Consider the following 57,671-nt stretch of genomic DNA (forward strand, 5'->3'; position numbering starts at 1 on the left):
TCTGATGCTGGAACCCCCTTGATCAGTGACCCAGGTTATGCGGTTGTAAACTTATGCCGCGAGCAAGGCGCACATGTAACACCTATACCTGGTGCGTGTGCTGCAATTACAGCCGTGTGTTGCTCTGGGCTACCCACCGACCGCTTTCAGTTTTTAGGCTTTACGCCGGCTAAAAGTAAAGCCCGCCAAGACTTTTTTACCGAAGCCGTTAATTCAAGCATGACCAGCATAATGTACGAAAGCACGCACCGTATAATGGCAAGCCTTGATGATTTAGCCCAAGCACTTGGCGACGATCAACAAGTCGTGTTTGCTAAAGAACTGACCAAAACGTTTGAAACATTTTTTAACGGCAGCGTAAGTGAGCTAAAACAGTTTTTAACAAACGATCCAACCAAGCAACGCGGCGAAATAGTACTTATGCTGCCAGGTAAACCCAAGCAAGTAGACGACGTTCCACCAGAAGCACGCAAAATGTTGGCACTACTTGAAAATGAAATGCCAATGAAAAAAGCCTGTGGTGTTGTTGCCGAATACTTTGGAATGAAAAAAAACGCCTTATATAAAACAATTATTGAAGAAAAAGAGTAAATCTTACTGCGCTTGGCATTTGCCTCATGTATACTGCGCGCCGAGTCAGCCAAGATGATCGCTGCCTGTGACGAAAATGATCAGGGGGAGGAAAGTCCGGGCTCCACAGGGCAGAGTGCCAGTTAACGGCTGGGGGGCGCGAGCCCACGACAAGTGCAGCAGAGAGGAGACCGCCAACTTCGGTTGGTAAGGGTGAAAGGGTGCGGTAAGAGCGCACCGGGCCGCTAGTAATAGTCGGTTGCAAGGTAAACTCCACTCGGAGCAAGACCAAATAGGGTTCTATCATTTTAAATAATGAACGCGTGGCCCACGTGAGAACCGGGTAGGTTGCTTGAGCCATAGAGCGATTTATGGCCTAGACGAATGATTATCACTTTCTTCGGAAAGGACAAAACCCGGCTTACCGGCTGACTCACTCATTCAACAAAAAAGCCCGCAGTTAACGCTGCGGGTTTTTTTGTGCTTAAAAATTAAGATAAGTCATCTTTTAGCCGTCAGCTTGTGGCACTCAGTAGAATTTCAATAAAAAGTAATAACTTGGCTGTGAGAAATTATGATGTATGAAGTCAAGATTTGACCCTGGCGATTTGACCCTGGCGATTTTAACCTTAGTGAAATCGCAAGCAAAGAGGTTTTAGAGCTTAAAGAACAGAAAGACCTTTTACTTAATGGGAAGACATCGATTACTAGTAGATTGTCGAGAGTTAGAAATAACTTAAGCCAAAGTAACGGAGTTTTTCAAGTTAGTTGTCGCATCAAGTTAAATTTTATGCCGCCCGCACTTCTTCTTTTTTCTCTGGATTCAAATTTACTTCATTGATCATTGTCCAATCTCTAGACTTTCCTGACCAACGACGTCGTTGGTCAGGAAAGTCTAGAGATTGGACAATGATCAATGAAGTAAATTTGAATCCAGAGAAAAAAGAAGAAGTGCGGGCGGCATAAAATTTAACTTGATGCGACAACTAACTTGAAAAACTCCGGTTTTAGAGCTGAAGATCCATATAAAGAAGAAAAAGAAGCAGATATGATAGGTTGCCACTTAGCAATGCATATTGGTCACAATTCAGATGAGCCAAACTGGTTTTCTGCAATAAACTTGGGTGCCACATGTATACTAAAAGCGACGCAGTTAATCGAAAAAAGCCACCAAATCTTCAGAGATGGTCATGAGAAAGTTGACCTGCAAGTAAATGCTTCTCACCCCCCTTTTGAAACTAGAATAGAAATTATTAAGTGGTTTATAAGTTACTACTATGATAAATCTCCAGCATCAGAAGTTGCACTTGAAATGCATGATTTGATATTAGATTTATTTGATTTCATTTGGTCACATGTTTCTGTTTATATTAAAGAGTTACATGACAAAGGGCATCGCCCAAAACAAGTTAATTCTGAATGGTTACCAGAATGAATTCAAAACAATATGTTAAGCGCTGGTCATTTTTTCAGTTAGATCACACTCCTTGAATGAATGTAATATTGATTAATTCACAATTAGCTATATTCATATACCTACTTGTGAGCTTTTACCAACTAACGTTAATACATATTAACGTTAGTTGGTAAATGCTTAATATTTCAAGGATACTTTTTATAGTCGTGAGTGAGGGCATTCCGAATTATAAAGCTGCGTTTAGAGGTTTCTATGCAAAAATGCTAAGTAAGTCACTATTAAAAGTAATCCCAGTTAAATTATTTTCTTTCACAAGAGTTTTAAATGCGGCATTACAGTAAATTGATTTACCACCTTGCATGCTCGACTTAAATATTAGATTTAGATCGGACTTAAAGGCCAGAGATTTTAGACCATCTTCAAATCCATCTAGATAAGCTTTTTCCGTCAAATCTTTATCTTCTTCTTCAAAAATTAGTGGATTGAATAAAAATAATTCTTTCTCACAATTCAATGGAACAAATTCCCCGCAGCCTTGTAAATGATTACCTATGGCCGTGTAAGCTTTTTTATTTAACACCAAGTAACTCGAAAATAAGTTTATATCATAGTCTTGTTGCTCAGCTTCTTTCTCAACTTTACAGTTAAACCCATTTTCTACAACGTCTAATATTTTAGCTTTCCCTCTTGGGAAATCATCCATAGCTATTTTCACTGCCTCGTTAAAACTGCTCTCTTTTTCTTTAGCAATTTGCTTTGCCATAGAAATAGTCGTGAGGTCGATTATGTCGTATGTTTTTGATGGCTTATGTATTTTGAAAATTACTAGATCCCTTTCCATAACTCATCCTTTTTTTCAAATATTCTAGCAGGTAACATGCCTGTTCTAATAAGCATCTTTGTATTTCTAAGCTTATTTAAGAACGCTGTCTTATCTGTAGCCATACTCTCACCTAACATTGCGCCAATCCATGTTTCATAGTTATATCTATGGATTTTACGATGCGGCGGTGCGTTCGTAGTTGACCAATCAATTGCTTTATTTTTTACAAAATTGATCAACCAAATACCATTATGTGGATCATTTATTCCTATATTCATTAAATGCAAATTTAATCTGGCATCCATCATGGCAGATTTATTGTATCTTCCTTTACCAGAAATTATATGGTGAGCTTCATGTAGATTAGTTGGCTTGGGTTCACCTACTGCAGATAAGTATTTTGCAAGATCATTAGTCGGATGGTGCTTTTCCTCTAAAAGTTCATCAGCAGATGAGAGACCACATTCTTTCCTATACTCTGCTAGCGCTGTTTGAGCTATAACCACAGATTTAATTCGCTTTTTTTCATTTTTAAGATGTGAATAGTCAGCTTCTAAACGGGTTAATTCTTCTTTAGTAGGATTTTTGCACTTCGCATTGTGATAGGATTGCGCTTTAAGCTCATAGTTGTAGATAGCCATTTCAAGAGCTGTTGCACCGCTCGGCCTTTCAGGTTTAGGATATTTAGTCATTGCTTGCATGGAAAGTCCTTTTTTAAGTTTTTCATCACGTCAAAATAAACGACATCGTAACTTAACACAAGTGTTATTGATTGTTTTATAAGCACTTATTGCTATTATGATCCCTCAGGGTCAAATCTTGACTTCACATATCAAAGGTCAAGATTTATAGTTTATTGCTGTGTGGTCAATACAATTTACACTTTCTTAAATAATATTTTTCCCTTGCTCAGGATCGCGTGATTGATCGGCTTGCTCTCTAATTTCGTTGGTATGATCCCTCAGTGTCAAATCTTGACTTCATATATCAAAGGTATAGATTTGTAGTTTATTGCTGTGTGGTCAATACAATTTGCCTTTCTTAAATAATATTTTTCCCTTGCTCAGGATCGCGTGATTGATCGGCTTGCTCTCTAATTTCGTCGGTATCACTGCTTACATCATTAAGTGTTTGGGTTTGCTCATGTGTTTCGGTGTTTTTGGTTTCACTATGCGATTGTGGCTGATCTGAATTACCAAGTTCTGTACTAGGCGAATTAAGTAAAATTCGTTCGCGGGCATCATCAGGCATACTAATATTTTGTTTTGTAAACTCATTAACTAATTCGCGCATTAGTTGGGAGCTGACTTTTAGTGGGCTGTGCTGTTCTCCATTAACCCAAAAGTATAAAATAAAGTTAATGGTTGATGAGCCTAAGTTTTTTATTAGTACTTGCGCAGGTGGATCGCTCAGTACTGCAACTTGTTGATTGGCAATATCTAGGGCGAGAGTTTGTGTACTGCGTATATCGTTATCGTAACCAATACCTATTTCTACTTTTCCGCGCATTTTTGGATTAGCGGTCAGGTTTTTAATGGTATTTTTGTACACTGTCGCATTGGGTATTTGAATATGGTTACCATCGTAATCAACGAGTGTTGTTGCACGCGCTGTTACTTTTTTAACAACACCCAATCTGCCGTCTACTTCTATTACATCATCAATTTTAAAAGGGCGTTGCACGCTTAAAAGTAAACTGGCGATAAAGTTTTCAGCTATGTCTCTAAAGGCAAAGCCTAAAATCAGGCCGATTAATCCAGTGCCACTCATTATCGCCACCGCAAATTCGGTAAGCCCTGCTAAGCGTAAAAATAAGTACAGGCCTAATAAAATAATCAGGGTGCTAATACCACGCCTAGCCACTAGCACAACCAGTTTACTGTCGGTTATAAAATTAATGGGTTTTATAAGTAATCGCGACAGTGGCCCCGCAATTAAATAGCTTATAACGAGTAAAATAACACCTAATAGCAAAGTGGGTAATAATTGCGCTGCGGTGTGAAGTAATTGCATACCTTGGTCATAAAAAAACTGCCACGATAGTGTGCTTACTTTAATTGCTTCTGCCGCAGGTAGCGTATTAGTGAGTGTTATGTTGCTTAGTAAAATGCTGTGCATGGCTGCCTGTCTATGTTTGAGTCCTTTATAAACTACATAGTAGCAAGTTTAATACCAATCACTATTTTGTTTTGGCAAGTATTTTGCTGTATCAATGTATTACAAATACAGGAGCTTAGGATGAGTGAGGCTAAACGGGGTCAACAAGCAAAGCAACCAGTGCACATTCCTATTTTGGGATGGTGGGATATTGCAAAGCGTATCTTTAAAAAAACAAGCCAAGATAATTTATCGTTGGTAGCTGCTGGTGTGGCTTTTTATGCCTTGCTGGCAATTTTTCCTGCTATTGCGGCTATAGTGTCGGTTTATGCTTATTTTGCATCACCCACTGATATTAGCGAGCATTTAAGCCAATTTGTTACTTTGCTACCCCAAAGCACACGGGAGCTTATTTTATCGCAGGTATCTAATCTTGCAAAAAGCTCTCACACAAGCTTGAGCTTAAGTGCTTTTGGGACATTAGTATTAACGATTTGGAGTAGTTCAAAGGGGAGCCAAGCATTAATTACTGCGTGTAATATTAGTTATCACGAATATGAAAAGCGATCTTTTTTTAAAGCATTGTTAATGCGATTTATTTTTTCGGTTGGGGCGATTGTTGTCGCCATTTTTGCACTTGTGATCATAGGTATTTTACCTATTGTCCTTAATTTGGTGGGCTTAAAAGAGAGTATTGATTTATTAATTAAGTTTATTTCTTGGCCATTACTTGCATTTACATTTAACTTTGCATTGGTGTTGTTATACCGCTATGCACCGCATCGTAAGGCGGCTAAGTGGCGTTGGATCACGATGGGGTCGTCTATTGCAACTGTGCTTTGGATTGCAGCCTCCATTGGCTTTTCATTTTATGTGTCGCGCTTTGCGAGTTATAACGAGACCTATGGCTCTTTAGGTGGTGTAGTGATTATGCTTATGTGGCTGTATATCAGTGCATACATCGTCACGTTAGGCGCGGTTATAAATGCGGCAACAGAGCAGCAAACGGCGAAGGATAGCACCGTGGGACCAGCTAAAAAGCGAGGCGAGAGAGGCGCATATGTTGCCGATAATTTAGATGTTTAGAGGGCGTAATTTTAACTTCAAGCTGGTTACTTAGGTTTTGTTAATAATTAGTTTTAGCTGTTCTTTAAATTCTTGTGCTGCGGGCCCAAGTCTATCGGTGTCGTCACACGTTAAATATAAGCGCAAAGCCCGGCTTGTGCCTTGTGCCAAATTAAGCGTTTTTAATGTTCTATTATCAATAAGGTAAGCTATATGCGTTATTGGTAGCCACGCAAAACCTAAGTTTTGACTCACCATATCAATAGCGTCACGTAAATGGCCCACAGTCCAGTACATATCTAAATCTAAGCGTTCTGTACTACTACAATCTTCGTTGTAGCGTGTGTGAGTTATTAAATCGCGCACTATGATTTGTCGATGTGATTTTAAATCGCGAAAGCTTAATTGTTCAGAATGCTGATGCAAAACATGTTCTTTATGAGCTACGGCAATAAATTCTATATCACACAGCTTATCGCAGATAATACCAAATGTAGGAATAGATGAAATAGCTAAATCAACAACGGCATTGTTCAAAGGCTCATTCGTATTAGTAGGTACGTTTTCGATTAAATCGATTTTTAGTAATGGGTAGAGTTCACTCGTTTTAACAAGAGCTTGATATAAAACAGCTTGGGGGAGTGCTTCATCAACGGCTATTTTTAAGGTGTTTTCTATACCTTTGCTGAGCGAAGTGGCAACTGACTCTATGTTACTTGCTTCTTGTATTAAAAATTCAGCCCTGCGTAAAATAAGCTTACCGCTGTCGGTTAAAAATGCTTTTCGACCTTTCACCTCAAGTAACTTTATTTGCAGAGCCGCTTCTAACTTTTGCACAGCATGATGTACTGTTGATTGACTCTTATGCACTGCGGCACTTGCACCTGCAAATCCGCCACACTCAACAACGGCTTTAAACATTCTCCATTGCTCTAACGTTGCCTTTGCCATGTTTCAATCCTATTACTGCTTTTATCGATTGAGTAACTTGACCGTGAAGAACTTGCTTTTATTGCACTTGTGGCGTTATTTAATCTTAGATAGAAATGATCATCTTTTTATCTGCTAAAAGTGCCATAAAGCGACTTTTATTTAGTGGCTTGGAGAATAAGTACCCTTGTCCGTAATCACATCCTGCAGCGAGCAGTAATTGCATTTGTAATTCTGTTTCAATACCTTCAGCAATAACCTTTAATCCCAATTGGTGCGCCATTACGATAATAGCTTCACAAAGGGCAAGCTCTTGGCTTCCTTGCGTAATATTATCAACAAAACGCTTATCTATTTTAAGGTAGTCGGTGTCCATTTCTTGTAAATAAGCAAGTGAAGAATAACCAGTGCCAAAATCATCCAGTGCTAATTGCATACCCGACTGAACCAAGGTTTTAAGACGTGTTTGTGTTAACGCTTCGGGGTTAACCATCAAACCTTCTGTGATTTCGGCCACAATAGAAGAAGCAGGAAGTTTTGCTGCTTTTAACATGTTAGGCCAATCATCTATGCCGCTATCGAGTGTCGAAAGCTGCACCGGCGACACGTTAACGCTTATTTGAAATTCACTACTGGTTAATTTTTTAATGTCATTGAGCGTTTCTAAGGCTTGGCCAAACACAAACTGACCAAGTGCGTTTATTTGCCTGGTTTCTTCAGCTAGCGGAATGAATGCAATAGGGCTTATTAAGCCTTTTTCTGGATGTTGCCAACGAATTAATCCTTCGGCTTTGTGGATGTGCAAGTCACTTAAATTAACAATAGGTTGGTAAAATAGCTCGAATTGTTTGAGTTCTATTGCGCTTCGTAAATCTTTTAATAATTGCATACGTGCTTGAGCTTGTTCGCGCATATCCGCAGAGAAAAATTCAAAGCCATTTCGGCCATTACTTTTTGCTTTATACATCGCCTGATCGGCGGCTTTTAATAATTGCTCAGTATTTTCACCATCCGAAGGTGCGCAAGCAATACCTATACTTGCACTGATAAATAACTCTTCTTTTTCGACATTTAATACTGTTGATAGGCTAAGTAAAATATTACTCGCAATTTGGTTTATATGGCGATTACTTTTAATTTTATTAAATACAATAACAAACTCATCGCCACCAATTCTTGCTACAAACTCTGCATTTTTTGCAGATTGCACTATGCGTTTCGACACTTGCTTAAGTAAGTGATCGCCGTAATGATGGCCCAATGTGTCGTTAATGTCTTTAAAGTGATCGATATCTAACAACATAACAACAAGTTGATTATCTTCGCTGGTTAAATCTGAAAAACGCTGGTTTAAGCGTTCTTTTAGCTCTAAACGATTGGGTAAGTCGGTAAGGTGATCAAAATGTGCTTGTCGCCAAATTGTGTTATTTGCTTTAATTTTTTCTGTTAAGTCAGTAAAAATAGCGACACGACGAATCGGCGTGTGGTTATCATCGTATACGGTATCGATTAATAACCATTCAGTATAAAGTTCGCCATTTTTTCTACGGTTTATAAGTTCGCCTTGCCAACGGCCTGTGACTTGAAGTTCTGACCACATTTTTTGATAAAATTCTTTAGGGTGCTTACCGGATGATAAAATATGCGTAGCTTTACCAACAACTTCTTCTTTGTTGTATAGCGTGGTTTTACAAAATGCAGGATTAACATCATAAATAATACCATCGGCATCAGTTATTGCCATGCTTTCACTGCTATTACTGTAAACCAGTGACGCTAAATGCAGTGCTTTTTCATCTTGTTTTTTCTGACTAATATCTCGCAGCACGAGTATGTATTCGTTTTCTTTGTTAAGAGCATTAATACGCGCTTCGAAAAAATAATCATCATTACTTTCATCGAGTTTAAATTCAAGAGTCACTTGTTTTTTTGATTTGGATAAATAAGATAAAAGTAACTGTGCATTCGCTTTTGGTAATAAGCACGATAAACTCATTGGTGCGGTTGATTTCTTTAGTAATAGTGGGCTTATATGGCCACCAACATTGAGCAGCTCTCCATCACTATTCAATTTCAGGTAACCGTCAGGCAAGGCATCTAGTAAGCTGGTGAGTTCATCGTGTTTGTTTTTCAAGCTTGCTTCTGCTGTTAATCGAGTTGCTGCCATAACTTCAAAGCGTTTATACAAAGCATATAACTCAGGGCTGTTAGGCTTTGCTTTATTGTTGGGCATGCTGCCCTTCGCTAGCTGATCAGTGGCTTTTGACAAATCTTTAAGAGGGTTGAATATACTTGATTGAATCACTCTTCGCGCTAAAAAAGTTATCAGGGTGATGGCAGCTAGAAAAGCCAAAATGGTTTTTATAAAGTTAAGATTAACCTGATCTATAAAGTCATCAATAGGGAGCGTTATATAAATATCTAAATTATTGTTATTAATGTCTTTATATAAAATAGAACGATGAAATATTTGGTTAACCCCGTTTTTATCTTTAAATACGGCATTTAATTTATCATCGTGGAGTAAGTTTTTGTTAGTAATCTTTTTGCCTAGCTGATTTAGTGAATTAGGGTAATTAGCAAGAATTAACCCATTTGAATCAGCAATAACCGCATTTGCTCCATCTGGAAAGCTGGCTTGATTTAATTCAAGACTCCACCAATTTAGCGCAATAACGGTAACAAGTGCACCGATAAGCTGACCATTCTTATCGACAATAGGGTAAGCGAAATTAACGCTTTGTGCTTGAATGCTTCTATCGTATTGAAAATATCCGATTGAAAAACTTTTCTTTGAAATAGCATTTTCAAAGTATGGGCGGTCGCTTATATTAATATTTTTACTATATCCGTTGGTAACGCACATTACGTCACCGTTTATGTCGACAATGCCTATATTTGCTACGTTGGTATGAAGCGCTTTAATATCAGTGAAATAAGAAGGACAAGAGGTTGGGAGAGCTTGATGATTTGAAACTTTTTTAGCTAAAAACAAAGTTAGTTTTTTAACATCACTGACCATCTGTTTTTGATGGTGGGTTAAATGCTTGGCTATGTTAATTACTTTTTCTTCACTTTTTTCTATTGCTGTACCACGCTCGAGATATAGCGTAAATAGCGTTACAGCAGCGCCTGGTATGCTTAGCAAAATTAATAATCGATAGAGCTGGCTTTTAAGTGATGAAGTAAAAATAATCTGTTCCCTGTAATTTATTTCCCTGAGAGATTATTGTAGTCAAATAAAGAAAAAATAACCATGTTAGATATAGGGTTTTGCAGAAAAATTGTTTATTTTTAAATGCTTACTGTGCTTTTTGAGGGGTTTATAAGCATAATGTATTATCCTTAATATATAAATAGCAGCTATGTTGTATTTTAATTCTAAAAAGTTGAATTATTAGCTAAGCTAACTGTTAATCTCTTTTTTACAAATGTTGGTCATGCCAGCGCTGTTTATTATAGCGCTGCAAAGATCACTTCTTGCAAATGTGGTGATCAATGTTTTTAGTGTTGCTGAATTTGCGAAGTATGTGAAAATTTGCGTAATGGGCTTTTCGAGTATTTATACGAGAGCTTGAAAAGCTCACTTAATTAAGCGAATTGAATTAAAAAGTGGTTTTATTATAGTGATAAATTCAGTATTTTCTGAGCATGTTAGGGATTTATATTAAAAGGTGATAGACGCAGTCATTGGTTTTGTCATGTCGAGTGACATTGTAGTTTTAAATGTACAATCTTGTTTAGCAAAAAGAACTTAACTACCTTTGATCAGATCGCGGCAGAGTTAATTGGCTTTAAGCTAATAACCTTACGAGCCAACCGTATTTTCTTACTAAGCTTGTTTCGCTTTTGCCTGCTTGTACGGCGGCACCAGCTAAAAATGCACTGGTTATACCTACCTTAGTTGCAGCTAGGCGCTTTAACCTGTATTGAAATGCCGCATGGTGCTGGCGCTTTAATTCATTTTGCATATCCATCTTTTCACTTAAAGCTTGAACGTTCTTGTTCGGTTCTTTAATTAAATAATTAACTAACATATTAATTTCCTTACAAACTAAATAGCTGCTTTAGGCTTTTAAATGTTTTACTAAAGCCAATTTTATTGCTCAGATAAACGGTGTTTTTCCAAAGCCATGCTAAACATGCTATTTGTAGTAAAGTTGCTGTTGCAATACCAAGCCATACCGATCCAAATAGATCGAACATAGCAAACCCAACAGCACCTAAAATCCCCGCCCACAACAAAACCAAACCACTGGCAAAGCATCCTAAAAATATCGTGATCAGTGCAAGCGATCTAAGCGATAACCGCCATTCAGCTTTGGCAAGCTGATGGGTGATCTCTCCTTGAGTCTGATAATCATCCTTGAGCTGCTTTGAATATGTTAAAAGCTTTGCAATATGATCTTGCCAATCGTCCTTTTGGCACGGTTGCTCAGTAGTTTGGTTTCGTTCATTACCATCCTTGGCTGCGATTGTTTGTGGGTTATTCATAACAAGTTACTTACGACGGAATAATGATGTAATTAACATGCCCGCAGCAAAAGCAATACCTGCTGTTGCTAATGGATTTTCAGCTGCAAAAGCACGTGTTTTAGCTGTGCACTCGCTTAGTTTTTCACGTGCTAAAAGTTGCTTTTCACTGAGTGCTTCAGCTGAACTAGAAGCGCCTTTGCGAACATTGCTTTCAGCTGTTGCCGCTTTGCTAGAAAGGGCATCTACCGCATCATGTGCAGCAGATGCCGCTTTTTCTGTAAGAGGCGCTTCTGTATTTGATGATTTAACGTCGGGCTTAATATCTGAAGTTGTGTTTGCTTTCGTACTTGTTGCAGTAGCCATAATCAATCCTTAATAAGTTAAAGTATTTAAATAGTGATTTAGATGATGCAATGATTAAACCAAACTTTATTTATTAAAAATCATTGAATTTTAAGGTTTTTTAATGTTTATGAGTGTTTTTCGATATTTTTTATTAAAAATAAACAGTAACTCTTACTCCCCATTTGAGTAAATTTTACAAAGCCATACAAAAGGATTAAATAAACAGTGAATATTCACTGTTTATTCAGTAAGTGTAGTTTGTCAAAAGTAGGTTACTTAAAGCCAATAAAGTTTTTTTTATACGATGACTCCACTTTTTTCCACACAATTCAATCGCTTTGCTTGAACCCTTATTTTTTCTAGCTTTGAGACTTGTTAAAGCGAGCCTGCTTACTTGACAAAAAGCCTTGTCAAGCCCTAAACTGGAGCACTGTGGAGAAAAGTGGTTTTTAGTGGATCAAATTGGATCAAAGTGATTTATAGTTGCTTTAAATAACTCAAAGTAGGCTTTTTATGTTTCGTGGCGCAAGTTCACTGAGTTTGGATGAGAAGGGGCGTTTTGCGGTACCAACTAAGTACCGAGAACCTTTATTGTCTGAAGATCAGGGAACGGTTATTTGTACCGTCGCATTAAATGAGCCGTGTTTATGGTTATATCCACTGGCTGAGTGGCTCGAAATAGAGTGTCGCTTAGCAAAAGTTTCGAATATGAACCCACGAGCCCGTCGCATGCAGCGTATGTTGCTCGGGAACGCCACTGAATATCAACTCGATAAAAATGGTCGAATTTTGTTAGCGCCTTCATTGCGTGCACATGCAGAGCTTGGCAAAAAAATCATGCTAGTTGGTTTGATGAATAAATTTGAAATTTGGGATGAAGCGCGTTGGCATGAACAGATGCGCCAAGATACTGAGCTTGAAAGGCTTGGTGATTTTGAGCCCAACTTAGATTTAGATAATTTCACACTCTGATAGCACAAAAAAAGGCAAACAATAGCTAATGACAGCGCAATTTGAACATGTATCCGTTTTGATGGATGAGACTATCGATGCCCTTGCAATTAAGCCAGACGGTATATACATGGATGGCACATTTGGACGTGGCGGTCATTCAGGGCAAATATTAGCTCGCCTTGGTGATGAAGGTCGTTTGCAAGCAATCGATCAAGATCCACAAGCAATACAGTCTGCTGAAAAGTTTGCAGATGACTCTCGTTTTGCAATTGCTCATAGTCGCTTCTCTAAACTTTACGAAGTAGCAGAGCAAAACGATCTCATTGGTAAAGTCGATGGCATTTTATTGGATATAGGTGTGTCGTCACCACAACTTGATGACGCTGAGCGTGGTTTTAGTTTTATGAAAGACGGCCCGCTTGATATGCGAATGGACCCAACAACTGGGCGAAGTGCAGCACAGTGGTTAGCTGAGGCTGAATTAGATGATATTACCCATGTAATTAAAAAACTGGGTGAGGAAAAGTTTGGTAAACGTATTGCTCATAAAATTCTTGAGATCAGAGAGCACACGCCAATTACTACAACTAAGCAGCTTGCTGATTTAGTTGATGAAGCAGTGCCGGTAAAAGATAAGTTTAAGCACCCCGCGACCCGTACTTTTCAAGCAATTCGTATTTACATAAATAGCGAACTAGAAGAAATTCAAACTGCGCTGCAGTCTGCTGTTAACGTGCTTAAGCCTGGTGGGCGTTTAGTGGTTATTTCGTTTCATTCATTAGAAGACCGTATTGTTAAACAGTTTATTAGAAAACAGAGTAGGGGAGAAGCATTACCCAGAGGTCTGCCTTTAACTGACGCTCAAATAAATAAAAATCTGACGTTAAAAGCAGTGGGTAAAGCTATTAAACCAAGTGCTGCAGAAGTTCAGCGAAATCCACGCTCTCGTAGTTCAGTACTTAGGATTGCACAGAGATTGGGATGAGTAAAAAAGCGAATCATCGTCAACCACCCAACTTATTTTTTGAAATAGTTAAAGGTCTAGGAGCGAATGCGCTTACCTCGGCTTTGTTGGTTGTGATATTCGCTTCTTGTTTTACTGTTGTACAAATAACCCACCTTTCACGTGGTGAGCTAATTAAACAAGATATGCTATTGCAAGAGCGTGATGAGCTTGACTTGGAGTGGCGTTACTTACTGGTTGAAGAAGAGTTTTATTCGCAGCATGCGCGTATTGAAGAAGTTGCTATATCGCAGTTAAAAATGAAACGGCCGACAAGCCAAGACGAACAGGTAATAATATTACAATGAGAACGCGAGGGAAAAAACCAGCAAATAACTTAATTACATGGCGTTTCATGCTAGTGTGCGCTGTTGTGTTTATGGTGTTTGTAACCTTGGTATCTCGCGCTGCTTATTTACAAGTCATTGAACCTGATAAAGCGCGTTCTGAAAGTGACAAACGCACCGTACGTGTTGAAAAACTACATGTGCAGCGCGGAATGATTTTTGACCGCAATGGCAAAGAACTCGCTGTAAGCGTACCGGTAGTTAGTGTTTATGCTGATCCTAAGGCACTTCATAAATCACTCGTCGCTAAAGTTGTTAAACAAGCGCGTAAAAGTGGTGAAGATCAACAATCACTAATAGATAATACCGCAGAGCTTAATAAGCGCACCGCACTATATTACAAAAACGATATGCGTTGGCGTGAACTCGCTGATGTTTTACGTATTGACCCAAAAAAAATAAACACACGACTTTTAGATGATCCGACTCGTCGATTTGTTTACCTCAAGCGCCAAGTTACTCCTGCCGTCGCTAATTACATTGGCGATTTACGCCTTGCTGGCATTCATTTATTAGATGAATCTAAACGTTATTATCCTGCGGGAGAGGTTAGCGCGCATGTTATTGGTTTTACCAATATTGACGGGAAAGGGATTGAAGGCATTGAAAAACTTTACGAAAACGCATTAACAGGTGAAGAAGGCCGCCGTACTATTCGTAAAGATGCACAGGGGCGCGAAGTTGAAGTATTGGATGAACGCGAACGCGTAGAGCCAGATAGCATTGCGCTTAGTATTGATCAACGTATTCAAGGTATTGCTTATAAAGCAGTAAAATCAGCGGTATTAACTTATAAAGCAACGTCGGGCTCAGCGATGGTAGTTGATGTCAAAACCGGTGAAGTACTGGCAATGGTAAATAGTCCCTCATTTAACCCAAATAATTTAACTGACGCTGCTCCACATAAACGCCGCAACCGCGCAATTACCGATTTGTTTGAACCAGGCTCAACCGTTAAGCCTCTAGCCATTTTGGCTGGGCTAGACTACGGCGCAATTCAGGCTGATGATAAAGTTAATACGTATCCGGGTTGGATGCGTTTGGGAGGGAGTTTAGTTAAAGATACTCGCAACCATGGCGAAATGACATTACGTGAGATTTTAAAATACTCTTCAAATATGGGAGTGGCTAAAATCACGCAATTAGTGCCTAAAGATTACCTCGTGGGTTTATATGAAAAAGTAGGATTTGGTAGTGATACTGGTACTGGCATGGTAGGTGAAAGCAGTGGTTTATTTTATCCAAATCGTCGTTGGTCAGATTTCGAGATTGCCACTTTATCGTTTGGCTATGCCATTTCAGTAAGTACTGCTCAAATGGCGCGTTTTTATACCATGTTGGGTGCTGGTGGCGTTAATCGGCCATTGACGATTTTAAAGCAAGATAATATTCCAGAAGGTGATCGTGTTTTTAAGCAAAAAGACGTAGAAGCCGTCGTTAGCATGATGGAAAGTGTGTTTGAAGAAGGTGGTACTGCGCACAAAATTAAGGTTGATGGTTACCGTGCCGCTGGCAAAACGGGGACTTCTAAAAAAGCCGTTGCAGGTGGGTATGGTGATGAATATGTAGGTTATTTTGCTGGTATTGCACCTGCAAGTGATCCGCGTTTGGCTGTGGTAGTTATGATTAATGAACCAGGTGGTGATGTGTACTATGGAGGTGCTATTGCTGGCCCTGCATTTGCAGAAATCATCTCTAACGCATTAAGAATATTGAACGTTGCACCAGACAAGGACGAGGTTGCGTACGTAAAAGGTAAAGATAACGATGCGTGATTTAAAGGAAATTTTAAAATACATAGATATTGATGCGCCTTCGCAGTTGGTAAAACACTTACGCATTGATAGTCGTGAGGTAACGGCAGGTGATGTATTTGTTGCTATTAAAGGCCATTCACTTGATGGCGGACAATTTATTGCTAAAGCAATTGAAAATGGCGCAACAGCTATTATTGCTGACAGATTATGTGAATTTGAAATAGGCTTTGAACCACTGTATTTGGTGTCGGAGCTTGATAAAAAACTTCCAGAACTAGCAAGCCGTTTTTATGAACAACCTAGTCAATCACTTGATTTGATAGGTGTAACAGGTACAAATGGTAAATCGACCACCACAGCAATGATTGCCCACTTAGCGCAATTTTGTAGTACTGAGTCCGCTATTATAGGCACTTTAGGTTATGGTCATCCTGATAACTTAATTCCACTGATAAATACCACGCCATCTTCCGTAGATTTACAACATATTTTGAGCGACTTAACGTTGCAGCATAAAAAGCTGGTGGCAATGGAAGTATCGTCTCATGGGCTTGTACAGCAGCGGGTTGCACAGTGTTATTTTAAAGCGGCTGTGTTTACGAACCTCTCGCGGGATCACTTAGATTACCATGGTGATATGGCAAGTTATGGTGATGCGAAATTAATGCTATTTCGTGATTTTGAACCTCAGGTTGTAGTGCTTAATCAAGATGATTCTCAAGCTGAGCAATGGCTTGAAAAATACGATTTTAATAATCTTATTTGTTATGGCCGTAAAAACTTAATCCCAAAAAATGCTCAGTACGTTTATTTTTCTGATGTTGAATATTCAAGTGACGGTATTTCGGCGCAGTTATCGACTAGCTGGGGTGATATATCAATTAAATCACCGCTGTTTGGCGAATTCAACTTATATAACTTAACGGCAGCGCTTGCGACCCTATTAGGGTTAGGCTATCCGCTTGAACAGTTAATTGTAGGTTGTGCGCAATTACAACCAGTGGCGGGTCGAATGCAAGCATTTAGTCAAGCTGGTATGCCAACGTGTGTGGTTGATTACGCACACACACCGGATGCGCTTGCGCTTGCTTTACAAGCATTACAGCAGCATGTCCCAGGTGGTGTGAGTTGTGTATTTGGCTGTGGTGGTGATAGAGATAAAGGTAAACGAGCACTCATGGCGCAAGCCGCAGAGCAAAACGCGGATAAAGTTATTATTACCAGTGATAACCCTCGCTCAGAAGATCCCAATGCAATTATTGCCGATGTGGCAGCAGGCTTAACGGACCCAAGAAAGGCGCATTTAGAGGCCGATAGAGCAACAGCCATCAGCTATGCAATAAATAATGCTAAAGCGGATGAGGTAATATTGGTTGCAGGTAAGGGCCACGAAGACTATCAAATTATAGGCGATGAGCGCATCGATTTTTGCGATCGCCGCTATGTACAAGAACAACTAAAAAAAGCAGTAAGAGGGATAAAACAATGATCCCAATGGATTTTAATTGGTTAGCTAATGTGCTAACAACCGATTATCAAGGTGATAATCTAAATGTGTTAAACATAAACACCGATACTCGCACAGTGTGCGAAGGGGAAGTGTTTCTAGCACTCAAGGGGCCAAATTTTGATGGTCATAAATTTATAGCCGAGGCTAAACAAAAGGGCGCTATTGGCGTTATTGTTCAGCACAAAGTTGATGTAGATATTGCGCAATTTATAGTGAGTGATACACGTATTGCACTGGGCGTCATTGGCACTGCTGTTATGGCGCAAGTTGCACCTAAAACAATTGCGATTACAGGCAGTGTGGGTAAAACCACGGTAAAAGAAATGTGCGCCGCTATTTTGTCGGTTCACGGTGATGTATTAGCCACTAAAGGTAATTTTAACAACGATATTGGTGTGCCACTGACGCTATTGCGTTTAGAACCACAGCATCGCTTTGCAGTTATTGAATTGGGCGCAAATCACTTAGGCGAAATAGCCTATACCACGGCAATGACAAAACCTGATGTGGCTGTTGTGTGTAATGTTGCCGCAGCACATTTAGAAGGCTTTGGTAGCTTAATGGGCGTTGCAAAAGCTAAAGGTGAGATTTTTGATGGCCTCAAAGATAATGGGGTTGCCATTGTTAATTGCGATAGTGAATTTAGTCAGTACTGGTTAGACAAGCTCAAAAATAAAAATGTTAAGTGCTTATCAACGATCAAAAAACTCGATATTTGGGCAGAAGACATTTCACTTGATAAAAATGCGCGTGCAAGCTTTACGCTTTGTACTAAAAGTAAAAAGCTACCCGTTACTTTAGCACTGCCAGGTAAGCACAATGTGGGTAATGCGCTTATTGCAGCAGCACTTACCAGCGAGTTTAATGTAAGCCTTGAAGAAATAGCCAATGCACTTGCCACAATGAATGATGTAAAAGGGCGCGTTAATTTAATTGAAGTATCTGATTTACTCACTGTAGTGGATGACACTTACAATGCTAACGTTAAGTCGGTAAAAGCAGCCATTGATTTATTAAGCGACATGCAAGGTCACCGAATTTTAGCGTTAGGGGATATGGGGGAACTTGGCGAAGATGCACGAAAGTATCACCAAGAAGTCGGTGAATACGCTCAACAACAAGGCATCGACGAGTTATTTACGTTAGGGGTATTGAGTAAATGCGCGAGCGATGTGTTTGAGCTACCTAACCGTCATTTTTCGAATCGTGAGCAAATGCTTCAACACATTCAAACAAGTATTAATAAAGTGAATGAAAAAACAACAATAGTCGTGAAAGGATCGCGCAGTTCTCGCATGGAATTATTAGTAACCGATTTAGTTAATGGCCAGCAACAAGCCATCAATGGAGTATCATAATGTTAGTTTGGCTGGCTGAGTATTTAACACAGTATTTTAGTGGTTTTCATGTTTTTTCGTATTTAACGCTACGCGCCATTTTAGGTATTTTAACGGCACTAACTATGTCTCTTTATTTAGGGCCTAAGTTAATTCGTGGTTTGCAACGCATGCAAATAGGTCAAACAGTTCGAGACGATGGTCCGCAATCGCATTTATCTAAGTCGGGTACGCCGACTATGGGTGGCCTGCTTATTTTAGCGGCTATTTTTACCAGTACACTCCTTTGGGCTGATTTATCAAATAAATATGTGTGGGCCACACTGTTTGTAATTGGCTCGTTAGGTATTGTTGGCTTTGTTGATGATTACCGTAAAGTTATTCGTAAAGATCCAAAAGGTCTAATTGCTAAGTGGAAGTACTTTTGGCAATCGGTCATTGCATTAGTTGTGGCGACTGCCTTGTACTTTACAAGTACACAGGCATCAGAAACTTCACTTGTTGTGCCATTTTTTAAAGATGTGCTGCCACAACTTGGTTTATTTTATATTGTGATTACTTATTTTGCTTTGGTAGGCACCTCAAATGCGGTAAACCTTACCGATGGACTTGATGGCTTAGCCATTGTGCCCACTATTTTAGTGGCTTCAGCGTTGGCTATTATTGCTTATTTAACGGGTAATATTAACTTTTCGGCTTACTTACATATCCCGCATTTGCCGTTGGCGAGTGAACTTGTTGTTGTATGTACCGCCATAGTAGGGGCTGGGCTTGGCTTTTTGTGGTTTAACACTTACCCAGCGCAAGTGTTTATGGGGGATGTAGGTTCATTAGCTCTAGGTGGTGCCTTGGGCATTATTGCAGTGTTAGTTCGTCAAGAGTTACTACTTATTATTATGGGTGGTGTGTTTGTTATGGAGGCGTTGTCGGTAATATTACAAGTTGGCTCGTATAAATTACGTGGGCAACGGATCTTTAGAATGGCGCCAATTCATCATCATTATGAATTAAAAGGCTGGCCAGAGCCGCGTGTTATTGTGCGCTTTTGGATTATTTCTATTGTGCTAGTACTCGCTGGCCTTGCGACATTAAAGATTCGATAAATGCAGTATTTAAACGAGATAAAAAACAAAAAAATAACAGTGCTCGGACTCGGTATAACCGGTCTGGGCATTGTGCGTTTTTTATTATCTCACGGTATTACACCTAAAGTAGTTGATAGCAGAGTAAACCCACCGGGAATTGATTGGCTTAAAGAGTATGCACCAGCACTGACTACCCACTTTGGTGATTTAGATAACGCAGCACTTTGCTCAAGCAATATGATTATTGTAAGCCCCGGCCTTAGTTTGAAAATACCGGCAATTGCTCTGGCAATTAGCAATGACGTTGAAGTTATTGGTGATGTAGAGTTATTTGCGCGTATTAACACAAAACCGGTTGTTGCAGTAACGGGCTCTAATGGTAAATCAACCGTGGTGACACTTGCCTATGAAGTACTAAAAGAAGCCGGCTATAAAGTTGCATTAGGTGGAAATATTGGCACGGCGGTGCTTGATTTACTTGATGATAAGTTTGATGTGTATGTATTGGAGCTATCTAGTTTTCAACTAGATACTACCAAAAGTTTAAAGCCTATAAGCGCAACTGTATTAAATGTATCTGAGGATCACCTAGATCGTTACGATAGCTATCAAGCTTATATAGATTCAAAACGCAGTATTTATAATTGTGCAGAGCTTATTGTAGTCAATGCCGACGATAGTCAAACACATCCTGTTGAGCCTAGTACAACCCCCCAAATTAGCTTTGGTGCTCAACAAGGTGATTTTTATTTAGCGCAGTACAATAACGAAACTCATTTTATGCTTAAAGGCGATGCCTTTTTACCTGTGAGTACGCTAGCTGTGGTAGGTAAGCATAATTATTTAAATGCACTAGCAGTTATGGCGCTTTTAAGTCCTTTTGAAGTAAGCAAAAAGCAATATAAAAACGCGTTAGGTCAATTCAATGGGTTGGCTCATCGCTGCCAATTTGTAGCTGAGCTTAACGGTGTAAAGTATTTTAACGATTCAAAGGCGACCAATGTTGGAGCCACTATAGCTGCAATAGACAGTTTAGCTAGTGACGGTGAGAATCTTATTGTTATTGCTGGTGGCGATGCCAAAGGCGCTGATTTAAATGCGCTTAAACCTTACATAGAACAGCATGTAAAAGCATTAATTTGTTTTGGTAAAGATGCAAGTGACTTAGCTGTGATTACCAATAAGAGCTATTTAACAAACAATATGGAAGAAGCCGTTGCTTTGGCCAAAGTACTTAGTAGCGCAGGCAATATTGTTTTATTAGCACCTGCGTGCGCCAGTATAGATATGTATAACAATTATATGCAGCGTGGTGATGACTTTGTTCAGTGCGTTCTAGCAGATCAAATATGATTGCTTTTGCTGATATAAAAGACGCATTAACGCCCAAGCCTTCAGGGCAGTTATACGACGTGCCGCTATTATACTGTGTAATAATGCTTATTGGTGTTGGTTTTATAATGGTTACTAGTGCGTCAATGCCTACCGCAGAGCGATTATTTAACGACCCCTACCATATAACTATTCGCCACAGCATGTTTTTAGCGATGGCCCTTGTACTTTTTTGGATAACTGTTTGCGTACCAATGGATTGGTGGAAACGTTCAAATCCTTATCTGTTGATACTGGGCATGGTGTTATTAATTGCTGTATTGATAATTGGACGTGAAGTAAACGGTGCAAAAAGATGGATACCCATTGGTCCCGTAGGCTTTCAGGTCGCAGAGGCTGCTAAATTATATTTCTTTAGTTATATAGCAGGCTATTTAGTAAGAAAGCGCGAAGAAGTACAAGAAAATATAAAAGGCTTTGCAAAGCCCATTGCTGTATTTGCTGTATATGCGCTGCTTATTTTACTGCAACCAGATTTGGGCACCGTAGTGGTAATGTTTGTAACAACCGTTGGTTTGTTGTTTTTAGCCGGTGCGAAGTTATGGCAATTTTTTGTATTGATTTTAACTGGGATTGGTCTCGTAGTTTTACTGATTATTGTTGAACCATATCGTATGGCTCGAGTTGTTGGTTTTTTAGATCCTTGGGATGATCCGTTTGGCAAAGGTTATCAATTAGTGCAGTCACTAATGGCTTATAGCCAAGGCGGTTGGTTTGGTCAAGGGCTAGGTAATAGCGTACAAAAACTGCAATATTTACCAGAAGCACACAATGACTTTATTTTTGCTGTAATAGGCGAAGAACTTGGTTTATTAGGCGTTGTAAGTATTTTAATGGTACTCGGTACCTTAGTATTTAGAGCCTTATTAATTGGCCAGCAAGCACTAAGATGCGGTAAAGAATATGAAGGTTACTTTTCGTTTGCTATTGGTATTTGGTTTGCATTTCAAACCATGGTTAATGTAGGCGCGAGTGCTGGTATTTTACCAACAAAAGGCTTAACACTGCCGTTTATTTCTTATGGTGGTTCAAGTTTATTAATAATGACGATAGCCACGGGTATTTTATTACGCGTAGATTTTGAAACTAAGATGGCAACCAAGCAAGCCACCTCACGCGGAGGTAAGCGATGAGCAAACGATTAGTAGTAGTGGCTGGTGGAACGGGCGGTCATATTTTTCCTGGCATTGCGGTAGCTGACTATTTAAAGCAGCAAGGTTGGCAAGTTAGCTGGATAGGCACACCAGATAGAATGGAAGCGCATGTTGTACCAAAGCATAATATAGACATTGACTTTATTAATGTAAAAGGCGTGCGTGGTAATGGGTTAAAACGCCTTATAAAAGCCCCATTTATGGTGCTTAACGCAATACTGCAAGCGCGTAACGTTTTAAAAAAGCAGCGTCCTGATGTCGTACTCGCTATGGGTGGGTATGTGACGGGTCCAACGGGAATTGCTGCTAAAAGTTTAGGTATCCCATTGGTGATCCATGAACAAAATGCTGTTGCAGGAATGAGTAATAAATGGCTCGCTAAATTTGCAGATCGTGTATTAGCTGCTTTTCCAAGTGCTTTTGCGCATGGTACTGCTGAGCTTGTTGGTAATCCGGTACGTCAAAGCGTTATTGACATACCTAAGCGCGAAATATCAAGCCCTATCAATATTTTAGTAGTAGGTGGTTCGCTTGGTGCACAAGTGCTCAATCAAACATTGCCTGAAGCATTTAAAATGTTGAGTAATGCCACCGCAATAAGTGTATGGCACCAAACGGGGAAAGGGCATCTAGGTAGTGTAGAAGACGCTTATAAATTACATACTTTTGATGATAATAAAATAAAGATAGCTGAGTTTATTGATGATATGGATGCAGCGTATGCTTGGGCTGATATTGTTATTTGCCGAGCGGGCGCATTAACTGTTAGCGAAATTGCAGCCGCAGGGAAAATGGCTGTTTTTGTTCCGTTTCCACATGCCGTAGACGACCATCAAACCGCGAATGCGCAATACTTAGTTATGGCAAATGGGGCATTGTTAATGCCACAAGGGCAGTTTAACAAGCAATCAATAGTTGAACTTTTAAGCCCCTATTTAGCCAAGCCAATATTAATTAAACAAATGGCAGCAAATGCTCATAAACAAGCCATTTTAGATGCCACAGAATGCGTTGCAATGCACTGTGAGCAAGCAACAAATAAGAGAGTGTAAGTGAAAGAAACATCATTACAAGAAAAACACACACGACCTGCAATGCGTCGAATTGAAACAATACACTTTATCGGTATTGGTGGTGCGGGTATGGGCGGTATTGCTGAAGTACTCGCTTTTGAAGGTTACCGTATTACAGGCTCAGATATTGCGCATAGTGCAATGACAGACCGTTTAATTAAAGCGGGCGCGGAAGTCTTTATTGGGCATCACGAAAACAACGTAAAAGATGCCAACGTAGTGGTCGTTTCAAGTGCAATTGACGAAACAAACCCTGAAATAATTGCAGCAAAAGCAGCAAGAGTTCCGGTTGTGCGCCGTGCAGAAATGTTAGCTGAGTTAATGCGTTTTCGCCACGGTATAGCGATTGCGGGAACGCATGGGAAAACGACCACAACGAGCTTAATTGCGAGTATTTACGGGCAAGCAGGGCTAGATCCAACGTTTATTATTGGTGGTTTACTCAATAGCGCCGGAAGTAACGCGAAAGTAGGTAAAAGCGATTTTTTAATAGCAGAAGCAGATGAAAGTGATGCATCGTTTTTACATTTACAACCTATGGTTTCAGTGATCACTAATATTGAAGAAGATCACATGGAAACGTATGGCGGTAGCCTTGAAAAAATGAAAGACACGTATGTGGATTTTATTCATAATTTACCGTTCTATGGCTTAGCTGTTGTGTGTATTGATTCGGAAGTAGCTGCTGAGCTCATCCCGCGTTTTGGCCGCCCTGTTATTACGTATGGCGAATCAAGTGATGCAGATTATCGGATGGGCAATTTTAGCCAATCGGCTAATACTTGTGAGTTTACCGTGACTAATAAGCAAGGTGAGAGCTTAACGGTAAAGTTAAACATGCCAGGTAAGCATAATGCACTTAATGCCACCGCAGCAATTGCTGTAGCAAAAGATCAAAATATTGCGAATCACGCAATTTTAGAAGCCCTACAAAAATTTGAAGGGATTGGTCGACGTTTTCAACACTATGGTGAATTTGAAAATGAACGCGGTAGTGTGATGCTCGTTGATGATTACGGACACCACCCATCAGAAGTTGCTGCCACAATTGCAGCTGCACGTGAAGGCTGGCCAGATAAACGCTTAGTCATGGTTTATCAACCACATCGCTTTACCCGTACACGCGACTTGTACGAAGATTTTGTTAAAGTGCTTGCTGACGTCGATCAACTATTACTGCTTGACGTGTATAGCGCCGGTGAGGAACCCATTTTAGGTGCCGATAGTAAAAGCTTATGCCGCAGCTTACGCCAACGTGGTAAAGAGCCATTGCATGTAGCTTCAAGTGGAGAGCTTGCTGGTATGCTGGCCGAGTGCTTACAAAATAACGATTTAGTATTAACCCAAGGTGCAGGTAATATAGGGCAATTAGTAAAAACCTTAGCTGCAACGGGCATGTCGATAGAAAAACTTAAACAAGGTGAAGTATGACTCAGGTAAATGCACAGTTTGGTAAAGTAGCGGTATTGCTAGGTGGAAACTCAGCAGAGCGTGAAGTGTCATTAAAATCTGGTCAAGCCGTTTTAAATGCACTGCAAAACAGTGGTGTTGATGCAATTGCATTTGATCCGCAAACTCGTTCATTATGGGAGTTAAAAGAACTAAACATAGAACGTGTTTTTATTGCGCTACATGGTCGAGGTGGTGAAGACGGTACTGTGCAAGGTGCGCTTGAATTTATGAACTTGCCTTACACGGGGAGTAATGTACTCGGTTCAGCACTTGCTATGGATAAAGTGCGCTGTAAGCATTTATTTAAGTCGGCCGGATTAAGTACGGCACCTTATACCGTTGTTGATGCTAAAAAAGGCTTCGATGCATCTTCAATAATGAATAAATTTAAAAAGGTAATGGTTAAGCCATCGCATGAGGGCTCAAGCATCGGTATGGCACAAGCAAGTACAGTACAAGAGCTTGAAAAAGCGCTGGCAAATGCATTTAAATTTGATAGCCAAGTGCTTGTCGAGCAATGGATTACTGGACGCGAGTTCACCGTGACGATATTGGGTGATGAAGTACAGCCAGTAATTGAAATGACGACCCCGAACGGGTTTTATGATTACCAAGCTAAGTATCAGTCAAGTTCAACGCAGTATCATTGCCCTGCAGATTTATCAGAGCAAGATACTAAGTACTTACAAGCTATATCGTTAGATGCGTTTGATTTAGTGGGTGCAAGTGGGTGGGGTCGTGTTGATGCAATGCAAGACGAGCAAGGGCATTTTTACCTACTAGAGGTAAATACAGTCCCAGGTATGACCGAAAAATCGCTAGTACCAATGGCAGCAAAAGCAAATGGGGCAAGTTTTGAGCAATTAGTTGTTCGCATTTTGGAGCAAACGCTTTAATATGCATCCCCTTTTAGAAAAAGCACTAAAAATCAAACAGCAACTAAATTGGTCGCTAATTTTTGGAGTAAGCTTTTTTCTAGTTGTAGTGATTGGTTTAGTGCAACTAACCACTGGTATTTCAGATTGGCTAGTTGAAAATAAAGATGCCCAAATTAAGCAGTTAACTGTGCAAGGACATCCAAAGTACACCGATGAAACCGCGATTATAAAAGCAATAAAAAAAGCGGATTTAAGTAGCTTTTTTGAACTCGATGTAAAGCATGTGCAACAACTTGTGCAAGATTTACCTTGGGTAGCTACTGTATCGGTACGAAAACAATGGCCCGATACAATACAAGTCTATGTAGTGGAACATGAAGTCGTCGCGCACTGGAACAGTGATTTATTACTGAATCAAAGTGGTGAAGCTTTTCAAGCTAGCAGTGATAAAATAAGTGCCGATTTACCGCAGTTGTTTGGACCAGAGGGTAGCGAACAAGAAGCATGGGTTGCCTTTAAACAACTTGATGAGATGCTTAGAGTTAACTCTTTAACATTAAAAAGTTTAGCGTTATCGGAGCGTTTTTCGTGGCAGTTATGGTTAGATAACGGGGTGCGTTTAAATTTAGGGCGCAAAGATAAAGCTAAACGTGTACAGCGGTTTATAGATGTTTACCCGCGAATGAAACAACGTGAAGATGCACAAATAGACACAATCGATTTACGGTATGATACCGGCCTTGCAGTGAGTTATAAGCCAGTGCAAGAAGAACAATTACAAAATAAGAGTAAGGCATGACTAAGTCAGCAGAAAGAAACCTAGTAATAGGATTAGACGTTGGCACCTCGAAAGTGGTTGCTACGGTAGGTGAAATCACCGCAGATAACAAGCTCAGCATTGTTGGTGTGGGCAGCCAAGTATCTCATGGTATGGATAAAGGCGGTGTTAACGATTTAAACTTAGTGTCTGAGTCTATTCGCCGAGCTATAGACGAAGCTGAATTAATGGCTGATTGTCGTATCAGCTCTGTGTACTTGGGTATCTCTGGTAAACATATTCAATGCCAAAACGAAAGCGGCGTAGTGGCTATTAACAATACCGAAGTGACGGATGAAGACATTGAAAATGTTATTCATATCGCGCGTTCCGTACCTATTTCGGCTGAACGTAAAATGCTGCATGCTCTGCCGCAAGAGTACAGTATTGACATGCAAGAGGGTATTAAAAACCCATTGGGCATGAGTGGCGTTCGAATGGAAGCACGAGCACATATTATTACGTGTTCAAACGATATGGCTAAAAACATTGAAAAATGCGTACACCGTTGTGGCCTTGAAGTCGATCAACTTATTTTTACAGCATTAGCATCGTGTTATTCAGTGCTGACACCCGATGAAAAAGAGCTCGGTGTTGCTGTACTTGATATTGGCGGTGGTACAATGGATATCACTATTTATATTAATGGCGCGCTGCGTCATTCAGCGGTTATTCCTGTCGCCGGTAATCAAGTGACGGGTGATATTGCAAAAATATTTCGTACACCTATATCACATGCAGAGTCACTCAAAGTACAATATGCATGTGCAAGTAGCCAAATGGCAAGTAGCGAAGACACAATTGAAGTACCAAGTGTGGGCGGACGACCAGCAAGATTGATGTCGCGTCATACGTTATCAGAGGTTGTTGAACCTCGTTTTAGAGAATTATTTGAATTGGCGATGGAAGAAATTCGTCGTTCGGGTTTAGAAGACCAAATTGCGGCAGGCCTAGTTATAACAGGCGGAACTGCTAAAATGACTGGCGCAATGGAAGTGGCAGAAGACATTTTCCAAATGCCAGTAAGAATAGGCAAACCAATCGGGATAGTTGGTTTGACAGACTACGTAGATGATCCTTCGTACGCAACCGCTGTTGGTTTGTTACAATACGGCCGTACCATGCAATCGATGAATGCACAAAAGTCGAAAGCAGAGGATAACAATAATTGGTGGAACCGCATTGCAAAATGGTTTCAAGGCGAGTTTTAATGCTCAAGTCGGAGAGTAAACATGTTTGATATAATGGAACAACACAGCGAAGAAGCTGTCATAAAGGTAATTGGCGTGGGCGGTGGCGGCGGTAACGCTGTTGAGCACATGGTAAAACAACAGATTGAAGGCGTGCGCTTTATAGCGGCTAATACGGATGCACAAGCATTACGTAATTCATCTGCAGATATTACAGTACAATTGGGCACGCAAATAACCTCTGGGCTGGGTGCGGGCGCAAATCCTGATGTAGGCCGTCAATCGGCTGAAGAAGATGCTGATACCATTCGTGCTAGCCTTGAAGGCGCAGATATGGTCTTTATTGCAGCGGGTATGGGCGGTGGTACAGGTACTGGTGCAGCACCGGTAGTTGCTAAAATAGCGAAAGAGCTAGGTATTTTAACTGTTGCAGTCGTAACACGTCCTTTTGACTTTGAAGGCAAAAAGCGTGCAGCAGCTGCTGAGCAAGGTATTAATGAATTGTCAGAAATTGTAGATTCGCTTATTACAATTCCGAACAATAAATTACTTAAAGTTTTAGGGAAAGGGACTACACTTCTAGATGCCTTCGCTAAAGCAAATGACGTATTATTTGGCGCGGTTCAAGGTATTGCAGAGCTAATTACACGTTCTGGTTTAATTAACGTGGATTTCGCCGATGTAAGAACGGTAATGTCTGCAATGGGTACTGCTATGATGGGAACTGCATCTGCATCAGGCCCTGATCGTGCCCAAGAAGCAGCAGAAGCGGCTATTTCAAGCCCATTACTAGAAGACGTTGATTTAACCGGAGCTAAAGGTATCTTGGTTAATATTACCGCCGGTATGGACATTGCGATTGAAGAATTTGAAATTGTGGGTAATCACGTTAAAGCGCTTGCGTCAGAAAACGCAACGGTTGTTGTTGGTGCAGTTATTGACCCAGAAATGACAGATGAATTACGAGTAACAGTTGTTGCAACTGGCTTAGGAGGCGATCGTCGCCCGCAGTTTGGTATTGTAGATAACGGCTTTAAAAAAGCATCAGGTTCTGATGTTGCAAGTTCTTCAAACCAATCGAGCAGCATGTACGTACCAAGCTTTGCGAGTCAAGGCACAAGCACTGAAGAAAGTAGTACTGCTAATGCAAAAGTTGAGAGCAAAGAACAAGCGCCTTCTTCTAGCTCAAATAGCAATATGAGTTCTTCAACGCAAAACAGTAAAAAAGCGGATAAATCAGAAGGCAGTGATTATTTTGATATCCCCGCTTTTTTACGTAAACAAGCTGATTAATAAAATAGTACTTTCGTTTGTAATTTGAACGAAAATTGGATTTTAGGCGTATTTATGTTAAAATCCGCCGTCTGAATGTAATTAATTTTAAGTGAGCGAACCTATGATTAAACAGCGTACGATTGCACAAGTAGTCAAAGCCATAGGAATTGGACTTCATAAAGGTGAGAAGGTCACAATAACTCTCCGACCTGCGAGCGCAAATACTGGGATTGTATTTCGCCGTGTAGACCTTGATCCGGTTGTTGATTTTGAAACAACACCTGAAGCCGTTGGTGATACGCAATTATGTACCTGTTTAATTAATAAAGATGGCGTTCGCTTATCGACTACTGAGCATCTTATTGCAGCAGTTGCTGCAATGGGGATTGATAATCTAATTGTTGAATTAGACAGCTCAGAAGTGCCGATTATGGATGGTAGTGCATTACCATTCATATACTTGTTACAAAAAGGTGGTATTGAAGAGCAAAATACGGCTAAACGCTTTATTCGAATCAAAGAAAAAGTACGTATTGAAGAAGATGGTAAGTGGGCTGAAGTTGAGCCGTATGATGGTTTTCATATCGACTTTGAAATTGCATTTAACCATCCAGCTATCAACGAAAGTCGCCAACGTATTGGTTTAGATATAACAACACAAAGCTTTATTGAAGAAATCAGTCGCGCGCGTACTTTTGGATTTATGAAAGACATTGAATACATGCATGCAAACAACCTAGCGCTAGGTGGTAGTATGGATAGTGCTGTGGTACTTGATGAATTCAAAGTTTTAAATCCTAACGGTTTACGTTATAGCGATGAGTTTGTTAAGCACAAGATATTAGACTGTGTTGGTGACATGTTTATGACAGGTCATAACCTTTTAGGTAAAGTAACCGCATTTAAATCGGGTCATGATTTAAATAATAAATTACTTCGTAAAATTATGGCTACAGAGTCAGCATGGGAGTGGGCAACATTTGAAACGCCTGTGACGATGCCTGCACCCGGTCTTGAGTTAGCTCCAGCCTAAAAACAGTAAAAGTACAGTTCGCAAACAGTTATAAAAAATGACGCTAATTAGCGTCATTTTTTTGCGTGAAATTCACTCTATTATAACTCTAAAAGAGCTTGTAACTGATTTAGATGAGTTACGGTATAGGTTGGCTTTATTCCGTCGGCTAATTGCTCGCCAGGATGCTGCAACCAGCAAGTATCTATGCCTGCATTGTTGCCGCCAAGTATGTCACTTGCAGCAGTATCACCCACCATAAGTACCTCGCTTTTATCTGGGTTACCCATTAGCTCAAATGTGTGCTCAAAAATAGCTTTATTTGGTTTTGCTATACCCACAAGTTCAGATATTACTAACCATTCAAACATATCTTTTAAGCCAGTATGCTCAAGGCGTACTGTTTGTAGGCGGGCAAATCCATTAGTAATAATACCTAATCGAGCATTTGGCTTAAGTTTATTTAAAAGTTCAATAGCACCGGGTAATGGCTCGCAAATTTGCGCCATAGCATCTAAAAAAGCATCGTTTAGCTCTTTTGCGGGCACATTAAGCTTTGAAGCCCACTCATTAAAGCGTGTTATTTGTAAGTAATCTGCGCTAATAGTGCCATTTTGATAATCAACCCACAGCTGCTTATTGGTTTTTTGATAATGAATATAATCGTCTTGGCTAAAATCTACGTTGTAAGCTTTAAACATGCGAGTCATGCCCGCTAAAATATCAAACCTAAATAAGGTTTCGTCTGCATCAAACAATACATAGTTGTATTTCATTCAACTTCCTAAATTAATTTGTTTGGCTGTAGAGATCTACATGTAGAAAGGGCGCCATAGCTAAAGTGAGTGCTTGTGTATAGGTGCTTTCACGCGTGGCGTGGTTGTTTGTAAGTAACCCAATAGCGCCCCCTTTTTGTTTAACGTTGATAGTATTAAATGCCTTGTCCATTACGTCGCCAAGTTCTTCGCCTTTAAGTAATGCGTTATAAAGCACTTGAGGCAAGGGGAGGTTGCTACTGCGCCCTACAACTTGATTTAAGGCATTATCAATAACTACGTAAGCAAAGGTTGCTGCACCATAGCTAAATTGCTCTGCACCGCCTTCCATTGCCACGTAGTAGTGAGCTTGGTGATGCTCTTTGCAATAATTAACACGATTTTGTGCGCCAATACGTGTTTCGTCTTCGCCAATCGGCTGTTCTGGAACGCCTGAGGGAGCATTAACACCTTCACAGTTAATAGTATGGGCGGGAAAATACATAGTAAAAATATGCTTAGCGGCATTTATTTTTACAGGATTTTTAGAACCAACAATAATTTTTAATTGTTGTGACATACAGATCTCACTTTAAACAAAATCAGCAGTGTACGTGAGTTAGCGTTAACAAAAAAGAGTAGCAAGGCTAATCAAATAGGCAAATCAAGTGGGGCTAAGTTTTCTAATGCGCGCTTTTTTAAAATAATATCTTTAATGAGAGGGGTAAGTACCAACTCCATTGCTAAACCCATTTTTCCACCAGGCACAACAAGTGTATTGATACGGGACATAAAGCTGCCTTCGATCATGCGTAAATAATACGGAAAATCAACATCATCAATTCCTCTAAAGCGAATAACGACAAAGCTTTCATCAAGTGATGGAATATCTTTTGCGCTAAATGGGTTTGAGGTATCAACTGTTGGTACACGCTGAAAGTTTATATGCGTACGCGAGAATTGCGGAGTAATGTGATTAATATAGTCATCCATGCTACGCACAATAGACCCCATAACCGCTTCGCGAGAATGGCCACGTTCAGAAGTATCACGGATTAGCTTTTGAATCCATTCAAGGTTAATAATAGGTACCATGCCTATTAATAAGTCGACATGTTTCGCTACATCTACATCCTGATCGACAACGCCACCATGTAAACCTTCATAAAATAAAATATCAGTGTTTTGATCAAGATCTTGCCAAGGAGTGAACGTACCTGGTAATTGATTGTAGGGAACAGCCTCATCAAATGTGTGTAAATAGCGACGCAATTTGCCTTGTCCAGTTTCGCCATAATTGCCAAATAATGCTTCTAGCGCGCTGAAGTCATTCGCTTCTCGGCCAAAGTAACTAATGTGTTTGCCTTCTTGTTGCGCTTCACGCACTTTTTTATCCATTTCAGGGCGAGTGTAACGATGAAAGCTATCTCCTTCGATAAAAGCAGCTTGAATATTTAGGCTACGAAAAATATGTTTAATTGCATTGGTTGTGGTGGTTGTACCCGCACCCGATGAACCAGTTATTGCAATAATAGGGTTTTTAGCTGACATGTTAATTCTCTTTTTTAGGACCCGATTTTATAACCAGACTAAACTTAACACTATTTTAAGTTGTTTGGATATTTTAAGCGTTGACTGACTCAGGCCAAGTGACGGCATCAGCGAATAACGTTATCATGAGGTGCTTAAAATTAAAACGAGAGAAAGCATGAAACTTATTAAACCATTACTAGGCTTCTTTTGCGTAAGTGTCCTGAGCCTAGGTATAGCACACGCTAGTATGCCAAAAAGCCAAATATTACTTGCTGATTTAAATACACCTTATGGCTTGCAAGTAACGATAGTGAGCGATAAAACAAGTTATAACAATCAGCCTTACTTAACCAGTACAGGTTTATATTTTACTCACGAGGTATTAGTTGGTGATAAAAGCCAAACTGATATTGCCTACTATGACTTAACAACTCAGCAGGTTAGCAATCTCACCAAGTCAGCTGTCAGCGAATATTCGCCAACATTGATGCCAGATAAAAGTAATTTATCAGCTATTGTAGTTGAAGCCGATGGTAAGCAAAAACTCTGGCAATATTCAGCTTTAAGTGAGGGGCCCGCAACACGAATTTTTGATTGGATAGAGCCCGTTGGTTATCATGCTTGGGGTATTAAGAATGATTTAGTGATGTTTATTTTAGGTGAGCCCCACACACTTCAATATACTTCAGTAGAGGCTGCTAAAGGTCAGGTTGTTGCAAGCAACATTGGCCGCACGCTTATTTATAATAACTCGACGGCTACATTTTTATTTAGTTACACTAAAAACGAACAACACATTTTAGCTAGCTTTAACCCTCAAAATAAACAGGTTGAAGACTTACTAAGGTTACCATCTCAAGTTCAAGATTTTATTTTAAAAGACGATGCAACGATTGCTTACGCTATTAAAAACCGTGTTTATCAGCGCAAGCTTAATGGCAGTAATGAAATATCGCAATGGCTTGATTTAAGCACTTACTGTAAAACGAATATAACAAGAATGAGTTATAACAATGAAAAGCTCGCTTTTGTATGTGATATAACGAAGTAAAGCAGACAAATAAATTCAGATTTTATTGTGTATGCGTTAATCTAATGCGTAAATTAACTAATAGGGACTACACGTGGCTTATAGTGCAGACGAGCTGACAGAGCAGCTTATTAAATTACAATGCAGAAGTAATTTTAAGATTAAAAATATTGCAGAATACATGTTAGTAAACTCTAAAGAAGCTTTTTATACTCATAGTGAAAGTGGCAAAGGTAAAATAGTAATTCGCCCTGCATTTGAAGTATTTAGCGATGATTTTAGTGATATTGATGGCGTAACACGTGCGCAAGGGTATTTTCATAGCAGCGAGATGACACGCTTCCCGACACGTATTTTTAAAAGCGCCCAACCTATTCACTACGGTGTGGCATTTAAAATAAACTCTGAGCAAGCAGCCAAAGATTTTATAGCCAAGCTTACAATGATTATTGGCAACTAATTTTATATAAAAAGTAAAAAGCCGCCGAATTTATATTCAGCGGCTTTTGTATTTTTATAGCTTAATCACTAAGAATTACTTACTTTTTAAGAAACTATTAACCGACTCTAGTTCGCGAGTTTTAAGTGCGATACAGTCATTTGTGCTTTCTTCAAGTTTACTTAACGTACGTGCATAACCTGCTACATCGGCCACTTTTTTGTTAAAAAAGTCTTGTGTTTTAGCTAAGCTTTTTGCATTACAACTTGCGGTTGTAAAGTACGGTAAGTTAGGTACAAAGAACGGTGGCAAGCTTGTTGTTACTTTATCGTAATTGGCGTATATCCAGTCAATAAACAATGCTTGGCGTTCGTCTGTGTAACTTTGACCAGACAAAATAGTACGCATATCAGAGGCGGTTACTTCATCCGTTAAGCTGTAAGCTAAAACGGATTTTTGCAGCTCAGGGTTACCAAAAAAGCCCATTGCAGCAAGCATATTAGTGCGTACTTGTGGATCTTTTGTGGTTTTAAATGTCGTCATAAACTGATCAAGTAATACTTTATCACCATGAAAAGCTGCCAGTCTTAAATAAGTGCCCGCTAAGTAAGGATCTACTTTTTGTGGGTTGTTTAAATACACTTGCGTTTGCTCTTTGGCTTTATTAATTATAACTTGATCTTCACCATCAAAACCTAAGCGTGATACAACCGCCGCACGAAGTTGTGCAATAGCACCATCTTCTCCAGCTTTTGCCTCTAAACCATATTTTTTAGCTGCAGGAGTAACTGCATCACGAATAAATGCAGGCCATAGGTCTTTATTGCTATCGTCTTTAAACGTACGTTGTTGCGATACTAAGTAACCTAATGCGGTATTTGCTACGCGAGGGTGGTTATCGCTTGCGAATACTTCAAGTGTTTGCATTAACTTAGCCGCAGATATAACACCAGCATCAAGTAGCGCGTCAGTGGCTGATAATAACGCCAAACGCTCGCGGTCAGTCAATACGCTTGCTGCATTATCGATAAGTGCGTTAAATTGCATGTCATCCATTACCCAGCGGTAATAGCCTAGTGCACCTTGATCAGGATAAATCCATTCTGGTTCAAAGTCTAAATCTAGCGTTTGGCTTTGTTTATTAAGTAATACATTCGCTGTTTTTACTTTATCGCCAGCGCCATATTTAATAGCAACAGGTACATTCCATAATTGTTCTGGCGCATCAACACCTGCGTTTACAAAGCGACTTTGTGAAATCGTTACTTTGCTACCTTGTTGGGTCACCTTAACAAGTGGGAAAGAAGACTGTTCAATAAACGATTTTAAAACACCTGCGACATCTTTATTTGATGCTTTACCTAGTGCTTGCCATAAATCAGCCGCTTCTGCGTTTTTGTAAGAGAATTCTTTTAAGTAGCTTTGAATTCCTTTTTGAAACGCGTCTTCGCCAATCCAGTTTTCAACCATCGCAAGTACTGAGCTACCTTTGCTGTAAGCAAGACCTAAACCGTCCATAATGTCGGCTTCAGTTTTTATTGGCTTACGAATGGGCTTAGTACTTAAACGCGCATCAAGTGCCATTACGTTGTTTTGTGGCAGGTCTAAGTGCGATTCAAACTCAGGGTTAAGCTGCTTAGTAATTTTCGCAGCCATCCAGCTAGCAAATGCTTCATTTAGCCATAAATCGTTCCACCATTTCATGGTGACTAAGTTACCGTACCATTGATGAGCAAGTTCGTGAGCAATAATTGATACATTGCGCTGTTTTTTGCTACGTGTTGCAGCGGCTAAATCAACTAATAAAATATCTTCTCGGTAGGTTACTAAGCCTGAATTTTCCATTGCACCAAATGGAAATTCTGGCACTGCAACAGAGTCTAATTTTTTATATACATAAGGAATGCCAAAGTATTCTTCAAGTGCGTTCAGTACTTTTGGCATGTTTTCTTTTGCGTATTGGGCTAAATGAATTTTACCTTGCGGAGTAATTACACGACCAGGAATTGGCATACCTTTAATTTCTAATTCTTCAAACGGGCCAACAGCCATAGCGACTAAGTATGAAGGAATTGGCGGCGTTTTATCAAAGTAGTGTGTGGTCATATCGCCATTAACGATTGCTTTAAGCTCTGGTGTGTTGGCATATACTTTTTGTGATGTAGGCGCAGTAATTGTTAACTGAAATGGGATTTTGTAGCTTGGTTCGTCAAATACAGGAAACGCACGACGCGCGTCGCTCATCTCAAATTGAGTAAATAAGTAAGGCGTTCCTTGATCTAACGTTTTGTACAGGCCTACACTCTGACGATTATACGGCGCTGAAAAATCTACTTTTAGTGTGTATTTACCTGGTTGAATTTGCTCGTCACAACTAAATTTCACTTTGCCTGTTTTAAGCATTTCGTTGTTTAAATCACAATTTTCTTCGCCAAGTAATTGCGCCATTTTAACAGCGTAAGCTACGCCATTTAACTCAATGTATTTTGTTGGTTTTAGTACTTCTAGGGAAATCTCAGTCATCCCTGTAAATGTATCTTGGCTTGGGTCGAGCGTTAACGACACCTGTTGTGAGCTTGGTTTTGCGAGTTTTTCGATAACGAATTCGTTAGCGTGTGCAGCATTCATTGCCAGTGCAACGCTCACTGTTAAAAGGCTTTTAAAAAACATAGTGTTCCCTAGATTGTTGTTGTTAGAAACTACCCTAAACAGGCTTTTTTATGCTCATATAATTAGGGGTTAGATATCCTAACAGTTTTTTTAAATAGAGTAATTGATTATAACGGTGACATTAAGGGGAAATAGTAACAACGTTTGTCAGTGACTTTCGCGTGTTATAAAGCGCTGCCAGCTTAAATTAGTATTAATGGTACGTAGTTGTTGAATAACAGTATTTAGCAAAGTGGTGTCGTTAAACGTATCGTGTTGATACTCGCTAAAGCCCATTAAATAATTGAAGGCATCTTTAGAGCTGGCTTGTAGGGCATATATACGAACTTGCTGTTCAAAGTTAAGGCGCAGGCTGCTTATTGCTGTTTTCATACCGAGTTGATCTACGTTTGGGATATCACATTTTTGTAAGTAGCCAGCTCGCTCACCTTCACCTGAAAACCAAATGCGTACTTTTTCACTGTACCTACCCGTTTTAGCCGGTAAATCGAACATTAACCGGTGTTGATTTTGCGATTTAATAAACGCTATGTATTCATTAAAACCAGCATTTATAAGTGCTTGATGTACAGGGACCAAACGAGGTTTTATTTTTCCATGTGTATGAAAATTAAAGCACAGAATGTTTTTTTCAACAGATAGATCGTCAAGTGTTAAGCAACCAACCTCATCGCTGTAAGCGCCACTATAGTAAGCAATTAAAGGCAGCCAAAAATGCCAATGTTTCGCTTGTTCGCGAGCAACCTTAAAATCACCGTATATATATCCATTATAAAGCGTGTGTAGTTCCATGGCAGAAAAAGGCCGGCGACCAAGATGGGTTTTCAACGTAATACCTTGAAAATAATGATGTGTTTTATCTTATACCCAACTAACAGTTGATGCTAGTTGGGTTTACTCGCTTTAAAAATAAAGCAGGTGGCGTATTACTCACTCAGTGCGCGAGCTAAGCCTGTTGGTTCAATTTCTGCGCATACTTGGTCATCATTCCAGTTAATACCAACCAGTGCATTATCTTCATTTAAGTCTTCAACCCATGCATCTAAAAATTCATCAAGGTTGATCTCTACAGGACTGTAGTCTTTCCATTCTTCTTTACATTGCGCTTTAGCTGCTGCTTCACTTTCCCAAAGTAGTAACACGTCAGTTTCGTCAAATTGATTAGAATCACATACTACAAAGCCATTATCTTCTGCACCGAGTGCCCAAATTACTTCGCTAACACGTACTTTTTCTACGAAGTTAACCAGTTGTGATTCAATTTCGATATCGCTCATGTGTTTACCTTTTTAAATTAGTGACGAGAATTAGTATCTATTGCCGCTTAGTGCTTGCTGTATTGCTTATAAAAAGCAATACGCTTTGGATGCTGACTAAAGTCAGTCCGTTCGCGAAAGCAAATCAAGTAGGTAGTATAAACTGATGTTGAGGTATTCACAGCTTTTAAATACTTGATCACATAAATCAGTATTTAAACAGTTTAATATTTGCTCAGTCGGTTCGTTTGTAAGTTAGAAAACTTATCGCTAATTTGATGCAATTAGCTTTGGCTGGCTTATTGAAGCAAAAAGCGCACTATGGAGCTAGAGTTAATAAGCGTGAACATAGCGTCGATTTAAATAGGTTGTTTTTGGGAGGATTTTTATTTGCTCGATTAGGGGGCGTTTGTTTAAAAAGTATACTTTAAATATCAACAGCCCCTAGGGCGTGTTGACCTTTCGCGATTGATTTTGCAGCAGACTGTTTGGTATTTAGGCAAGGCAGAGCCTGTGATGTGTGGTTGTTCCCCATAAATAGGCGATAACGCAGCATAGATACCAAACATGCGCTGCCCTTTGGGTTCTTTCTAGGGACGATTAACTCTTTGTTGCTCGGTTTTTACTTAGCCCACTAGGTTACAAACCTCGCGCCGCGATTAAATCGCCCCTAGATTGAACAAATTTCAATCCACAAAGGTCAACACGCCCTAGGTTGACGTTATTTTATTGTGCCCAAGTTCTAATTCGACTGCATGGGTATTTAATAAAAAAGCCGCACGAGCGGCTTTTAATAAATGGTATGTATCAAATTATTCTGAACGACTGGTTACTTCAAGCAAATGATAACCAAATTGTGTTTGCACTGGGCCTTGTACTTCATTAATTGGTGCAGAAAATACCACTTTATCAAATTCTGGTACCATCATACCTGGACCAAATTCACCAAGGGCACCGCCGTCTTGGCCAGAAGGACAATTAGAATGTGCTTTTGCTAACTCAGCAAAAGCTTCACCTTGCTCAATTTTTTCTTTTAAGTCTAAACATTGTGCTTCACTGTCTACTAGGATGTGTCGTGCGCTTGCCACTGTCATAAATTCTCCGCTTATATTTGGTGTTTTTTTAACCTAATGAAATGTCATTCTAGTTAGTTTCAACTAATTGTACCAGTATAAACTTATTTCTCAGAAAGCACAGTTTCAATTGCTGAGATCATCTGCTCTGAATTTGGTAACATTTTACTATTAAAACGCAATATTGTTTTACGATCCGCAGACACAAGGTACTTATAAAAGTTCCAGTTAGGAGAGCTGGTTTGTGCGTTTAAGTGATTAAAGATTGGATTTGCGTTGCTGCCACGTACTTCACTGGTAGCAAACATAGGAAAAGTAACTCCGTAGTTTATAAAGCAAACTTTAGCTGTGTCTTTTTCATCGTTTTCTTCTTGAAAAAAGTCATCAGAAGGAAACCCCAATACGACTAACCCTTGTTCTTTATATTGTTGGTATAGTGTTTCCAGATCTTTAAACTGAGGTGTGAAGCCACAATTACTGGCTGTGTTTACTATTAACAGCGGTTTATTTTTGAATTGACATAAATTGATAGATTCTTCAGAGCGCAGTTTACGAATATCGACATTGGTAAAGTCTGTGCAGGTTTGTTCTGATTGCTCATTGCTATTAAAGGTGTTTTTAGCTTGTGTGTTAACTGTTATAAATAAAATACTGAGCCCTATAATAACTTTTTTTAGCATAACGAACGCCTATATTTCCGATTGTTAGAGTTGATGATGATACGCTAATATAGGGGAAATTGATCAACCATGTAATCACTTATGACCACTCGTTTAGCAAATATTAATGATCTTAGCGACATTGTCGCCATTTATAATGAAACTATTGCTGGGCGGATGGTAACCGCCGATACAGAAAATGTAACTGTTGCAGAAAAGCGTGATTGGTTTAATAGTCATACCGCAGAACGGCCAATTTACGTTTACTGTGAAAACAACCAAGTATTGGCATGGTTAAGTTACAAATCATTTTATGGTCGTCCAGCCTACGATGGTACTGTTGAAATGAGTATTTACATTACCGCAAAAGCACAAGGTAAAGGGTTGGGTAAAAAATTAATGAATTTTGCACAAACCCAAGCTAAACAATTAAATATTAAAGTATTATTGGGCTTTATTTTTAGCCATAACTTACCAAGTGTTAAACTATTTAAGCACTTTAATTTTGCAGTGTGGGGAGAGCTTCCTAATGTTGCCATTATGGATGGGAAGCTATACAGCTTAACGATTTTTGGAAAACATTTGCAATAAATCCCGCCACTATATAGTTATTTTTTTCTTGTAAATATATATGGGAAAATGTGCTAACCAATAATATTAGACTACGCTATTTATATATTAAGTTAATTAACTGTAAGTGTAGCTTGATGATTCGGAAAATATTAATTGTAGATAGCAGCAGCGTAATCGCTATGCGCGTAAAGGTACTTTTAGAATTAATTGGCTGTGAAGTCGAATTAATTCATTTTTCTATGCTAAAAATGTATACCAATGTGAGTTGCTACGACTTAATTGTCATAGCACACGGCGTACCTGTCACTGCAATAATATGTTTAGTTGAAAAAGTACCGCAAGAGCGTTTTATGCTTCTTGCTCCAAAAGCTGAAAGTGGCCAGCAGCTTACTACATTTAGTGAGCTCAATCATGTTGTGCCTAATGCAACAGTGGTTTACCCGTTTTTTTCAAACAAAGAAATTACGTCTTTATTAGAAAGTCTGTTAGAAATAGGCTCAAATCATATACTTCAATTACCAACCATTTTATTAGTGGACCATATACCTGAACGTCTCGAAAATATGAAAAACAGCTTAGTGGGCGCGCACATAAGAACATATACAGCCACTAACTTTGAAGAAGCGTTGGAAGTCGTTACAAATAGGGATTTAGATATACTTATTAGTGATTTTAGTTTGGGCGATACAACGGGGCTTGAAATTTTTTCTAAGTTAAAAGTTGAACACCCCCGTTGCCGTTGCTTGCTCTTTACCTCTCGCTCAGATCAAGTTTCGATGATAGAAGCAATTCGTCAAGGCGTTGAAGATGTGTTAATTAAACCACTTAATGATAATGTTCTTTTGCAGTCGGTACATAAATTATGGCAAACCGAGTTATTGCAAAGGCACAATACTGAGCTCGTCGAAAGGCTCCAAGATACAGTAGATGCGCTTATTGAAAAAGACAGCTTACTGCAAGTTATTTATAAAAACACACCTGATGCGATTATGCTATTTGAGCGTGATGGTAACGTAATTGAAGCTAATAATTCGTGTTTAAAGTTATTTAATTTGACCTTTAATGAGCTTGAGAATAAGTCGGTTTTTAATTTTTTAGACTCAGACTCAAGCGCAATTATTAAAGATAAAATATCCACTTTGAACAGTAATCGGCAATTTAGTTGTGATCTATACTTATCAAAAACAGCGGGTGGGTGCATACCACTTGTGGGGTCATTTAATGAAATAGATCATCATGGCGAAATTGCACTTGCGGTAATATTTAAAAACGTCACACATTTAAAGCAAAAAGAAGAGCTGCTACTTGAAGCAAAAGATATTTTAGAAGAGCAAGTAAGAGCGCGTACTTCGCAGTTAGAGCATGCTAAAAATGTTGCTGAGGCGGCAAACTTAAGTAAATCAGAATTTTTAGCAAATATGTCACATGAACTACGCACCCCAATGCATTCAATTTTAAGCTTTGCGCGTTTTGGTTTAAATAAACTAGAAGCAGGTGATCTAGCAAAAGAAAAACTTTTAAAATATTTATCTCGTATTGAAAGTAGTGGAGAGCGATTGCTTTCTTTGCTTAATAATTTGCTCGACTTATCTAAACTTGATGTAGGGAAATTTCCTTTTAATCCTCAGTCAAATAATTTAGCCAATATTATTAAAATGAGTATTGATGATGTTGCAGGTACTGCAATGGAAAAGGAAATTGAAATTGTATTTATAGCTCAGCCTACAGCCGTTATTGCGCAGTGTGACGAAGAGCAAATAAATCAATTATTACGAAATGTATTAGGTAACGCACTAAAGTTTAGCGATCGGAAAAGTAAAATAACTGTCAGCTTAGAGTCAGACAATGGGTTTGCCATAATAGAAGTTATTGATGATGGAGTTGGTATACCAGAGGATGAACTTGAATATATTTTTACTAAATTTGTACAAAGCAGTAAAACAAATAGTGGCGCAGGTGGGACTGGTTTGGGGCTTGCTTTATGTAGAGAGTTTGTCTCCTTGCACCAAGGCAATATCAGAGCTCTTAATAACGAAAATGGTGGAGCAACGATTTGTATACAAGTTCCACTGAAGATCAAGCAAGATAAACACTCCGCAAATAAAGAGTTAGCACAGCAAAGTAGCTGAAATTGCTTGGCAAACACAATAACGTTCTAGAATTTGAATGGATAAAATATTATGGCTTTAACTAAAATTCTTGCAGTTGACGACGAACCTTTTAACCTAGAGATAATTGAAGAAATTTTAGAGTCTCTTGATTTTGAATTAAAAGTTGCCACGAGCGGCCCTGAATGCTTGGGCATGGTTGAAGAATATATGCCACAAGTTATTTTACTTGATGTGAGTATGCCACAAATGAATGGCTACGAAGTGTGTAAAAATCTAAAATCTAATCCAAATACGGCGCATATAATTGTTATGTTTGTATCTGCAAGGGGGACGGTTGAGGAGCGAATGGAAGGTTACTCTGTTGGCGCTGAGGATTATATTGTCAAGCCATTTGGGCATAATGAGCTTAAGTCAAAATTAAATAACTTAAGCCAAGTATTAAGAGAAAAAGAAAGCCTTGAGAAGCAGGTTGAGGCCGCTACCTCAACAGCGTTCAATGCAATGGCAAATAGTAGTGAAATGGGTCAAATAGTTAATTATGTTGAAAATATAGGTTTTATAAATGATCCACAAACGCTTGGTAAGGCCCTTGTAAGCTGTCTGCAGTCATTTGACTTGCAGAGTAACGTTGAGTTTAGGTATGACAATAATATTGATCATTTTGCATTACATGGAGTCTGTTCACCTATTGTTATTGAGTTATTTGAGATGCTTAAAAATAAAGGGCGGTTACATGAGTTCTCACATCGAATTTTAGTAAATTATGAATTTATTAGTTTATTGATTTTAAATATGCCAGACCATGATCCCGATAAACACGGGCGTATTCGCGATCATGCTTGCTTTATTGTTAGTGTTACTGAGCAGCAATTGCGTGCGATATTAACTAAACAAATGCTTGAGTCTCAGCAAGAGAAACTAAATTCGGTGGCAAGTGCTGTGCATAGTAAGTTTCATGGCTTAATTAGTTTACTAAATGATAATCGTAAAAATAATGAAAAAGTGTTTAAACAGCTACAAGAAGATCTAGAAGTAAGGATCCCAACTATGGGGTTAGATGAAGATCAAGAAATATTCATCTATAAAAAAGTGGATGAAACAATTCAAAAATCAATTGCGAGGGAAGAATCAGTTCAACAAGTTAAAGCCGCTTTTGCCGAAATAGAGCAAGATCTGTCATTACTTTTGAAAAGTTAACTACTTCGCAATATAAAGGTTTACTCAAGTTATGTTATGCATCTCTGGGTAAGCCTTTTTCTACAATTCTGATCAATCTGGCCGTTTTACGAAGCGCAACTCGTTGTTTATCATTTTGTTGGGCTAGTGCCCATTCAATATGCTCTAAAACCAGCGCACTGCAATGTTGACCTTTATCTTCAAGAGCGTGAATAATAGCTGGGCTAAACTCAGCATTACCTAAACCCACTGCTATATTACGTAACCAACGTTCGTGGCCAATACGACGGATAGGGCTACCTTCAGTATTTTTTAAAAATGTAGGCTCATCCCAAGCAAATAACTCAAGTAAGTCTTTATCTTTTAATTGTGTGCGAGGGTGAAAGTCATTTTCATCAGTAATTTGGCCATATCGATTCCAAGGGCAAACTAACTGGCAATCATCGCAGCCATAAACACGATTACCTAATAGTGCTCTATATTGTTCTGGAATAGGCCCCTGAAGTTCTATTGTTAAGTAGGATATACATTTGCGAGCATCTACTACATAAGGCTCTACAATCGCACCCGTAGGGCAAAGCGTTATACAGGCAACACATTTACCGCAGCCCTCAAAGGTGTTTTCGGCGTCTATAGGTAATGGCAAATCAATAAATAGTTCGCCTAAAAAAAACCACGACCCTGCTTTTTGATTAATTAGTAAGGAGTTTTTACCACGCCAGCCTAAACCTGCTTTTTCAGCTAACTGACGTTCAAGTACAGGGGCTGAATCTACAAAAGGCCTAAAGCCATATTCGCCAATTTCTTGTTCTATTTTTTGGCCTAATTTTTTTAATCGATTACGCATTAATTTGTGGTAATCTCGACCCAGAGCATAACGGCTTATATAGGCTTTTTCTTTATTTTTTAATGTTTTTGCAAAGCCAGCATCGGGCGGAAGGTAATTCATTTTTACCGAAATAACGCGTTGAGTGCCAGGTACAAGTTCGGCTGGTCGAGCGCGCTTCATACCGTGCGCTGCCATATAATCCATCGAACCATGAAAGCCTGCATCAAGCCAGCGCTGAAGTTGTGCTTCGTGCTGGCTTAAATCAATATCAGTAATACCCACTTCACTGAAGCCAAGTTCTAACCCCCAAGCTTTTATTTGTAGGGCAATTTTTTTATAGTCTGGGGTCGGGTTGCTCACACACATCACACACTTAAATAAATAGCGGCGTAATTTAGCATATTTACTCGGGCGTGTTTATCTTTGTAGATTAAAAGTAGTTCAACCTCTAAAGAAAAACACGTTTTCATAAGCCACCGATTGTTAAAGCACAAACCGTTTTAATTGTTGTTGAGTGTGTAAGCTTAGTTGTTGGGATTGCTCACAATCTGCCGATGCAGTGTCTATTAGCTGTTTAGCATGTTCACCAAGCTCAACAATTTGCTCAACAGATTGGTGAGTTTGATTTTGTGTTTGCTCAAGTAAATGTACAGCGCTGGCTATTTGCTGTAATTGTTGCTGATTATGCTCAAACTCATTGAGCATTTTACCAAACCCATCAGACGTTGCGCTTATTGAATTTTGCGCATTGTTGGAGTGAGTAATTAATTGCTCTGACTCTTTATTTGTCTCGTTTACTAGCTCATTCATTTGAGTAATAAAATCGCTAATTTGCCTTGTTGCGCCACTTACTTTTATAGAAAGTGTCCGTACTTCATCGGCTACAACCGCAAAGCCTCTTCCAGCTTCGCCGGCTCTTGCTGCTTCAATAGCCGCATTTAATGCTAATAAGTTGGTTTGATCTGAAAACTCTTCAACCATCTTCAAAATACTGCGAATGTTTTCGCTATTTTCTTTTAAACCCGCGATCGTATTTGAAAAATTTCCCAGCATATTGGTAATTAATTTAACTTGCTCAACAAGTGTTGAAAGCTCCTTCGCTGAGAGTTTTACAAACGCTAAATGTTCATTATTAACATTGTGTACACTGTCGGTATTACTCACGATATTTTGTAAGCTTTGAGTTATTTGCATACTAGCGTCAATAATACTGCGACTTAAATGTATTTGTTGCTCGCTTGAGTGCTGTGTATTTTGCATTGATTCGCTAACCGCTTTATTGCTATCAGCGCTTGCTTCAGCGCTGCAATAAGTTGTAGTTAGCAACTCGCCTAAATGAGTAGTAAATGCATTGTATTGTGTGCTTAGATCTCTAAATTCGTCATATGAAAAATGAGGTAGCTTAGCGGCTAAATTACCATCTTGTTGATTGATTTTTATAAGCGTATTACGCATAGCAGTAATAGGGCGAACAATTAAAAAACGCATATAAAAAAGCGTAAATACAAAGCCTGCAATAATTACCAGCGTGAGTAACCAAAACCCCTCTGTACTTTGTTTCTGCTCGCTTAAACTTTGGTATAGCCAAAATAGCGTAATAGCTTGAAATAAAAATACAAAACTTAAATTTCCCACAATTTTACGAGTTAACGTAAAAAAGAAGGTTTGCTCAATGTAGTTATAAATTTTCATAAAACCGCTCATTTCCATAAACCTTTGTGATTTTAATTTAGTAATAAATCATAAGTAAGGCAGTTAGCTTGTTTGTAACGATAACAGGTAAGCTTTTGTTTGCGTAGGGTCGTTTGTAAAAATCCCATCTATGCCATAATCAAGCATTAGCGCTATATCTTGTTCTTTATCGACCGTATAAGCATAAATCTTTAGTCCTCTTTTTTTTGCATCGTCAGTAAACGCTTTATTTACAAAGCTTTTGTCCACATGAACACTATAGGCATTTAGGTCTTCAGCAAATTTAGCATAGTTGATAGGAATCGAAGACGTGAGTGCGCCTATTTTCAACCAGGGTAAACGCCTCTTAAGCCAGAGTAATTGATGGTGATCAAATGACGATACTAAAACATTAGCACATGATATTTTTCTCGCACTTATGTTGTTTTCGAGTTGAGTGGCAAATTTCTCAAGTTCAAAAGCATGTTTTAGTTCAAGATTGAGTAATGTTTTGTTGTTATTCCAATCGAATAGTTGTTGTAGTGTTGGTATTACTTCACCATTACCCGCATTTAATTTAGTTAACTCAGAGACGTGAAACTCATTTACTTTGCCTGTGCCATTTGTAGTTCTATCTAGCCATGAGTCGTGAATTAACATGTAATCATCAATGGCGCTTTGTATGTCTACTTCAATGCCATCTACGCCTATCTTTAATGCTTCCAAAATAGCGCTTTTAGTATTTTCAGGAAAATGCCCGCTTGCGCCTCTGTGTGCAAATACTTTCATTGTCGTCCTTTTCGTGTAATTGACCACGTTTCAAAACAGGCCGCGCTAACAATTAATACGCCACCAACAAGCGTCATTATTGACGGGCGTTCATGGATGATAATAATAGCTAATAGTGTGCCATAAAGAGGTTGAAGGCAAGAAATCAACCCCGCAGTAGCGGCAGATAAATGCTTTAAACTGGCTGCAAATAATGAATGGGGTGTTGCTGTAAATATAACTCCGGCAATTAAAATTAATAATAAGTCATAGTTACTTACTTCATATACTGGTACTTCAATAAAAGCACATAACATAAGGCTGGCCACTAAAGTTTGATAAAACATCGTTTGTGGGCCGCCATATTGGCTAAAATAACGTTTATGGGTAATATTTCTTATTGAAAAAAATAGCGCTGAGACCACGCCAGTTATTACTCCGAGGGTGACATCATCACCTAAATTTGCCGTAGGCACGAGTAGGTAAATACCTAATATAACGACTGCGGCACTGATCACATCTTTAGTTTTAGGTTTACTTTTATTTACTAAAGGTTCTAAAAACACCGTAATAACTGGGTAGCTAAAAAATGCGAGCATACCAATTGTTATCCCCGCCATTTGCATGCCAGCAAAGTAAGTCACCCAATGTATACCAACAGCCGCACCGAGTAATATCGCAATTAAATAATCTTTAGGTTTATTAAGTTTAATCTGCTTTTTTTGCACATTAAGTAAAATGTAAATAGCAATGCCAGCAATTGCTGCTCTATAAACGGTTATATCAAGCGCATTTAAACCAATCAGTTTTGCAAACAGAGCCGTTCCGCCAAAAAGTAATACCGCAATATGTAAGTAAAGTAAGCTTTGTTGTTGGGATTGCATTTAGATTCCTTGTCGTGCTTTTTTTAGCATATTAACATCGCTTAAAAATTCTTGAGATGAATTTTTTAACATCTGACAAATGTCAGGAATGTTGGTGACAATCCACACTCATATTACTTATGTATATTGTCATAATTGCCCTACTTAAAAGAAGGGAATTAAAACATGAGTACATTTATTTTATTCAGTTTATCTATTAGCGATTTTTTAGAGTCGCTTAGTTTTACTATTACCTATGTCGATTGCTTTATGTTTGTGTGTGTTTTTGTGTTATTTATCTTTATTAATAAAAATAGTGCAATAAATAAAAATAATATGCCTGAGGTATTAGTATGAGCTCACTTAACACTTACTCTCAACAAAGCGATAAAGATTTTTGGAAATATGGACATTTAATTTTTACCGGCTTTTATTTACTCCCACTAATAATTAATTTTGCGAGCTTTACGGCTAACCAAATAACTATGTCTTTAGCCTTTTATATTGCTTTTATTCTTTTGTATGTAAAAGCAATAAACTGCAAAAATACAGGTGTAACTAAGTTGTTCGTAGCCATGCTATTAATTTGTTTCTGCGCTACTTTTTATAACTCAGGCACGCCTACCTTATTTGGTTTTGTCGCCTATGTAGCTGGTTACACATACAGTAAACTGCAAAGGTTCTATGCCGCATTAGCGATAATTCTAACTGTTTTATTAAGTACATATATTGGTGATATAGGAAAAGTTGAGTACTTTTTAGCTGTGGCTTTGATTCTATGTGCCGCCTTATTTAGTTACGGTATTGCAGCTAAAAGAGAGAGCCTTTACAAAAAGCGTGAGCAGGAAAGTGCTAACCAATTAGAGCAGTTAGCAGCTATTGCTGAGCGCGAACGGATAGCTCGCGACTTGCACGACATTTTAGGCCACTCACTGTCATCTATTGCTTTAAAGGCTGAGCTTGCCAATAAATTAAATAAAGGTGAGCGTTACGCTCAAGCAAATAGCGAGATTGCACAAGTGGCAGATCTTGCAAGGCAATTACTTAGTGACGTAAGAAGCGCCGTAAGTGATTTAAAACAGCTTAATCTTGTCAGCCAAGTAGCACAGCTAAAACAGCGATTAATAGAGCAAGACTTTAATGTTACATTTAATGTGGTTTTAAATACTTTACCCTTTAAAGTCGAGGGGTTCGCTGGTCTTATAATTAAAGAGGCAGTTACAAATCTATTGCGCCATAGCAGCACAAAAATCTGTGAAATAAATATAGAGCAAACAGCGCAGCAATTACTCATAACCGTTATTGACCATGCTCCATGCAGCGCATTGAATTCGGGCAATGGCCTCAGTGGTATTAAAGAGCGAGCAGAACAATTAAAGGGCAGTGCTTCATTTACCTGTGGCGATACCTTTACTTTAAATGTAATGCTGCCAATTACGGCTAAGGATTTACAATGATCAAAGTATATTTAGTGGAAGATCAGGCGCTTGTTCGCGATGCAATTGCTGCACTGTTAAGCCTTGATTTTAATATAGAGGTTATTGGGCAAGCAAGTAACGGCCAAGATGCACTCAATGCAATTAAGATGCTTGATAGTTATTTACATCCAGATGTAATTTTAACTGATATAGAAATGCCAAACATGAATGGGATAGAGCTTTGCGAGCAAATTGCAGCCAAATATCCAAAAATAAAAATGGTTATTATGACTACGTTTTCTCGCGCTGGTTATATAAGACGTTCGATTGTCGCAGGGGCTAAAGGCTTTATTTTAAAAGAAGCACCAAGTGAAGAATTAATAAATGCCCTTAAAAAAGTCATGCAAGGTCAAAAAGTAATAGATCCAGAGCTTGCTATTAATGCGTTAGATGACTCGGACCCGCTGACCGATAAAGAGCGTAAAGCGCTAAAACTTGCAAGTGATGGCCTTAAAACTAGCGAAATAGCCAAGCAGCTATTTATCAGCGAGGGCACCACACGTAATTATCTCTCAGATGCTATCGCAAAGCTTAATGCCACAAATCGAATAGATGCAGCACGTATAGCTAAACAAAAAGGATGGCTATAGAGAATAACTTTTTAAGGTGGGCGACTTTAATAGCTGAACATTACAGTAATATACTTCATCAACATCTGAAGTATATTACCCATGTGAATCGAATACTATGATTTATCCTACAGCATAATTAAGTTGTCAGCCCTTTCGAACTGCGACTCTTTATGGGTAATAATGATTACTGTTTTATTTAGTAATAACTGTTCCATTGCTTGCTCTATACAATGTCGATTTTTAGAATCGAGTGCGCTTGTGAATTCATCTAGAATAACCAGTTCTGGTTCTTGCAGTATTGCTCTGGCAATGGCAATACGTTGCTTTTGACCTCCAGATAATTGATTTCCCCGATCACTAATTGGCGTATAATAACCATTAGGTAAAAGTTCGATAAATTCATGGGCATTAGCCTTCTTACATGCATTTATAACTTTTTTCATTTGCTCTTGTGTTGGTTTTTCCCCTACATCTGGGAGTAGGTTTTCAATTATCGATGAAGAGAATAAAATAGGTTCTTGTTCCACATAAGCAATGTTGCTACGAAAACTAGCGATAGTATGTTTATTTAACAATTTTTCCCCAATTTTTATTTCCCCGCTTGTTGGTAAATAATACCCTAATAAAAGTTTGGCTAAGGTCGATTTACCATTACCGGAAGGACCTCTAATAACTGTTTTCTCTCCTTGCTTAATATGGATATTAAGCATATTAAATACTTTCTTTTCAGGGTTGTTAGGATAAGAGAAAGCAACATTATTAAAGCTAATATTTCCCATTTCAATTGCTTGTTGAGCGTCTTGTTGTTCGGCGTCTGTATCATTATTTAATAGCTCAAATAAATAGCGAGTAGCTCCCAATGAATGAACCCATTGTGCCCAAAAACCAGCTAACATATTTAAGCTTGTAAATGCCATTCCTAAATACAGCACATATGAAGCGAGCTCACCTACGGTTAATGTATTTTTTTGAATAAGATGACAGCCTAAAATCAGCATGAAAATTAGGCTACTAAAAATTAAAAAATTAAAAAAACCTTGAAAAATAGCAATAGCTGAAACGGTTTTTTTAGCACACGAAACATAATGTTGATTACTTTGATCATATCTATTTTGGCTTGCTTGAAACCAGTTATATAATTTTATTAATGTATGCCCATTTAAGTTGTCAAATGCCACTTTATTTGTTTTAGCTAAGGCTGTTTGCTCTTGATCAGATAAAGCCTCTACCTTTTTACTTAACAACTTAGTTGCAATAATAAATGTAGGAATGCAGAAGAATAGTACTGAAGAAAGTATTGCAGAGAGAGTGAACATCATCACAATGCAACCGATAGCTACAACGATAGAGCGCATTGCTTGCGCAGCACTAGTTGTGAGGACATCTTTTAAACTTTGGGTGTCTGAATTAATTCTACTGGCGAGCTCAGCCGTATTGTTTGCATCATAGTAACTGGCAGTTTTTCTTATCAGCACTTGATGTAACTTTAATCTAAAATGAGTAATTACCTCGATACCAAGGCGCTCAAATAAATAGAAACGAACAGCACTTAATAATGAAAACAGGATGACGGTAATCAATACATAAAAGTGAAAAGGTTCTAATAACGATGATGGAGCCCTTCCATCAACATAATAATTGACTAGCTTAGGTAATGTAAGCTGGATAAAAGCTGTAATTAGCATAATTAAAAAAGCAAAAAATGCTTGAAATTTAAAAGGAGCAAGGAGCTTTATTCGTTGTAAATAATGTGGATAGATCAATTTTTTTCATCCAAAATTTGTTGTTTGAAATAACGCCAATTTTCATCATCTATCATTCCTTGGCCCTCGACTTCACTATTTTCATTGATAAATAAATAGGCAGGCGAAACTTCATGAGGGTTAACTGATTTATAATCAGCGTAATTAAGCTGCCAAATTAAGCGAGTTAAAGTTGATTGAGCAAAAAAAGATCCAATGTTTTCCATTTGTTCATGCAAAAGAATATGAAGAGAAACACCATTTAATTGTGCATTAACAGCAAGCTTCTCCAGCATAGTGATTTTACTTTTACATTTGGGACAATTTGTAGCAAGAAAAATTAATGCACTTGGTATATTAATGTCTGTATAAATATGCTCTTTAGTATCCAGCTTCATAGCTTGAAGCGATGGAAATGTTTCAATATTAAAAGAGGGGGCGTCTAACTGCTCTTTAGCTCTGACAAATTTTTTTAGCATTACTATGTTTAATGAAATACTTACAAAGGTAAAAAAAGCTAAAAGTATAATAATGTATTGCCATTCTTCAGTAAGTTGCATGTTTATTCCGAATGTAAAAAAGTGTTGATAGGTTTAAGGTTGATCATGAGATTAACTAGGGTTAAAGCTAAAAAAAATAAAGTTAGTATTTGTAGATTAAAGGTTTGTAATGGCGGTGCTAGACACAATAGTAAGCTTGCCAAAAATAGAATTGTGTTACGAAGAAGGTCTTGCCAATCTAATACACTGCTTTGACCAAAACAATTGCACTGAATAACTTTTCCTGTCATCAAAGCGTATAGTGGAATGAAAATAAAAATGAGCATTATAAAACTGATTAATTGATATATTATTAGAGGCTTACTAGGGAATAGTAATATCGGGAGAACGGCTAATTCACATGTGATAATAGTAAATGCGGCGAATTTACTAAAAGCTCTAGGTACCTTGAAAGATAGCTCTAACGTTGACTGAAACTCTTCAAAAATCATAGACTTTTTAATTCCTGCAAATAAAAAAGTCAGGGCTAATAACATTGCGCCGAATGTACTCAACAAAGACATTTACTTATCTTCCTCATAGGTAGACCATTTGGGGTTTAGTCCAGACATATCTTTCCAGCGACTACTGCAGCTCTTTTCGCAAACTATGATTGAATCACACCAAGATTCATTTAGTTCATTACGGTTTCCACCACCGACGTGCAAACTAAAAAATTCTACTAAAGGCCAAGTGGCTGCGTTTATCCTTAGATCGGTTTTAAAAGGTAAATCAAGTTTAGCTAATTGCGTACCAGTTATCGCATAATCATGACTGTGATAACTGAACATTAATGTATCAATTATTTTGCTTTGTGTGGTTTTACAGTGTTGACCTGCTAGCTTTAACAGCTCTTGTGCTATTTCTTTAACTTCAAGTACTGTGCGATAGAATGTCGTTAAAGTTGGTGGGAATATGTGTTCACAGAGCATACTTAGCATATTACTTTTATCTGCAACTTCAGTATTAAACCAGTCTTTAGACATATCACTAAACAGTTTTATATCAGCACTGGATAAAGCTGCATTTTGATCTCCTTGCCCACCATGAAGATGTGGATCAATAGCAGAAAAAATAGATAAAGGAGAAAAGTAAACCGCATTAGCACTTAGCGCTAATAAAGTCCCTGATGATTGGCAGTAATGAGGTGCAATGATATTGAGATTATGGCAGTAATCATTTAGTAATAAAGCAATTCTTCGCGTCGCATTAACATCTCCGCCTCGAGTATAAAGTAAAACATTTAGGGTGTTAGTAAAGCCCAATATATTTAAATGATTATATAACTGAGGTAAAAGGTCCATATCAAGGTGTGATGCAGCAATGACTAAAATTTGCTGTTCTTTGCCTAGCTGCTCACTTAATTTTGCTATTACTGGGGACGCTACATCTTGTAATTTTTGACTAAACTCAGGCATATTCACTTACAAGCATCCTCTAATGCTTCAATCAATGATTTCGTTATTTTTAGCTCTGGTACATTTTCTTCTACGAAACGGTATTGTCCATTTGGATTGTTTTCCAAAAAAACATATTCACCTTGAGGGGTGACAATTAGATCTAATGCTGAGTAAGTAAGTTGATAACTGTTTACGAATTCTAAACAAGCTTGTTCAATTTCTTCAGGGAGTTGATAGGCTGACATTGGTACTTGCACATTTAAATTTCTACAGTCTACTTGGCTTTCGGGGTGTAATTGTGAGTCAAGTTTTGCTGCGAACACTTTACCAGCAATAATAGTTACTCTTAACTCATATGCTTTTTCAATATATGCCTGAAATTGATTAGGTAGCAAGCGCAATGAGTCAGAATCATTAAGCATATTTTCGTCGATTAGTGTTGTCGCAACCCCTTGGCTTTGCATTTTTTGGCTTGTAATTACAGGGTCTGACATTACTTTATATACGACTTTTTTGTGCTTTAAGAAAAATGATCTAATTTCATTCGGATCATTGCTAATTATAGTATCAGGGATCTTAAAGCCTAATGTTAAGGCTCTTTGTAATTGCTCTCCCTTCCACATCGATGCACGTAAATATTTAGGGTGACTTACCCAAAAGCAGTTGATGCCGTATAAAGCGCTAAATAAAGCATGTTCTGTTTCTTGATTAGAAAATTGCTCAATAGATTGTTCCATATCACTGACTAGGTAAGAAAAATTAGCTGGTTTTCGCAACCAAATAGAACCTATATTTGAAAAGTTGATATTTTGTCCTGTGTGTATATTTTCAAGGGTTGTTGAGAACTCGTTGTTTCCAACTGATTGTTTTATCAGGTAGCTTTTTGGGAATTGGTCTAATTCGAGTAAAAAGTAATTTGAATTCTTACTTTTTAACACTTCAATCGCTTTTTCTACGTGATAGTCTTCACTGTGGCTTATAATCAATATTGATTTCATGTGCACTCCGATGCATTTTGAGAGGTAACCAACAGTAGGATTTTGGAGGGTTAGTTAAATATTATTATTCTTATTTATAGAGATTTATAATGTATATATTAGTTAAAGAGTTCTATAAATTAATGTCGATTGGAATGAAACGACAATAAAACAGCTGATTGTCGTTTTAAATAAGTGTTAGTTTAACACCAGATACCATTGTCTTTACCATTCCAGCGATCATTGGCTCGAGCCCATGGCCCAGAGCAACCCGCTGTAGCTGCTTTATTTTCAGCTTGCCATTTTTTTTCTTGCTTTACAGTATTTTTATTTGCTGCAGCAAATGCAAACGGTTTTGTATTTTTCATAATTATTTCCTTTTGTTAGTTATGATTGACCTTCTTTAGGTCAAAAAAAACACTACACCTGTTTCTTGTTTAGGTCAATATGTATTAATAATGTTTATTTGGTTAATTTTATGTGTGCTTGTGGGCTGGTATTCTTTAGCCCATTTATATATCCCACACCCACTATCTCTCAGATGCTATCGCAAAGCTTAATGCCACAAATCGAATAGATGCAGCACGTATAGCTAAACAAAAAGGATGGCTATAGATTTAAAGCAAGGTATAAAACACGTAAATGTGTTTGTGCTCGTTCGAGAATAAAATAGTGGGTTTATAAGTTATGAGTAAAGTATTACTATGTTATCAATAACTATAAAAGTAACGAACAGCGCTTAAAATCAACTTAAAAAGCGTTAAAAGAGGGTTTAATGGCTAATGTAATAGAGCTAACAACTAAAAATAATACCGCTATACTCACCATGAATACCGCTGAAAACCGTCACAATCCAGCGTTTTTGGCTGAGTTTAATTTACACCTTGACCACATTGAAGCTGATCAAAATATTAAGTCAGTTATTTTAACGTCTTCGAGTGATAAAAACTGGTCATTAGGTATCGACCTCGAGTGGATGTCTAACCCAAGCATTTTACCTGCAGAAATTTCTGATTTTATGGTGCAAATAGGCGACTTATTTAAACGTATTATCACGTTTCCGATGCCTATTATTGCTGCGTTAAACGGGCATACCTATGGTAATGGTTCTGTGCTTGCGTGTGCGTGCGATTTTAGATTTATGAAGTCAGATAAAGGCTTTTTTTGTTTCCCTGAAGTGGATGTAATGGTGCCGTTTGTACCCTCAATGTTTCCTATAATTAATAAAGCAATTTCGCAAACATTTTTTAATCGTTTAGCTATGTCGGGTGAGCGAGTTGGCGCTCTGCAGTTGCTAGACAACAAAGTGGTTGAAGCGGTGTTTACAAATAACGATGAGCTACAAGTTGGTGTGCTTGAATTTGCTCAGCAATTTAATAAAAATCGCTGGATCTATAAACAAAATAAAACACAAATGAACAAACAAATCTTACTAACAATGAAAGAAGAAGACCCAAGCTTTATTGATAATATAAGTAAAGTGCTTTGGAAAAACTTACAAAATAAATAGTTAACCTAAACTCTGGTTAAGATATTTACTAACACATTGAATTATGGTGATATTTAGATTTATTTTCTCTAGCCAGAGATTTTCAGTGAAAGCAAGGCGAATTTACGCGTCAATAGCGGGCCTATTGCAAATAAATTCAACGCAGTTAGCGCTGAAAATAGCAGCTTGAGATAGATTCATTATCCAGAGTTCAGGTTAGTTAGTGAAAGCGGTGTTAGCTAAATCCAAAACTCGTTTCACAATTAAGGACTCGTTAAGGCCCATTGCGCTAGATTTTCAGACCAAACTGCAAGGTAAAAGTGCTTTCTTAAAAGTTTAACAGCTTTTACCTGTCTCATTTTAACTATATGGGTTAAAATACCTACATAACCAACTAACAAGATAGTGAATGTCAAACCAAGATCCAAATCTCAGTCGAGAACAAGAAAAGTACGAAAACCCAGTCCCTAGCCGTGAGTTTATACTTACTCACCTTCAAGAGCGTTCAAAGCCTGCTAACTATGCGCAATTATGTGAAGAACTAGCAGTAAATGATGACGAGCGCCAAATAGCATTTAAACGCCGCCTTCGCGCTATGGAGCGTGACGGACAGCTGTATTTCAATAAATTTAAATGCTACGCCCTGATTGACGAAGCCGGTTTAACTAAAGGCAAAGTAATAGGCCACAGAGACGGTTTTGGCTTTTTAGAAGTTGAAGGCGAGAGTAAAGATTGGTTTATTGCTAAGCATCAAATGAACATGGTGCTACATGGCGACATTGTACTTGCTAAAGGCACCAAACGTGGCTCAGGTTCAAAATGCGACGCACGTATTATAAAAGTACTTACAAATGAGCGTGCGCCAGTTGTTGGCCGTTATTTTGTTGAGCACGGTATTGCTGTTGTAGTCGCTGAAGACCCGCGCATAACGCAAGATATAATGATTTTACCAGGCAACGAAAACGGTGCCCGCCATAACCAAATGGTGCAGGTTAAAATCACCCAAAATCCGAGTCGCAACATGAATGCGGTAGGTAAAGTTGTTGATGTATTGGGTGAGCATTTAGCCCCAGGTATGGAAATTGAAGTAGCGCTGCGTAATCACGATATTCCACACGTATGGCCAGAAGAAGTTGAAGCACAAGTTGTTCACCTAGGTGAGTTTGTTGAAGAGGCTGACAAACAAGGCCGTGTAGATTTACGTGATTTACCACTTGTAACCATTGATGGCGAAGACGCTCGCGACTTTGATGACGCCGTATATTGTGAACCTAAAAAATCAGGTGGCTGGCGCTTATGGGTTGCTATTGCCGATGTATCGCATTATGTAGGAATGAACACGCCGCTTAACAAAGAAGCAATTTTACGTGGTAACTCAGTGTATTTTCCTGAGCAAGTAATTCCGATGCTACCAAAAGTGCTTTCTAACGGATTATGTTCGCTCAATCCAAAAGTAGATCGCTTATGTATGGTTGCCGAAATGACCGTATCGAGCGCGGGCAAACTTTCGGGTTATAAGTTTTACGAAGCGATAATGAACTCGCATGCACGTTTAACTTACACCAAAGTAAATGCTATTTTACAAAACGACGAAAAACTACGCGAAGAATACTCAGCTGTCGTGCCACATTTAACTGACTTACAGCAAATGTACATGGCACTTAAAGCTGCACGCCAAGAGCGTGGTGCCATTGAGTTTGAAACTCTAGAAACACGTTTTGTATTTAACGCTCAGCGTAAAATAGAATCAATAGTGCCTGTTATTCGTAACGACGCGCACAAACTCATTGAAGAATGTATGATTTTAGCCAACGTATCGGCGGCTAAAATTCTTGAAAAGCACGAAGCAAGCGCGCTTTATCGTGTGCATGACGAACCCGACAGCGAAAAACTAGGTAACTTTACTAAGTTCTTAGGCGAGTTAGGTATCGAAAGCACTTTGAGCGACGAGCCAACACCAAAAGAAATAACCCAAGTACTAGCGCGACTAGGCGACCGCCCAGAAGCCGAGCTTATTCAAACTATGCTACTGCGTTCAATGAAACAAGCGGTATATCAGCCAGATAACATTGGTCACTTTGGATTAGCGTTATCGGCTTACGCGCATTT

General features: G+C 38.7%; 55 protein-coding genes, 1 other RNA gene and 1 pseudogene (2 of these 57 running past the window's edge). 31 read left to right on the top strand and 26 right to left on the bottom strand.

Going from position 1 to position 57,671, the window contains the following annotated elements:
- The 3 genes from rsmI to ACJJVZ_RS06480 form a co-directional block, all read left to right on the top strand.
- Nucleotides 1–591, top strand: the 3' portion of a protein-coding gene (rsmI, locus tag ACJJVZ_RS06470) for a 16S rRNA (cytidine(1402)-2'-O)-methyltransferase (RefSeq protein WP_096793710.1). The gene continues 267 nt to the left of window position 1, outside the view; 591 of the gene's 858 nt are visible here — the last part of the coding sequence; the start codon falls outside the window, past its left edge; it ends in the stop codon at nucleotides 589–591.
- A gap of 41 nt (nucleotides 592–632) precedes the next feature.
- Nucleotides 633–1,010: RNase P RNA component class A (rnpB, locus tag ACJJVZ_RS06475), an RNA gene on the top strand.
- Nucleotides 1,011–1,561: 551 nt separating this feature from the next.
- The gene (locus tag ACJJVZ_RS06480) at nucleotides 1,562–2,005 is read left to right on the top strand and encodes a hypothetical protein (RefSeq protein ID WP_405599121.1); all 444 of its coding nucleotides are present in this window, start codon (nucleotides 1,562–1,564) and stop codon (nucleotides 2,003–2,005) included.
- A 232-nt stretch (nucleotides 2,006–2,237) separates the two neighbouring features.
- Here ACJJVZ_RS06480 and ACJJVZ_RS06485 read toward each other — a convergent pair whose 3' ends face one another.
- The 3 genes from ACJJVZ_RS06485 to ACJJVZ_RS06495 form a co-directional block, all read right to left on the bottom strand.
- Nucleotides 2,238–2,828 (bottom strand): hypothetical protein, encoded by a 591-nt coding sequence (locus ACJJVZ_RS06485; protein WP_405599570.1) that lies wholly within the window; start codon nucleotides 2,826–2,828, stop codon nucleotides 2,238–2,240.
- The gene (locus ACJJVZ_RS06490) at nucleotides 2,813–3,511 is read right to left on the bottom strand and encodes an AHH domain-containing protein (RefSeq protein WP_405599123.1); all 699 of its coding nucleotides are present in this window, start codon (nucleotides 3,509–3,511) and stop codon (nucleotides 2,813–2,815) included. Before ACJJVZ_RS06490 ends, ACJJVZ_RS06485 begins: the two co-directional genes overlap by 16 nt.
- Before the next feature lie 340 nt (nucleotides 3,512–3,851).
- Complete coding sequence (locus ACJJVZ_RS06495) at nucleotides 3,852–4,928, bottom strand: mechanosensitive ion channel family protein (RefSeq protein ID WP_405599125.1); 1,077 nt, start codon at nucleotides 4,926–4,928, stop codon at nucleotides 3,852–3,854.
- Nucleotides 4,929–5,048: 120 nt separating this feature from the next.
- Here ACJJVZ_RS06495 and ACJJVZ_RS06500 point away from each other — a divergent pair, with 120 nt between their 5' ends.
- Entirely contained in the window at nucleotides 5,049–5,993 is a 945-nt protein-coding gene (locus ACJJVZ_RS06500; RefSeq protein ID WP_405599127.1) for a YihY/virulence factor BrkB family protein, read from the top strand.
- Nucleotides 5,994–6,023: 30 nt separating this feature from the next.
- Here the strand turns inward: ACJJVZ_RS06500 and ACJJVZ_RS06505 are convergent, their stop codons facing one another.
- The 5 genes from ACJJVZ_RS06505 to ACJJVZ_RS06525 form a co-directional block, all read right to left on the bottom strand.
- Nucleotides 6,024–6,923, bottom strand: coding sequence for a LysR family transcriptional regulator (locus ACJJVZ_RS06505; RefSeq protein WP_405599129.1), 900 nt, complete (start codon nucleotides 6,921–6,923; stop codon nucleotides 6,024–6,026).
- A gap of 85 nt (nucleotides 6,924–7,008) precedes the next feature.
- Nucleotides 7,009–10,053, bottom strand: a complete 3,045-nt coding sequence (locus tag ACJJVZ_RS06510) for an EAL domain-containing protein (RefSeq protein ID WP_405599553.1) — start codon at nucleotides 10,051–10,053, stop codon at nucleotides 7,009–7,011.
- Nucleotides 10,054–10,696: 643 nt separating this feature from the next.
- Nucleotides 10,697–10,939 carry a hypothetical protein gene (locus tag ACJJVZ_RS06515; protein ID WP_138584680.1) on the bottom strand — a complete coding sequence of 81 codons (243 nt, stop codon included), beginning with the start codon at nucleotides 10,937–10,939 and terminating at the stop codon, nucleotides 10,697–10,699.
- Between the two features lie 10 nt (nucleotides 10,940–10,949).
- Entirely contained in the window at nucleotides 10,950–11,396 is a 447-nt protein-coding gene (locus ACJJVZ_RS06520; RefSeq protein ID WP_405599132.1) for a hypothetical protein, read from the bottom strand.
- 6 nt (nucleotides 11,397–11,402) lie between these two features.
- Nucleotides 11,403–11,741, bottom strand: a complete 339-nt coding sequence (locus ACJJVZ_RS06525) for a DUF883 domain-containing protein (RefSeq protein WP_182701924.1) — start codon at nucleotides 11,739–11,741, stop codon at nucleotides 11,403–11,405.
- Nucleotides 11,742–12,236: 495 nt separating this feature from the next.
- Here ACJJVZ_RS06525 and mraZ point away from each other — a divergent pair, with 495 nt between their 5' ends.
- The 16 genes from mraZ to lpxC all read left to right on the top strand — a co-directional run bounded on the left by mraZ (nucleotide 12,237) and on the right by lpxC (nucleotide 29,980).
- Entirely contained in the window at nucleotides 12,237–12,695 is a 459-nt protein-coding gene (mraZ, locus tag ACJJVZ_RS06530; protein WP_405599135.1) for a division/cell wall cluster transcriptional repressor MraZ, read from the top strand.
- Between the two features lie 28 nt (nucleotides 12,696–12,723).
- Complete coding sequence (gene rsmH / locus ACJJVZ_RS06535; RefSeq protein ID WP_405599137.1) at nucleotides 12,724–13,662, top strand: 16S rRNA (cytosine(1402)-N(4))-methyltransferase RsmH; 939 nt, start codon at nucleotides 12,724–12,726, stop codon at nucleotides 13,660–13,662.
- Nucleotides 13,659–13,988: a cell division protein FtsL gene (gene ftsL / locus ACJJVZ_RS06540; protein WP_077535979.1), complete on the top strand. Its 330-nt coding sequence runs from the start codon at nucleotides 13,659–13,661 to the stop codon at nucleotides 13,986–13,988. Before rsmH ends, ftsL begins: the two co-directional genes overlap by 4 nt.
- Nucleotides 13,985–15,802: a penicillin-binding transpeptidase domain-containing protein gene (locus ACJJVZ_RS06545; RefSeq protein ID WP_405599141.1), complete on the top strand. Its 1,818-nt coding sequence runs from the start codon at nucleotides 13,985–13,987 to the stop codon at nucleotides 15,800–15,802. Before ftsL ends, ACJJVZ_RS06545 begins: the two co-directional genes overlap by 4 nt.
- Entirely contained in the window at nucleotides 15,795–17,273 is a 1,479-nt protein-coding gene (gene murE / locus ACJJVZ_RS06550; protein WP_405599143.1) for a UDP-N-acetylmuramoyl-L-alanyl-D-glutamate--2,6-diaminopimelate ligase, read from the top strand. Before ACJJVZ_RS06545 ends, murE begins: the two co-directional genes overlap by 8 nt.
- Nucleotides 17,270–18,652: a UDP-N-acetylmuramoyl-tripeptide--D-alanyl-D-alanine ligase gene (gene murF / locus ACJJVZ_RS06555; RefSeq protein ID WP_405599145.1), complete on the top strand. Its 1,383-nt coding sequence runs from the start codon at nucleotides 17,270–17,272 to the stop codon at nucleotides 18,650–18,652. The genes murE and murF overlap by 4 nt, the downstream gene beginning before the upstream one ends.
- Complete coding sequence (gene mraY / locus ACJJVZ_RS06560; protein WP_077535975.1) at nucleotides 18,652–19,734, top strand: phospho-N-acetylmuramoyl-pentapeptide-transferase; 1,083 nt, start codon at nucleotides 18,652–18,654, stop codon at nucleotides 19,732–19,734. The genes murF and mraY overlap by 1 nt, the downstream gene beginning before the upstream one ends.
- Nucleotides 19,735–21,069 carry a UDP-N-acetylmuramoyl-L-alanine--D-glutamate ligase gene (gene murD, locus ACJJVZ_RS06565; protein ID WP_405599147.1) on the top strand — a complete coding sequence of 445 codons (1,335 nt, stop codon included), beginning with the start codon at nucleotides 19,735–19,737 and terminating at the stop codon, nucleotides 21,067–21,069.
- Nucleotides 21,066–22,241 (top strand): cell division protein FtsW, encoded by a 1,176-nt coding sequence (ftsW, locus tag ACJJVZ_RS06570; RefSeq protein WP_077535973.1) that lies wholly within the window; start codon nucleotides 21,066–21,068, stop codon nucleotides 22,239–22,241. Before murD ends, ftsW begins: the two co-directional genes overlap by 4 nt.
- The gene (gene murG, locus ACJJVZ_RS06575; protein WP_193156304.1) at nucleotides 22,238–23,314 is read left to right on the top strand and encodes an undecaprenyldiphospho-muramoylpentapeptide beta-N-acetylglucosaminyltransferase; all 1,077 of its coding nucleotides are present in this window, start codon (nucleotides 22,238–22,240) and stop codon (nucleotides 23,312–23,314) included. The genes ftsW and murG overlap by 4 nt, the downstream gene beginning before the upstream one ends.
- Nucleotides 23,315–24,766 (top strand): UDP-N-acetylmuramate--L-alanine ligase, encoded by a 1,452-nt coding sequence (gene murC / locus ACJJVZ_RS06580; RefSeq protein WP_405599150.1) that lies wholly within the window; start codon nucleotides 23,315–23,317, stop codon nucleotides 24,764–24,766.
- Entirely contained in the window at nucleotides 24,763–25,683 is a 921-nt protein-coding gene (locus tag ACJJVZ_RS06585) for a D-alanine--D-alanine ligase (protein ID WP_182701932.1), read from the top strand. Before murC ends, ACJJVZ_RS06585 begins: the two co-directional genes overlap by 4 nt.
- Nucleotide 25,684: 1 nt before the next feature.
- Nucleotides 25,685–26,464: a cell division protein FtsQ/DivIB gene (locus ACJJVZ_RS06590; protein WP_077535969.1), complete on the top strand. Its 780-nt coding sequence runs from the start codon at nucleotides 25,685–25,687 to the stop codon at nucleotides 26,462–26,464.
- Entirely contained in the window at nucleotides 26,461–27,693 is a 1,233-nt protein-coding gene (ftsA, locus tag ACJJVZ_RS06595) for a cell division protein FtsA (RefSeq protein WP_077535968.1), read from the top strand. Before ACJJVZ_RS06590 ends, ftsA begins: the two co-directional genes overlap by 4 nt.
- A gap of 21 nt (nucleotides 27,694–27,714) precedes the next feature.
- Nucleotides 27,715–28,965 carry a cell division protein FtsZ gene (gene ftsZ, locus ACJJVZ_RS06600; RefSeq protein WP_138584672.1) on the top strand — a complete coding sequence of 417 codons (1,251 nt, stop codon included), beginning with the start codon at nucleotides 27,715–27,717 and terminating at the stop codon, nucleotides 28,963–28,965.
- Between the two features lie 103 nt (nucleotides 28,966–29,068).
- A complete protein-coding gene (gene lpxC, locus ACJJVZ_RS06605; RefSeq protein WP_138584671.1) occupies nucleotides 29,069–29,980 on the top strand; it encodes a UDP-3-O-acyl-N-acetylglucosamine deacetylase in 912 nt (303 codons plus the stop codon).
- An 80-nt stretch (nucleotides 29,981–30,060) separates the two neighbouring features.
- Here the strand turns inward: lpxC and yjjG are convergent, their stop codons facing one another.
- The 3 genes from yjjG to ACJJVZ_RS06620 form a co-directional block, all read right to left on the bottom strand.
- Nucleotides 30,061–30,735 carry a pyrimidine 5'-nucleotidase gene (gene yjjG, locus ACJJVZ_RS06610; RefSeq protein ID WP_138584670.1) on the bottom strand — a complete coding sequence of 225 codons (675 nt, stop codon included), beginning with the start codon at nucleotides 30,733–30,735 and terminating at the stop codon, nucleotides 30,061–30,063.
- 13 nt (nucleotides 30,736–30,748) lie between these two features.
- On the bottom strand, nucleotides 30,749–31,294 hold the full coding sequence (yjjX, locus tag ACJJVZ_RS06615) for an inosine/xanthosine triphosphatase (RefSeq protein WP_405599154.1): 546 nt from the start codon (nucleotides 31,292–31,294) through the stop codon (nucleotides 30,749–30,751).
- Nucleotides 31,295–31,365: 71 nt separating this feature from the next.
- Nucleotides 31,366–32,265, bottom strand: coding sequence for a phosphoribulokinase (locus ACJJVZ_RS06620; RefSeq protein ID WP_405599157.1), 900 nt, complete (start codon nucleotides 32,263–32,265; stop codon nucleotides 31,366–31,368).
- Between the two features lie 157 nt (nucleotides 32,266–32,422).
- On the opposite strand from ACJJVZ_RS06620, the gene ACJJVZ_RS06625 reads away from it, so the two are divergent.
- Complete coding sequence (locus tag ACJJVZ_RS06625; protein ID WP_182701938.1) at nucleotides 32,423–33,298, top strand: hypothetical protein; 876 nt, start codon at nucleotides 32,423–32,425, stop codon at nucleotides 33,296–33,298.
- Between the two features lie 73 nt (nucleotides 33,299–33,371).
- Entirely contained in the window at nucleotides 33,372–33,737 is a 366-nt protein-coding gene (locus tag ACJJVZ_RS06630; RefSeq protein ID WP_007579906.1) for a hypothetical protein, read from the top strand.
- A gap of 75 nt (nucleotides 33,738–33,812) precedes the next feature.
- On the opposite strand, the gene ACJJVZ_RS06635 is transcribed toward ACJJVZ_RS06630, so the two are convergent.
- From ACJJVZ_RS06635 to ACJJVZ_RS06655, 5 genes are all read right to left on the bottom strand, one after another.
- Nucleotides 33,813–36,386 carry a M1 family metallopeptidase gene (locus tag ACJJVZ_RS06635; RefSeq protein ID WP_405599161.1) on the bottom strand — a complete coding sequence of 858 codons (2,574 nt, stop codon included), beginning with the start codon at nucleotides 36,384–36,386 and terminating at the stop codon, nucleotides 33,813–33,815.
- 147 nt (nucleotides 36,387–36,533) lie between these two features.
- Nucleotides 36,534–37,214, bottom strand: a complete 681-nt coding sequence (locus ACJJVZ_RS06640) for a hypothetical protein (RefSeq protein ID WP_405599162.1) — start codon at nucleotides 37,212–37,214, stop codon at nucleotides 36,534–36,536.
- 98 nt (nucleotides 37,215–37,312) lie between these two features.
- The gene (locus ACJJVZ_RS06645) at nucleotides 37,313–37,663 is read right to left on the bottom strand and encodes a DUF2750 domain-containing protein (RefSeq protein ID WP_007579911.1); all 351 of its coding nucleotides are present in this window, start codon (nucleotides 37,661–37,663) and stop codon (nucleotides 37,313–37,315) included.
- A 791-nt stretch (nucleotides 37,664–38,454) separates the two neighbouring features.
- The gene (locus ACJJVZ_RS06650; protein WP_077535960.1) at nucleotides 38,455–38,736 is read right to left on the bottom strand and encodes a peptidylprolyl isomerase; all 282 of its coding nucleotides are present in this window, start codon (nucleotides 38,734–38,736) and stop codon (nucleotides 38,455–38,457) included.
- A gap of 83 nt (nucleotides 38,737–38,819) precedes the next feature.
- Nucleotides 38,820–39,395: a glutathione peroxidase gene (locus tag ACJJVZ_RS06655; RefSeq protein WP_077535959.1), complete on the bottom strand. Its 576-nt coding sequence runs from the start codon at nucleotides 39,393–39,395 to the stop codon at nucleotides 38,820–38,822.
- 81 nt (nucleotides 39,396–39,476) lie between these two features.
- Here ACJJVZ_RS06655 and ACJJVZ_RS06660 point away from each other — a divergent pair, with 81 nt between their 5' ends.
- The 3 genes from ACJJVZ_RS06660 (at nucleotide 39,477) to ACJJVZ_RS06670 (ending at nucleotide 43,255) form a co-directional block, all read left to right on the top strand.
- Nucleotides 39,477–39,965, top strand: coding sequence for a GNAT family N-acetyltransferase (locus ACJJVZ_RS06660; protein ID WP_077535958.1), 489 nt, complete (start codon nucleotides 39,477–39,479; stop codon nucleotides 39,963–39,965).
- Nucleotides 39,966–40,081: 116 nt separating this feature from the next.
- Nucleotides 40,082–42,076 (top strand): ATP-binding protein, encoded by a 1,995-nt coding sequence (locus ACJJVZ_RS06665; RefSeq protein ID WP_405599166.1) that lies wholly within the window; start codon nucleotides 40,082–40,084, stop codon nucleotides 42,074–42,076.
- Between the two features lie 51 nt (nucleotides 42,077–42,127).
- Complete coding sequence (locus tag ACJJVZ_RS06670; protein WP_405599169.1) at nucleotides 42,128–43,255, top strand: PleD family two-component system response regulator; 1,128 nt, start codon at nucleotides 42,128–42,130, stop codon at nucleotides 43,253–43,255.
- Nucleotides 43,256–43,289: 34 nt separating this feature from the next.
- On the opposite strand, the gene queG is transcribed toward ACJJVZ_RS06670, so the two are convergent.
- The 4 genes from queG to ACJJVZ_RS06690 all read right to left on the bottom strand — a co-directional run bounded on the left by queG (nucleotide 43,290) and on the right by ACJJVZ_RS06690 (nucleotide 47,386).
- Nucleotides 43,290–44,429, bottom strand: coding sequence for a tRNA epoxyqueuosine(34) reductase QueG (gene queG / locus ACJJVZ_RS06675; RefSeq protein WP_404935937.1), 1,140 nt, complete (start codon nucleotides 44,427–44,429; stop codon nucleotides 43,290–43,292).
- A gap of 117 nt (nucleotides 44,430–44,546) precedes the next feature.
- Nucleotides 44,547–45,767: a methyl-accepting chemotaxis protein gene (locus ACJJVZ_RS06680; RefSeq protein ID WP_405599175.1), complete on the bottom strand. Its 1,221-nt coding sequence runs from the start codon at nucleotides 45,765–45,767 to the stop codon at nucleotides 44,547–44,549.
- Between the two features lie 51 nt (nucleotides 45,768–45,818).
- The gene (locus ACJJVZ_RS06685) at nucleotides 45,819–46,523 is read right to left on the bottom strand and encodes a glycerophosphodiester phosphodiesterase (RefSeq protein ID WP_405599178.1); all 705 of its coding nucleotides are present in this window, start codon (nucleotides 46,521–46,523) and stop codon (nucleotides 45,819–45,821) included.
- Nucleotides 46,520–47,386, bottom strand: coding sequence for a DMT family transporter (locus ACJJVZ_RS06690; protein WP_405599180.1), 867 nt, complete (start codon nucleotides 47,384–47,386; stop codon nucleotides 46,520–46,522). Before ACJJVZ_RS06690 ends, ACJJVZ_RS06685 begins: the two co-directional genes overlap by 4 nt.
- Nucleotides 47,387–47,551: 165 nt before the next feature.
- Between ACJJVZ_RS06690 and ACJJVZ_RS06695 the strand changes: the two genes are divergently transcribed.
- The 3 genes from ACJJVZ_RS06695 to ACJJVZ_RS06705 are packed head-to-tail and all read left to right on the top strand — an operon-like array spanning nucleotide 47,552 to nucleotide 49,433.
- Nucleotides 47,552–47,722, top strand: a complete 171-nt coding sequence (locus ACJJVZ_RS06695) for a hypothetical protein (protein WP_193156316.1) — start codon at nucleotides 47,552–47,554, stop codon at nucleotides 47,720–47,722.
- Nucleotides 47,719–48,822, top strand: coding sequence for a sensor histidine kinase (locus tag ACJJVZ_RS06700; protein ID WP_405599184.1), 1,104 nt, complete (start codon nucleotides 47,719–47,721; stop codon nucleotides 48,820–48,822). Before ACJJVZ_RS06695 ends, ACJJVZ_RS06700 begins: the two co-directional genes overlap by 4 nt.
- Entirely contained in the window at nucleotides 48,819–49,433 is a 615-nt protein-coding gene (locus ACJJVZ_RS06705) for a DNA-binding response regulator (RefSeq protein WP_405599186.1), read from the top strand. Before ACJJVZ_RS06700 ends, ACJJVZ_RS06705 begins: the two co-directional genes overlap by 4 nt.
- A 107-nt stretch (nucleotides 49,434–49,540) precedes the next feature.
- Here the strand turns inward: ACJJVZ_RS06705 and ACJJVZ_RS06710 are convergent, their stop codons facing one another.
- The 6 genes from ACJJVZ_RS06710 to ACJJVZ_RS06735 all read right to left on the bottom strand — a co-directional run bounded on the left by ACJJVZ_RS06710 (nucleotide 49,541) and on the right by ACJJVZ_RS06735 (nucleotide 54,441).
- Nucleotides 49,541–51,178: an ABC transporter ATP-binding protein gene (locus ACJJVZ_RS06710; protein WP_405599188.1), complete on the bottom strand. Its 1,638-nt coding sequence runs from the start codon at nucleotides 51,176–51,178 to the stop codon at nucleotides 49,541–49,543.
- On the bottom strand, nucleotides 51,175–51,717 hold the full coding sequence (locus ACJJVZ_RS06715; protein ID WP_405599191.1) for a hypothetical protein: 543 nt from the start codon (nucleotides 51,715–51,717) through the stop codon (nucleotides 51,175–51,177). Before ACJJVZ_RS06715 ends, ACJJVZ_RS06710 begins: the two co-directional genes overlap by 4 nt.
- Before the next feature lie 2 nt (nucleotides 51,718–51,719).
- Nucleotides 51,720–52,220 (bottom strand): MauE/DoxX family redox-associated membrane protein, encoded by a 501-nt coding sequence (locus tag ACJJVZ_RS06720; protein WP_405599193.1) that lies wholly within the window; start codon nucleotides 52,218–52,220, stop codon nucleotides 51,720–51,722.
- Entirely contained in the window at nucleotides 52,221–53,114 is an 894-nt protein-coding gene (locus ACJJVZ_RS06725; RefSeq protein ID WP_405599555.1) for an SDH family Clp fold serine proteinase, read from the bottom strand.
- Nucleotides 53,115–53,116: 2 nt separating this feature from the next.
- Complete coding sequence (locus tag ACJJVZ_RS06730; RefSeq protein ID WP_405599196.1) at nucleotides 53,117–54,094, bottom strand: MvdC/MvdD family ATP grasp protein; 978 nt, start codon at nucleotides 54,092–54,094, stop codon at nucleotides 53,117–53,119.
- A 182-nt stretch (nucleotides 54,095–54,276) separates the two neighbouring features.
- On the bottom strand, nucleotides 54,277–54,441 hold the full coding sequence (locus ACJJVZ_RS06735; RefSeq protein WP_405599199.1) for a hypothetical protein: 165 nt from the start codon (nucleotides 54,439–54,441) through the stop codon (nucleotides 54,277–54,279).
- Nucleotides 54,442–54,601: 160 nt separating this feature from the next.
- Between ACJJVZ_RS06735 and ACJJVZ_RS06740 the strand changes: the two are divergent.
- From ACJJVZ_RS06740 to rnr, 3 genes and pseudogenes are all read left to right on the top strand, one after another.
- Nucleotides 54,602–54,688, top strand: a pseudogene (locus ACJJVZ_RS06740) (DNA-binding response regulator); the annotation flags it as partial.
- Between the two features lie 160 nt (nucleotides 54,689–54,848).
- Nucleotides 54,849–55,583: an enoyl-CoA hydratase/isomerase family protein gene (locus ACJJVZ_RS06745; protein ID WP_405599202.1), complete on the top strand. Its 735-nt coding sequence runs from the start codon at nucleotides 54,849–54,851 to the stop codon at nucleotides 55,581–55,583.
- Nucleotides 55,584–55,971: 388 nt separating this feature from the next.
- Nucleotides 55,972–57,671, top strand: the 5' portion of a protein-coding gene (gene rnr / locus ACJJVZ_RS06750) for a ribonuclease R (RefSeq protein ID WP_405599205.1). It continues 793 nt past the right edge of the window; the window shows 1,700 of its 2,493 coding nt (coding positions 1–1,700); the start codon lies at nucleotides 55,972–55,974; its stop codon lies off the right edge, out of view.

Source organism: Pseudoalteromonas sp. Ld19, from assembly GCF_045064135.1.
GTDB classification, from domain to species: Bacteria; Pseudomonadota; Gammaproteobacteria; order Enterobacterales; family Alteromonadaceae; genus Pseudoalteromonas; species Pseudoalteromonas aliena.

Coding starts and splice junctions, on each gene's coding strand:
- ACJJVZ_RS06485 (WP_405599570.1), bottom strand. CDS start 2,828: ATGGAAAGGGATCTAGTAATTTTCAAAATACATAAGCCATCAAAAACA.
- ACJJVZ_RS06490 (WP_405599123.1), bottom strand. CDS start 3,511: ATGCAAGCAATGACTAAATATCCTAAACCTGAAAGGCCGAGCGGTGCA.
- ACJJVZ_RS06495 (WP_405599125.1), bottom strand. CDS start 4,928: ATGCACAGCATTTTACTAAGCAACATAACACTCACTAATACGCTACCT.
- ACJJVZ_RS06500 (WP_405599127.1), top strand. CDS start 5,049: ATGAGTGAGGCTAAACGGGGTCAACAAGCAAAGCAACCAGTGCACATT.
- ACJJVZ_RS06505 (WP_405599129.1), bottom strand. CDS start 6,923: ATGGCAAAGGCAACGTTAGAGCAATGGAGAATGTTTAAAGCCGTTGTT.
- ACJJVZ_RS06515 (WP_138584680.1), bottom strand. CDS start 10,939: ATGTTAGTTAATTATTTAATTAAAGAACCGAACAAGAACGTTCAAGCT.
- ACJJVZ_RS06520 (WP_405599132.1), bottom strand. CDS start 11,396: ATGAATAACCCACAAACAATCGCAGCCAAGGATGGTAATGAACGAAAC.
- ACJJVZ_RS06525 (WP_182701924.1), bottom strand. CDS start 11,741: ATGGCTACTGCAACAAGTACGAAAGCAAACACAACTTCAGATATTAAG.
- mraZ (WP_405599135.1), top strand. CDS start 12,237: ATGTTTCGTGGCGCAAGTTCACTGAGTTTGGATGAGAAGGGGCGTTTT.
- rsmH (WP_405599137.1), top strand. CDS start 12,724: ATGACAGCGCAATTTGAACATGTATCCGTTTTGATGGATGAGACTATC.
- ftsL (WP_077535979.1), top strand. CDS start 13,659: ATGAGTAAAAAAGCGAATCATCGTCAACCACCCAACTTATTTTTTGAA.
- ACJJVZ_RS06545 (WP_405599141.1), top strand. CDS start 13,985: ATGAGAACGCGAGGGAAAAAACCAGCAAATAACTTAATTACATGGCGT.
- murE (WP_405599143.1), top strand. CDS start 15,795: ATGCGTGATTTAAAGGAAATTTTAAAATACATAGATATTGATGCGCCT.
- murF (WP_405599145.1), top strand. CDS start 17,270: ATGATCCCAATGGATTTTAATTGGTTAGCTAATGTGCTAACAACCGAT.
- mraY (WP_077535975.1), top strand. CDS start 18,652: ATGTTAGTTTGGCTGGCTGAGTATTTAACACAGTATTTTAGTGGTTTT.
- murD (WP_405599147.1), top strand. CDS start 19,735: ATGCAGTATTTAAACGAGATAAAAAACAAAAAAATAACAGTGCTCGGA.
- ftsW (WP_077535973.1), top strand. CDS start 21,066: ATGATTGCTTTTGCTGATATAAAAGACGCATTAACGCCCAAGCCTTCA.
- murG (WP_193156304.1), top strand. CDS start 22,238: ATGAGCAAACGATTAGTAGTAGTGGCTGGTGGAACGGGCGGTCATATT.
- ACJJVZ_RS06585 (WP_182701932.1), top strand. CDS start 24,763: ATGACTCAGGTAAATGCACAGTTTGGTAAAGTAGCGGTATTGCTAGGT.
- ACJJVZ_RS06590 (WP_077535969.1), top strand. CDS start 25,685: ATGCATCCCCTTTTAGAAAAAGCACTAAAAATCAAACAGCAACTAAAT.
- ftsA (WP_077535968.1), top strand. CDS start 26,461: ATGACTAAGTCAGCAGAAAGAAACCTAGTAATAGGATTAGACGTTGGC.
- ftsZ (WP_138584672.1), top strand. CDS start 27,715: ATGTTTGATATAATGGAACAACACAGCGAAGAAGCTGTCATAAAGGTA.
- lpxC (WP_138584671.1), top strand. CDS start 29,069: ATGATTAAACAGCGTACGATTGCACAAGTAGTCAAAGCCATAGGAATT.
- yjjG (WP_138584670.1), bottom strand. CDS start 30,735: ATGAAATACAACTATGTATTGTTTGATGCAGACGAAACCTTATTTAGG.
- yjjX (WP_405599154.1), bottom strand. CDS start 31,294: ATGTCACAACAATTAAAAATTATTGTTGGTTCTAAAAATCCTGTAAAA.
- ACJJVZ_RS06620 (WP_405599157.1), bottom strand. CDS start 32,265: ATGTCAGCTAAAAACCCTATTATTGCAATAACTGGTTCATCGGGTGCG.
- ACJJVZ_RS06625 (WP_182701938.1), top strand. CDS start 32,423: ATGAAACTTATTAAACCATTACTAGGCTTCTTTTGCGTAAGTGTCCTG.
- ACJJVZ_RS06635 (WP_405599161.1), bottom strand. CDS start 36,386: ATGTTTTTTAAAAGCCTTTTAACAGTGAGCGTTGCACTGGCAATGAAT.
- ACJJVZ_RS06645 (WP_007579911.1), bottom strand. CDS start 37,663: ATGAGCGATATCGAAATTGAATCACAACTGGTTAACTTCGTAGAAAAA.
- ACJJVZ_RS06650 (WP_077535960.1), bottom strand. CDS start 38,736: ATGACAGTGGCAAGCGCACGACACATCCTAGTAGACAGTGAAGCACAA.
- ACJJVZ_RS06655 (WP_077535959.1), bottom strand. CDS start 39,395: ATGCTAAAAAAAGTTATTATAGGGCTCAGTATTTTATTTATAACAGTT.
- ACJJVZ_RS06660 (WP_077535958.1), top strand. CDS start 39,477: ATGACCACTCGTTTAGCAAATATTAATGATCTTAGCGACATTGTCGCC.
- ACJJVZ_RS06665 (WP_405599166.1), top strand. CDS start 40,082: ATGATTCGGAAAATATTAATTGTAGATAGCAGCAGCGTAATCGCTATG.
- ACJJVZ_RS06670 (WP_405599169.1), top strand. CDS start 42,128: ATGGCTTTAACTAAAATTCTTGCAGTTGACGACGAACCTTTTAACCTA.
- queG (WP_404935937.1), bottom strand. CDS start 44,429: ATGTGTGTGAGCAACCCGACCCCAGACTATAAAAAAATTGCCCTACAA.
- ACJJVZ_RS06680 (WP_405599175.1), bottom strand. CDS start 45,767: ATGAGCGGTTTTATGAAAATTTATAACTACATTGAGCAAACCTTCTTT.
- ACJJVZ_RS06685 (WP_405599178.1), bottom strand. CDS start 46,523: ATGAAAGTATTTGCACACAGAGGCGCAAGCGGGCATTTTCCTGAAAAT.
- ACJJVZ_RS06690 (WP_405599180.1), bottom strand. CDS start 47,386: ATGCAATCCCAACAACAAAGCTTACTTTACTTACATATTGCGGTATTA.
- ACJJVZ_RS06695 (WP_193156316.1), top strand. CDS start 47,552: ATGAGTACATTTATTTTATTCAGTTTATCTATTAGCGATTTTTTAGAG.
- ACJJVZ_RS06700 (WP_405599184.1), top strand. CDS start 47,719: ATGAGCTCACTTAACACTTACTCTCAACAAAGCGATAAAGATTTTTGG.
- ACJJVZ_RS06705 (WP_405599186.1), top strand. CDS start 48,819: ATGATCAAAGTATATTTAGTGGAAGATCAGGCGCTTGTTCGCGATGCA.
- ACJJVZ_RS06715 (WP_405599191.1), bottom strand. CDS start 51,717: ATGCAACTTACTGAAGAATGGCAATACATTATTATACTTTTAGCTTTT.
- ACJJVZ_RS06720 (WP_405599193.1), bottom strand. CDS start 52,220: ATGTCTTTGTTGAGTACATTCGGCGCAATGTTATTAGCCCTGACTTTT.
- ACJJVZ_RS06725 (WP_405599555.1), bottom strand. CDS start 53,114: ATGCCTGAGTTTAGTCAAAAATTACAAGATGTAGCGTCCCCAGTAATA.
- ACJJVZ_RS06730 (WP_405599196.1), bottom strand. CDS start 54,094: ATGAAATCAATATTGATTATAAGCCACAGTGAAGACTATCACGTAGAA.
- ACJJVZ_RS06735 (WP_405599199.1), bottom strand. CDS start 54,441: ATGAAAAATACAAAACCGTTTGCATTTGCTGCAGCAAATAAAAATACT.
- ACJJVZ_RS06745 (WP_405599202.1), top strand. CDS start 54,849: ATGGCTAATGTAATAGAGCTAACAACTAAAAATAATACCGCTATACTC.